Annotated in this window: 45 protein-coding genes (2 of these 45 cut by a window edge); 14 read left to right on the forward strand and 31 right to left on the reverse strand. The window is 72.0% G+C overall.

All coding sequences use genetic code 11. The features are described from left to right. The 7 genes from ACFYVL_RS18175 to ACFYVL_RS18205 form a co-directional block, all read right to left on the reverse strand. Positions 1-413 carry the 5' portion of a S1 family peptidase gene (locus tag ACFYVL_RS18175; RefSeq protein WP_389245804.1) on the reverse strand. 418 nt of this gene lie to the left of the window's left edge, so 413 of the gene's 831 nt are visible here — the first part of the coding sequence; its start codon is at positions 411-413; its stop codon lies off the left edge, out of view. A 170-nt stretch (positions 414-583) separates the two neighbouring features. After that, the gene (locus ACFYVL_RS18180) at positions 584-2122 is read right to left on the reverse strand and encodes an RNA polymerase sigma factor (RefSeq protein ID WP_389245806.1); all 1539 of its coding nucleotides are present in this window, start codon (positions 2120-2122) and stop codon (positions 584-586) included. A gap of 343 nt (positions 2123-2465) precedes the next feature. Next, entirely contained in the window at positions 2466-3353 is an 888-nt protein-coding gene (locus tag ACFYVL_RS18185) for a FadR/GntR family transcriptional regulator (RefSeq protein WP_389245808.1), read from the reverse strand. A 160-nt stretch (positions 3354-3513) separates the two neighbouring features. Then, entirely contained in the window at positions 3514-5517 is a 2004-nt protein-coding gene (locus ACFYVL_RS18190; RefSeq protein WP_389245810.1) for an ATP-binding cassette domain-containing protein, read from the reverse strand. Between the two features lie 153 nt (positions 5518-5670). After that, positions 5671-6471 (reverse strand): NUDIX domain-containing protein, encoded by an 801-nt coding sequence (locus tag ACFYVL_RS18195; RefSeq protein ID WP_389245812.1) that lies wholly within the window; start codon positions 6469-6471, stop codon positions 5671-5673. Between the two features lie 130 nt (positions 6472-6601). Further along, positions 6602-8641, reverse strand: coding sequence for a glycogen debranching N-terminal domain-containing protein (locus ACFYVL_RS18200; protein WP_389245815.1), 2040 nt, complete (start codon positions 8639-8641; stop codon positions 6602-6604). A 182-nt stretch (positions 8642-8823) separates the two neighbouring features. Beyond that, positions 8824-10236 (reverse strand): DUF4192 domain-containing protein, encoded by a 1413-nt coding sequence (locus ACFYVL_RS18205; protein WP_389245817.1) that lies wholly within the window; start codon positions 10234-10236, stop codon positions 8824-8826. Positions 10237-10348: 112 nt separating this feature from the next. On the opposite strand from ACFYVL_RS18205, the gene ACFYVL_RS18210 reads away from it, so the two are divergent. Both ACFYVL_RS18210 and ACFYVL_RS18215 read left to right on the forward strand, forming a co-directional pair. Beyond that, a complete protein-coding gene (locus ACFYVL_RS18210; RefSeq protein ID WP_389245819.1) occupies positions 10349-12511 on the forward strand; it encodes a RecQ family ATP-dependent DNA helicase in 2163 nt (720 codons plus the stop codon). A gap of 214 nt (positions 12512-12725) precedes the next feature. Beyond that, positions 12726-13355 (forward strand): hypothetical protein, encoded by a 630-nt coding sequence (locus tag ACFYVL_RS18215; protein ID WP_389245821.1) that lies wholly within the window; start codon positions 12726-12728, stop codon positions 13353-13355. Between the two features lie 95 nt (positions 13356-13450). On the opposite strand, the gene ACFYVL_RS18220 is transcribed toward ACFYVL_RS18215, so the two are convergent. The 6 genes from ACFYVL_RS18220 to ACFYVL_RS18245 form a co-directional block, all read right to left on the reverse strand. Further along, the gene (locus ACFYVL_RS18220; RefSeq protein ID WP_389245824.1) at positions 13451-14104 is read right to left on the reverse strand and encodes a hypothetical protein; all 654 of its coding nucleotides are present in this window, start codon (positions 14102-14104) and stop codon (positions 13451-13453) included. A gap of 237 nt (positions 14105-14341) precedes the next feature. Then, complete coding sequence (locus tag ACFYVL_RS18225; RefSeq protein ID WP_389245826.1) at positions 14342-15052, reverse strand: ribonuclease HII; 711 nt, start codon at positions 15050-15052, stop codon at positions 14342-14344. Positions 15053-15183: 131 nt separating this feature from the next. Continuing rightward, the gene (locus ACFYVL_RS18230) at positions 15184-16962 is read right to left on the reverse strand and encodes a DUF4153 domain-containing protein (protein ID WP_389245828.1); all 1779 of its coding nucleotides are present in this window, start codon (positions 16960-16962) and stop codon (positions 15184-15186) included. 265 nt (positions 16963-17227) lie between these two features. Next, on the reverse strand, positions 17228-18136 hold the full coding sequence (locus ACFYVL_RS18235) for an ADP-ribosylglycohydrolase family protein (RefSeq protein WP_389245830.1): 909 nt from the start codon (positions 18134-18136) through the stop codon (positions 17228-17230). An 11-nt stretch (positions 18137-18147) separates the two neighbouring features. Further along, a complete protein-coding gene (locus ACFYVL_RS18240) occupies positions 18148-18828 on the reverse strand; it encodes a histidine phosphatase family protein (RefSeq protein ID WP_389245832.1) in 681 nt (226 codons plus the stop codon). A 33-nt stretch (positions 18829-18861) separates the two neighbouring features. Then, positions 18862-20478: an ABC-F family ATP-binding cassette domain-containing protein gene (locus ACFYVL_RS18245; RefSeq protein WP_389245834.1), complete on the reverse strand. Its 1617-nt coding sequence runs from the start codon at positions 20476-20478 to the stop codon at positions 18862-18864. 119 nt (positions 20479-20597) lie between these two features. On the opposite strand from ACFYVL_RS18245, the gene ACFYVL_RS18250 reads away from it, so the two are divergent. Then, entirely contained in the window at positions 20598-21236 is a 639-nt protein-coding gene (locus ACFYVL_RS18250; RefSeq protein ID WP_389245836.1) for a TetR/AcrR family transcriptional regulator C-terminal ligand-binding domain-containing protein, read from the forward strand. 22 nt (positions 21237-21258) lie between these two features. Here the strand turns inward: ACFYVL_RS18250 and ACFYVL_RS18255 are convergent, their stop codons facing one another. Further along, positions 21259-21864 (reverse strand): YdbC family protein, encoded by a 606-nt coding sequence (locus ACFYVL_RS18255; RefSeq protein WP_389245838.1) that lies wholly within the window; start codon positions 21862-21864, stop codon positions 21259-21261. 104 nt (positions 21865-21968) lie between these two features. Between ACFYVL_RS18255 and ACFYVL_RS18260 the strand changes: the two genes are divergently transcribed. Beyond that, positions 21969-22931 (forward strand): DUF1152 domain-containing protein, encoded by a 963-nt coding sequence (locus tag ACFYVL_RS18260; RefSeq protein ID WP_389245839.1) that lies wholly within the window; start codon positions 21969-21971, stop codon positions 22929-22931. A 75-nt stretch (positions 22932-23006) separates the two neighbouring features. Further along, positions 23007-23537: a TerD family protein gene (locus ACFYVL_RS18265; RefSeq protein ID WP_389245841.1), complete on the forward strand. Its 531-nt coding sequence runs from the start codon at positions 23007-23009 to the stop codon at positions 23535-23537. Between the two features lie 119 nt (positions 23538-23656). Here the strand turns inward: ACFYVL_RS18265 and ACFYVL_RS18270 are convergent, their stop codons facing one another. Continuing rightward, complete coding sequence (locus ACFYVL_RS18270; RefSeq protein ID WP_389245843.1) at positions 23657-26551, reverse strand: vitamin B12-dependent ribonucleotide reductase; 2895 nt, start codon at positions 26549-26551, stop codon at positions 23657-23659. Between the two features lie 175 nt (positions 26552-26726). Next, the gene (gene nrdR / locus ACFYVL_RS18275; protein WP_389245845.1) at positions 26727-27239 is read right to left on the reverse strand and encodes a transcriptional regulator NrdR; all 513 of its coding nucleotides are present in this window, start codon (positions 27237-27239) and stop codon (positions 26727-26729) included. A gap of 666 nt (positions 27240-27905) precedes the next feature. On the opposite strand from nrdR, the gene lexA reads away from it, so the two are divergent. Continuing rightward, entirely contained in the window at positions 27906-28688 is a 783-nt protein-coding gene (gene lexA, locus ACFYVL_RS18280; RefSeq protein ID WP_389245847.1) for a transcriptional repressor LexA, read from the forward strand. Positions 28689-28771: 83 nt separating this feature from the next. On the opposite strand, the gene ACFYVL_RS18285 is transcribed toward lexA, so the two are convergent. From ACFYVL_RS18285 to ACFYVL_RS18305, 5 genes are all read right to left on the reverse strand, one after another. Then, positions 28772-30760 (reverse strand): ATP-dependent DNA helicase, encoded by a 1989-nt coding sequence (locus ACFYVL_RS18285; protein WP_389245849.1) that lies wholly within the window; start codon positions 30758-30760, stop codon positions 28772-28774. Between the two features lie 38 nt (positions 30761-30798). Beyond that, the gene (locus ACFYVL_RS18290; RefSeq protein ID WP_389245961.1) at positions 30799-32631 is read right to left on the reverse strand and encodes an IucA/IucC family protein; all 1833 of its coding nucleotides are present in this window, start codon (positions 32629-32631) and stop codon (positions 30799-30801) included. Between the two features lie 220 nt (positions 32632-32851). Next, the gene (locus tag ACFYVL_RS18295) at positions 32852-33691 is read right to left on the reverse strand and encodes a GNAT family N-acetyltransferase (RefSeq protein ID WP_389245851.1); all 840 of its coding nucleotides are present in this window, start codon (positions 33689-33691) and stop codon (positions 32852-32854) included. 125 nt (positions 33692-33816) lie between these two features. Beyond that, a complete protein-coding gene (locus ACFYVL_RS18300; RefSeq protein ID WP_389245852.1) occupies positions 33817-35883 on the reverse strand; it encodes an IucA/IucC family protein in 2067 nt (688 codons plus the stop codon). 40 nt (positions 35884-35923) lie between these two features. Then, entirely contained in the window at positions 35924-37393 is a 1470-nt protein-coding gene (locus tag ACFYVL_RS18305) for a diaminobutyrate--2-oxoglutarate transaminase family protein (protein WP_389245853.1), read from the reverse strand. A 289-nt stretch (positions 37394-37682) separates the two neighbouring features. Here ACFYVL_RS18305 and ACFYVL_RS18310 point away from each other — a divergent pair, with 289 nt between their 5' ends. Beyond that, positions 37683-38906, forward strand: coding sequence for a trypsin-like serine peptidase (locus ACFYVL_RS18310; RefSeq protein WP_389245854.1), 1224 nt, complete (start codon positions 37683-37685; stop codon positions 38904-38906). Positions 38907-39098: 192 nt separating this feature from the next. Continuing rightward, on the forward strand, positions 39099-40292 hold the full coding sequence (locus ACFYVL_RS18315) for a trypsin-like serine peptidase (RefSeq protein WP_389245855.1): 1194 nt from the start codon (positions 39099-39101) through the stop codon (positions 40290-40292). A 75-nt stretch (positions 40293-40367) separates the two neighbouring features. Here the strand turns inward: ACFYVL_RS18315 and hflX are convergent, their stop codons facing one another. From hflX to miaA, 6 genes are all read right to left on the reverse strand, one after another. Then, entirely contained in the window at positions 40368-41846 is a 1479-nt protein-coding gene (gene hflX, locus ACFYVL_RS18320) for a GTPase HflX (protein ID WP_389245856.1), read from the reverse strand. Between the two features lie 210 nt (positions 41847-42056). Beyond that, positions 42057-43541 carry a M1 family metallopeptidase gene (locus ACFYVL_RS18325; protein WP_389245857.1) on the reverse strand — a complete coding sequence of 495 codons (1485 nt, stop codon included), beginning with the start codon at positions 43539-43541 and terminating at the stop codon, positions 42057-42059. Positions 43542-43714: 173 nt separating this feature from the next. Then, positions 43715-45931 carry a RelA/SpoT family protein gene (locus ACFYVL_RS18330; RefSeq protein WP_389245858.1) on the reverse strand — a complete coding sequence of 739 codons (2217 nt, stop codon included), beginning with the start codon at positions 45929-45931 and terminating at the stop codon, positions 43715-43717. A gap of 162 nt (positions 45932-46093) precedes the next feature. Next, complete coding sequence (dapF, locus tag ACFYVL_RS18335; RefSeq protein WP_389245859.1) at positions 46094-46990, reverse strand: diaminopimelate epimerase; 897 nt, start codon at positions 46988-46990, stop codon at positions 46094-46096. A gap of 43 nt (positions 46991-47033) precedes the next feature. Continuing rightward, on the reverse strand, positions 47034-47525 hold the full coding sequence (locus tag ACFYVL_RS18340) for a hypothetical protein (protein WP_389245963.1): 492 nt from the start codon (positions 47523-47525) through the stop codon (positions 47034-47036). A 107-nt stretch (positions 47526-47632) separates the two neighbouring features. Beyond that, the gene (miaA, locus tag ACFYVL_RS18345; protein WP_389245862.1) at positions 47633-48571 is read right to left on the reverse strand and encodes a tRNA (adenosine(37)-N6)-dimethylallyltransferase MiaA; all 939 of its coding nucleotides are present in this window, start codon (positions 48569-48571) and stop codon (positions 47633-47635) included. Positions 48572-48754: 183 nt separating this feature from the next. Here miaA and ACFYVL_RS18350 point away from each other — a divergent pair, with 183 nt between their 5' ends. Then, positions 48755-49081: a hypothetical protein gene (locus ACFYVL_RS18350; protein WP_389245864.1), complete on the forward strand. Its 327-nt coding sequence runs from the start codon at positions 48755-48757 to the stop codon at positions 49079-49081. Positions 49082-49134: 53 nt separating this feature from the next. Next, positions 49135-49383: an antitoxin gene (locus ACFYVL_RS18355; RefSeq protein WP_389245866.1), complete on the forward strand. Its 249-nt coding sequence runs from the start codon at positions 49135-49137 to the stop codon at positions 49381-49383. Positions 49384-49570: 187 nt separating this feature from the next. On the opposite strand, the gene ACFYVL_RS18360 is transcribed toward ACFYVL_RS18355, so the two are convergent. Beyond that, a complete protein-coding gene (locus tag ACFYVL_RS18360) occupies positions 49571-50320 on the reverse strand; it encodes a hypothetical protein (protein WP_389245868.1) in 750 nt (249 codons plus the stop codon). Positions 50321-50506: 186 nt separating this feature from the next. Beyond that, the gene (miaB, locus tag ACFYVL_RS18365; RefSeq protein WP_389245870.1) at positions 50507-51991 is read right to left on the reverse strand and encodes a tRNA (N6-isopentenyl adenosine(37)-C2)-methylthiotransferase MiaB; all 1485 of its coding nucleotides are present in this window, start codon (positions 51989-51991) and stop codon (positions 50507-50509) included. A gap of 92 nt (positions 51992-52083) precedes the next feature. Between miaB and ACFYVL_RS18370 the strand changes: the two genes are divergently transcribed. Beyond that, the gene (locus ACFYVL_RS18370) at positions 52084-53082 is read left to right on the forward strand and encodes a TAXI family TRAP transporter solute-binding subunit (RefSeq protein ID WP_389245872.1); all 999 of its coding nucleotides are present in this window, start codon (positions 52084-52086) and stop codon (positions 53080-53082) included. 37 nt (positions 53083-53119) lie between these two features. On the opposite strand, the gene ACFYVL_RS18375 is transcribed toward ACFYVL_RS18370, so the two are convergent. Together ACFYVL_RS18375 and ACFYVL_RS18380 are read right to left on the reverse strand one after the other, a co-directional pair. Next, positions 53120-54508 (reverse strand): sensor histidine kinase, encoded by a 1389-nt coding sequence (locus ACFYVL_RS18375; RefSeq protein WP_389245874.1) that lies wholly within the window; start codon positions 54506-54508, stop codon positions 53120-53122. Between the two features lie 6 nt (positions 54509-54514). Then, positions 54515-55261, reverse strand: coding sequence for a response regulator transcription factor (locus ACFYVL_RS18380; RefSeq protein ID WP_389245876.1), 747 nt, complete (start codon positions 55259-55261; stop codon positions 54515-54517). A 330-nt stretch (positions 55262-55591) separates the two neighbouring features. On the opposite strand from ACFYVL_RS18380, the gene ACFYVL_RS18385 reads away from it, so the two are divergent. From ACFYVL_RS18385 to ACFYVL_RS18395, 3 genes are all read left to right on the forward strand, one after another. After that, entirely contained in the window at positions 55592-56377 is a 786-nt protein-coding gene (locus ACFYVL_RS18385) for an amino acid ABC transporter ATP-binding protein (protein ID WP_389245878.1), read from the forward strand. A 79-nt stretch (positions 56378-56456) separates the two neighbouring features. Then, positions 56457-57380 carry a glutamate ABC transporter substrate-binding protein gene (locus tag ACFYVL_RS18390; protein ID WP_389245880.1) on the forward strand — a complete coding sequence of 308 codons (924 nt, stop codon included), beginning with the start codon at positions 56457-56459 and terminating at the stop codon, positions 57378-57380. A gap of 122 nt (positions 57381-57502) precedes the next feature. Next, on the forward strand, positions 57503-57671 hold the 5' portion of the coding sequence (locus ACFYVL_RS18395) for an amino acid ABC transporter permease (protein ID WP_389245882.1). The gene runs 479 nt beyond the window's last position; the window shows 169 of its 648 coding nt (coding positions 1-169); it begins with the start codon at positions 57503-57505; its stop codon lies off the right edge, out of view.

Consider the following 57671-nt stretch of genomic DNA (forward strand, 5'->3'; position numbering starts at 1 on the left):
GCCACGTCGCCCGCGTTCGAGAGCGGGTCGTACGAGGGGTTGACCCAGGTCCCGCGCACCGCGATCTCCCGGCCGCCCTGCCCGCGCAGCTCCCCGCGGCCCGCGATGACCTTCAGGTCGTGCACCTCGCTCAGCGGCACGCCCAGCACGTCCCGCCCCAGGCAGTGGGCCGCCGTCACCACCTTGGTCGGCGCGACCACCACTCCCCCGCAGAACTGACCCGCCCTCGTACCCCCGAACCGGTCACGACTGGACACCGCCACCACCCACGGACTGTCCGACACCCGGACCGGCTGCCCCCCTATGACCACTCCGTCGGCGACGGCGGAACCTGGTGCGACCAGTGGTGACACGGCTGCGGCGGCGGTCAGGGCGAGGGCCCCGGTCAGCGATCGGATGATGGGTCGGCGCATGCGTCCTCCTGACTCAGGGGTGAACTCGGCACACCCAGAGTCATCCAGCCCCCATCGCACCGCACCCGCGCACGCCACGGGCCCGGACCTCCGTACGGCGTTCACCGCGAGCGGGGCGCGCGGCGCCCTACCGGAAGGACCGGGCCCGCTTCGGGCCGGACACCGGCCGGTCAGTCGAGGTAGTCGCGCAGGACCTGCGAGCGCGAGGGGTGACGCAGTTTGGACATGGTCTTGGACTCGATCTGGCGGATGCGCTCGCGCGTCACGCCGTAGACCTTGCCGATCTCGTCCAGCGTCTTGGGCTGGCCGTCCGTGAGGCCGAAGCGCATCGAGACGACGCCCGCCTCGCGCTCGGAGAGGGTGTCCAGCACCGAGTGCAGCTGCTCCTGGAGCAGGGTGAAACTGACCGCGTCGGCCGGAACGACGGCCTCCGAGTCCTCGATGAGGTCACCGAACTCGCTGTCCCCGTCCTCACCGAGCGGGGTGTGCAGGGAGATCGGCTCGCGGCCGTACTTCTGGACCTCGACGACCTTCTCGGGGGTCATGTCGAGTTCCTTGGCCAGCTCCTCCGGGGTGGGCTCGCGGCCCAGGTCCTGGAGCATCTGGCGCTGGACGCGGGCCAGCTTGTTGATGACCTCGACCATGTGGACGGGGATGCGAATGGTGCGGGCCTGGTCGGCCATGGCGCGGGTGATCGCCTGGCGGATCCACCAGGTCGCGTACGTCGAGAACTTGTAGCCCTTGGTGTAGTCGAACTTCTCGACCGCACGGATCAGGCCCAGGTTGCCCTCCTGGATCAGGTCCAGGAAGAGCATGCCGCGGCCGGTGTAGCGCTTGGCGAGGGAGACGACGAGGCGGAGGTTGGCCTCCAGGAGGTGGTTCTTGGCGCGCCCGCCGTCCTGAGAGATGATCTCCAGTTCGCGTTTGAGCTTCGGCGCGAGCTTGTCGGAGTTCGCCAACTTGTCCTCGGCGAACAGTCCCGCCTCGATGCGCTTGGCGAGCTCCACCTCCTGCTCGGCGTTGAGGAGGGGAACCTTGCCGATCTGCTTGAGGTAGTCCTTGACCGGGTCCGCGGTGGCGCCCGCGACCGCGACCTGCTGCGCGGGCGCGTCGTCCTCGTCCTCGTCGGAGAGCACGAAGCCCTTGCCCTCGCCGCTCTCCTCCTCCTCGCCCGGCTTCGCCGGAGTCTCCTCGTCCGGTTCGTCGGGACCGCCCGGCGCGTCCTTCTTCGCCGTGGCCTTCTTGGCCGTCTTCTTCGTGGCGGCCTTCTTCGCCGTGGCCTTCCTGGCGGTCGTCTTCTTGGCGGCGGCCTTCTTGGCGGTGCCCGCCTCGTCCTCGCCGACCGCCGCGTCGACGCTCTCCGCCGCGGGGGCCGCGGCCGCCGCAACCGTCCTGGGAACGGCCGTACTTGCCGCCACGGTCCGGGGGACGGCCCGTTTGGCCGGGGTCTTCGCTGCGACGCTCTTGCGGGCGCTCCTGGGCGGCTCCGCGGCAGTGACCATCAGCGTCACACCCTCTTCCTCAAGGATCTGATTGAGGCTGCGCAGGACGTTCTTCCACTGGGTCGGCGGAATCCGGTCGGCATCGAACGCCCGACGCACATCGTCGCCGGCGATCTGCCCATCAGCCTTCCCCCGCTCGATGAGCGCCAACACGGACTCGGACTCGGCGATCTCCGGCGGGAGCGTACGGGATGTGCTGGCCGACACGAACAACCTCTCGGAACGATGGAAATGGCGTCCGACCCCGCCCGCGAGGGCCTGAGCCGACGACCACCGGCTGGGCATGCACCGGCGGACCGGGCGAAGACCGGAATCGGGCGGCGGGACCGCGAGCGGCTCCGCTTTCCCTCCTCGGCTGTCACCTCTTTGGTCATCGCGGGATACCGAGGAGCGTTACGCCCAATCTTTCGTGGCCCGAGTCACAACGGATTCGGAGGAAAGCCACAGATGGGATAAATGCCTACATTCGTGTCGCCGAACCCGAAGCGGGCCCGGCGACACGAGGAGCAACCGCCCGTACGGGGCGGGACTTTCGGGGACTGATGTGCCGTCAGTGCTCACGCGGCGCGGGAACGACGCGCTCCACTTCCGGGTGCACCGTGAGGAGTTGACGCATCGCCGACTCCGCACCCGAACCGTCGCCCGCAGCGAGCGCGTCGGCGATCCGTGCGTGGTGGGAGAGCGAGGCGTCGGTGGGACGGTCGCAGCCGATGATCGGCCCGCCGGACACCTGAAGAGCGGCCGAGACGATGCCGGACAGGTGCTCCAGCATGCGGTTGCCCGCGAGCTGGATGAGCAGGGAGTGGAATTCGGCGTCGGCCCGGGAGAAGGTGAGGGAGTCGCCCTGGGCGAGTGCGTGCCCCATGATCTCGACCATGTCGCCGAGCCGCTGCTGCACGTCCTCGCGCCCGTGACCGGCGGCGAGCCTGGCCGCGAGCGGCTCGATCGTCCAGCGCAGCTCGGCCAGTTCACGTCGCTGGTCGTCGCGCTGGGGACCGAAGGCGCGCCACTCGATGATGTCGGGGTCGAGCAGATTCCAGTCGCTGACCGGGCGGACACGGGTACCCACATTGGGACGGGCGCTGACCAGGCCCTTGGCCTCCAGGACGCGCAGCGATTCACGGACGACGGTGCGGGAGACCTCGAACCGCTGGCCGATCTCCTCGGGTACGAGCGGACGGTCCGCGCCGAGGTCGCCGGAGACGATCATCTGCCCGAGCTGCTGGACGAGTTGGCCGTGCAGTCCGCGGCCGCGGTTGCCTGCCGCGCGGCGGCCGACCCGGCCCAGGTCGGATTCCGGACTGTCCCAGCCGAGCGGGCCGACGCGGTCGGTGCCGGGCGACTCCGCGTAGGGGTAGCGGTCGAGTTCACCAGGCCCGGCAAGACCTGAGTCGACGGGGCGGGCGGCGGTCATCATGGTGTGCGCAAGGGTACTCACGGATCAGTTGTCGGCTTGAGTTCCCTGCCCCTTGAGGTCTTTGGTGAAAAGCACACGAAAGGGTGATCACCGCCCACTGCCTAATTGACGCCTTATCGGAAAGAAACGGGCATCCACGGGAGAGTTGCGGGCATTTCGTCGGCTCCGCGTCAGGTTGTGATCACCAACGCGCCTTGCGGCGAAGGCTGGTGAGCAGATACGCGCAGAGGAGTGCAGGGAGCGACAACACCAGCGCCACGCCGACAGGTTGGGCAAGGACCCGCATCGCCGAGAGCAGCCACTGGTCCGTCTCACCGGGCAACTTCAGCCACACCAGCTCCCGCAGCCTGCCCGGAATTCCGGCCATCGAACGCGCGGCCGGTCCGGTGAGCAGGTGCTGAACCGCCGGTGCCACGGCGACGGGTACGGCGAGCACGGCCGCCAGGCCGGCGGTGGTGACGCGGAAGACTCCGGCGCCGAGCAGGCCCGCCCAGGCGCAGCCCACGCAGAGCGCGGCCCAACTCACCGCCTTGGCCGTGCTGTCCGGGAAGAGGTGGACCGACTGCGCCCCGTAGAGGAAGCGCAGCAGCAGGAAGTTGACGACGGCGGTCACGGCCGCGAGGACCAGCGCGAGCCCCGCGGACACGGCGAGCTTGGCCAGCAGCAGGCCGAGTTTCCGGGGCGAGGTGCCCCGGGACGCCGCGAGTGCCGGGTAGCGGAACTCGTCACCGAAGGCGTACGCACCGAGCAGGCCCGCGCCGAAGGCGGCGGGCGGCAGCGGAAGCAGGTCGGGCCAGGCGGCCAGGGCGACGGGCAGGGGGGTGGCGCCGCCGCGCGCGAGGAGGGCGGCGAGGGCGGCGGAGACACCGAGGACGACGGCGACCGCCACCAGAGTGGTTCGGGTTCCGAACGTCCGGCTCAGCTCGTACCGCAGAGGCCGCAGCGGGCTGCGGAGGGGGCGCGGACGGACGGGCGGAACGGGTGCGGCGGCACGGGCATGGCCGGCGGCGGACCGGGACTCGGAAGTGGCGGCGGCCGTGGCCCTGGCCGCGCCGGCCACGGAGGTCGCGGCGGCGGCGGGGGTTGTGGTGGCGGCTGAGGACGCGGGGGCGGCTGGAGAGATGGTTTCGGTGGCGGCTGGGGTGGCGGTCGTGATGGCCGCCGGGATCGGGAGTGCGGTGGCGGGCGACGGGGCGGGCTCGGGTGCGGGGTCCGGTTCGGCGTTGGCCTGCGGCTCCTGGGCGCCCGACGTGGCAGGCTGCGGGGCGGGGGTGAGGCCGGAGACGGGGGCGGGGACGGAGGTGGCCCGGGGGCCCATGTCGCCGATCTCGTCGGCGAGTTGGTGCAGCAGGACGCCGTGCCGGAAGGCGGTGTCGCCTACCTCCGCGCAGGTACTGCCGTAGACGGAGAGCCGGTTGCCGCCCTCCGGTACGACCTCCACGGAGCGGCGGCCCGCCCTGGCCTCCTTGCCGAGCAGCGAGCCCAGGCGGAGTGCCTGCGGGGTGCGTACGGCGACGCGGGGGCGCAGCCGGGTGCGGGCGAAGTCGGCTGCGGCCTGGTCGGCGACGAGTCGGCCGCCTTCGAGGGTGACGACGCGGTCCGCCGTGCGGGCGGCCTCCTTGGGGTCGCCCGTGGTGTAGAGCACGGTGCCGCCGTGGGCGGCGTGGGCCCGCAGGAGTCCGAACAGCCAGCTGTTGTCGCGCGGGGAGAGTCCGGTGGCGGGCTCGTCGAGCAGCAGGGTGTGCGGGTCGGCGAGCAGGGCGGAGGCTAGGCCGAGCCTGCGGTCCATGCCCAGCGAGAGCGTGCCGAGCCGCTGCTGCCCGAGGCCGGTCAGACCGACGACGTCGAGCAGTTCGTCGGCGCGGGAGGCGGGAACCCCCGAGGCGGCACACAGCATGCGCAACTGCCCGCGCGCGGTGCGGGAGGGGTTGCCCGGTACGTCACCGAGGAGGGCGCCCACTTCGCGTGCGGGGTGGGCGATGCGGTTCAGGGGGCGCCCTCGGAAGTAGGTGACGCCTCGGCCCTGTTCGAGGGAGAGCATCAGGCGCAGTGCGGTGGTCCTGCCGGAACCGGGGTCGCCGAGGAGGGCGGTGACATGCCCCGGCCTCGCCTCGAAGGTCAGGTCGTCCACGGCGGGCGGACGGGTCCTGCGCCGGTTGCTGGTGAGTCCGATGGCCTGGAGCATCGCTTCCCTCGCGTCTCTTGCGTCTCCCGCATCTCCCGTCTCTCCTGCGGGAGGTGGGAACGCTCGGCGGCTGGGACGGGTACCGCAGCAAGATAACGCGACATTTCGGTCTTTTTGCGCAGCGGGAAGAAGTGCGGGTGTCAGACCCCTCGCTCAGACCTCGGGACGCAGCATCGGCGGATTGAGCACGGTCGCCCCGCCCGCCCTGAACAGCTGTGCGGGACGGCCGCCCTGACGGGTCGTCGTTCCGCCGGAGGGGACGAGGAAACCGGGCGTTCCCGTCACCTTGCGGTGGAAGTTGCGGGGGTCCAGGACGACGCCCCACACGGCCTCGTAGACCCGGCGCAGCTCGCCGACGGTGAACTCCGGCGGGCAGAAGGCGGTGGCGAGCGACGAGTACTCGATCTTCGAGCGGGCCCGTTCCACACCGTCGGCGAGGATCCGCGCGTGGTCGAAGGCGAGCGGAGCCGCCTGTTCGCCCTCCCGGCCAAAGCCGTCGTCGCGTCCGAGCAGGTCCTCCACCGGGGCCCACCGGGCGCTGTTCGCGTCGCCGCCCGCACGGGGCGCGGGCAGGTCGGGGGCGAGCGCGAGATGGGCGACGCTCACCACTCTCATCCGCGGGTCGCGTCCGGGATCGCCGTAGGTGGCCAGTTGTTCCAGATGGGCACCGTTGCCGAGGGCGGTGGCCGAGGTGTCGTGCGTCGTGGGCCCCGACAGCGCGGTCGGCGCCGACAGCGCGATCAGTCCCGTCTCCTCGGCCAGTTCCCGAGCTGCGGCCGCCGCGAGGTCCTCGTCCGCGCGGACGAAGCCGCCGGGCAGTGCCCAGCGCCCCTGGAACGGCGACTCCCCGCGGCGTACGACCAGGGCGCAGAGCGCGTGGCGACGCACGGTGAGCACGGCCAGATCCACGGTGACGGCGAAGGGCGGAAAGGCCGACGGATCGTAGGGCGACATGCCGCGATCATAGTCGTCTTCCTGACGATAAACAGTCCCCGTGCTCCTCTCCCCGCCTCTCTCCTCGCATCTCGTGGCACCCTTGTCCGCTTCCGCACCGCCCGTCGGCGGCTCGCCCCGCGTCACGTCGTCACACCCCCAGTTGGAGTCCGTCCGCGGCCTCCTCGATCATGCCGAGCCCGAGCCTGCTGACCCGTACGGCGAACGGCTCCGCCGCGACCCGCAGCCCGGACAGCCGCAGGGCACCGAGAGGCGCGCTGCTGAGCGGTGCCAGCCGTACCGTGCCCGCCGGGGCGTCCGGACGGATGCCCACCAGGGTGGAGAGGAGGTGGATTCCCGCGGCGGCCGACACCGCGGCGGGCCGGCACGCCGCCGGGTGCGGCAGCGGAAGGCTTCCCGCGGTGCGCTGCTCCCCCGCGTACATCTCGGGCAGCCGGTGGTCGAAGGCCTCCGCGGCGTCCAGCAGGCCACGCAGCAGGGAGCCCGCCTCCTTCTCGTACCCGGCGGCAGCGAGGCCGGAGACCGCGACGGCGGTCTCGTGCACCCGTACGGCGCCGCTGCGGTGGCCGAACGGGTTGTGCGCGGCCTCCTTGGCGCCGAGTCCGCGCAGTCCCCATCCCGAGTCCATGGACGGGCCGCCGAGCAGCCTGGCCAGTTGCTCGGTCTGTACCCGGTCCAGCAGGCCCGGGGCGAGCTGTCCGGCACCGAGCAGGCCGGTGTCCAGCAGGTGTACGGCTCCGGCACCGAGGTGCGGCACCGGCCGCCCCTCCGGCGTCCTCGCGGCAGCCGGACGGCCGCCCGCCCGGTCCTCGATCCAGAAGTCCTGCCGGAAGGCGCGGCGCAGGGCCGTCGCCCGTTCGCGCCAGCCGTCGGCTCCGGGCCGGCCGCAGGCCTCCAGCAGGTCGGCGCCGAGCAGTGCCGCCCGGTGGGCGTGGGCCTGTGTCTCGGCCCGGCACAGTCCGCCGGGGCCGGGGTCGCGCAGGTACGGCCCGTCCCCCAGGGCGGTGTGCAGCCAGCGCAGGCAGCGCTCGGCCGCGGGCAGCAGTTCCGCCAGGTCCTGTTCGGGGAGCCCCCAGCGCCTGGCCTCGGCCAGCACGACGGGAAAGGCGAGGGTCGCCTCCACTCCGGTGCACCCCGGGGGCAGGTGCGGGCCCGCGTCCCGGAACGGCCCCGGCACGCGCCCGTCCCCGTCCGCCTGGGAACGCGCGAGGGTGCGCAGCGTGGCCGCCGCCAGCCGGGTGCCGAGCGGGAGCGCCATACGGACGGCCCACAGGGCCTCGGCCGGGGCTAGGCCGCAGCGCCAGGGGATCCCGGCCGCCGGGAAGACGTCCGAGGGGTGGGCGGGGTCTCGCATCAGCAGGGACCGCAGATCCTCGACGCCGGCCCGGAGCAGGTCGCGCACCCTGGGGTCGTCGCCCTCGGCGTCGGCCTCGGGCAGCGGGCAGCTTCCGGACCTGCCCGCCGGGCGGACCGCCCGGTCGGTCCGCACCCGCAGTTCGAGGGTGCGTGATCCGCCGGGCGGCAGCTCCATGTTCCAGCGCAGCAGACCGGCGGAGGCGAGGGCGTCGTCGGGCGGCGGGTCCGCCGTCACCAGGGCCAGGGCACGGGCCGTCGCCCAGCGCATGCCGGAGTCGTGGACACTGGCGGGCAGTTCGGGCCCGGGACGGCCGGCTCCGATGGCGCCCAGGTCCGCGAGGTCGGTGCCCAGGGAGATCTCCACCGGGACCCGCAGCGGGCGGGGCACCGAGTTGCGCAGGGTGATCCGCTCGGTGCCGCCGGCGGTCCTGATCCGCTCGACCACCACCCCGGGGTCGGGTCCTCCGTCGCCGGGCGTGCGGACCACCGCCACGAACCTGGCGCGGTCGGCACCGGTCAACCTGCCCTGCACGGCGACGGGTTCGCGGTCGGCCACCCGCAGGACACAGCGCGAGAGCAGCCTGCGGCCGGCCTGGTAGAAGCCTTCGAGCCCGCTTCCGGTGAGCTGGCCGTGCTCGGCGGAGATGGCGAGGGACGGCAGGTCTGCGCAGACGATCATCGTGTGCACGGAGGGCAGGGCGGGAGGCGGACCGGCTGCGGGGGTGCCGCCCCGGCCGGGGGCCCCGGCGGCGGGGCGGCGGGGCCCCTGGGGCGTGCCGCGGGCTGCGGACGACGGCGGGACGGTGAGTGCCATGCGGTGCCTTCTCTGCGCTCCGAAGGACGGCGAGGGACGTGACGACGAGGTGCGTGGGGCGCCGCCACAGGAGTGAACGTCGGCGCGGGCGGCTGGGTCACGGCCGACGGGAGCGGGGAATGCGGCAGGCCGTGGGTGGTGCCGTGCTTCCGTCCGCCCCCGGTGCGCCCGTCGGTACTCGCTCATCGCCCGCTCCGGGCCCCGCGCCGGGCCCGGAGCGGAGTCTCCCGGCGTCGTGCACCTGCGGGCACCGCCGGGTGGCCGGGCCGGGCCGCTCCGCGTGGGCCCCTGGGCCGGCCGGCCGCGCCGCCCTGCCGGACAGCACGGACCGGCTTTCCGCCCCGGCCCGCCGCCCGCGCGCTCCGGACCTGCGGTTTCCCGGCCTCCTTGAGGGCCCGGCGGGCCGCTGCGGTCGCGGCTGCGGTGGTGGTCCGCCCCGTGCGGGAGGACCGGTTGCGGCGCAGGCAGGCGCGCAGCCGTTCCGGATCGAGGCCTTCGTTGCAGGCCTGGTGGAGCAGTTGGGCGAAGACGTACTCGGCGTCGGCGCGAAGGGCGAGGCCCAGGGCGGCGCGGGCCTCCGGTTCGTCGCCGCCCGACCAGGCGACCCAGCCCGCGAGGGCCAGCGGCGGTGCCGCGTAGGTGTCGTAGGGGCTGACGCACCGCCTGGCCAGGGCGCGCCAGAGCCGCAGGGCGGGGGCCGCCTCGGGACCCTCCATCCACGCCGCCGCGTGGTCCCTGGTGTCCCGGTCCTGGAGTCCCACGATGACGGTGGCGGCCTCCTCGTCGCTGATCAGGGCGTCGTCGGAGCGGTCGGCGGCAGCCCAGGAGCCGCGGGGCGGCGGAGCCTGGCCCAGGCGCTTCATCAGGACCCGGGCGAGGTCGAGGGTCTCCCCGGCGACCTCTGCGCGGCCGGTCTCGCCGAGGATCCGGGGGACCACCGCACCGCCCGTGGCGTCCAGCGCCCGTACCTGCGCGCGACGGGAGTCGGGGTCGGACGGATGGGGCGTGAGCCGGTCCTCCATCTCGCGGAGGGTTCCTCGTACCTGGATACCGGCGTACGCGGCCGCTGCCGCCATGACCGACGTACCGGGCAGGGCCAGCCCGGTGCCCTCGGGCGGGCAGCAGCGGGCGTCGGGGCAGCAGTAGGACCAGAACCGGCCGCCGGAGATGCACAGGGCCTCCAGCACGGGGACGTCCAGGGTTCCGCAGGCCACGCGCAGCCGCTGGGCGAAGGCGCGCAGCCGCTCCATCACCTGCCTGCCGCTCTCGCCCTCGGCCGGGTCCTGGCAGAGGAAGAGGACGATGCCGTCCGGGCGGCCGCTGCGCCGCTCGCTGTTGGCGACGAGGGACTCGGCGAGATGTCCGGCCAGGGGTGCCCACTCCTGCGGGGATTTCGGAATGCCGAGCCTGAGCCGGCCGCCGAACCTGCCCCGGTCGCCGTGCAGGGCCACCATGACCACCGAGTCGCTGGGGAAGTAGCCCATCAAATACGGCAGGGCATCGGCCAGTTGGGCCGGACCCCGCAGGGTGATCTGCTGCTCGTCGGCCGATTCGGCGGTGTCACGCGGACCGTAATGCTCACTGTTCGTGTTCATGCCGCTACGTTGCATCACCCGGCGGACACCCCGCCACCCCTGTGGATAACGTTATCCACAGGTGGCGGGGGTACGTTCGCGCGATGTCGGTGCCATCGGGTTGCATGGGGGCATGACCAACGCAGATCTCAGGGCATCGGCCGACTCCGTACTCGCCCGCCTCGTCGGGGACCCCAGCGGCACGGCCCGGCTGCGCGAGGACCAGTGGCGGGCCATCGAGGCGCTCGTCGCGGACAAGCGCAGGGCGCTGGTCGTGCAGCGGACCGGCTGGGGCAAGTCGGCCGTGTACTTCGTGGCGACCTCGCTGCTGCGCGCCCAGGGCAACGGCCCCACCGTGATCGTCTCCCCGCTGCTCGCGCTGATGCGCAACCAGGTGGAGGCCGCGGCCCGCGCCGGTATCCGCGCGCGCACCATCAACTCGTCCAACCCGGAGGAGTGGGACAGCGTCCAGGCCGAGGTCGCCGCGGGCGAGGTCGACGTCCTGCTCGTCTCGCCGGAACGACTGAACAACCCGGACTTCCGCGACAACGTCCTGCCCAAGCTGTCCGCCGCCACCGGGCTGCTCGTGGTGGACGAGGCGCACTGCATCTCCGACTGGGGACACGACTTCCGCCCCGACTACCGGCGGCTGCGCACCATGCTCGCCGAGCTGCCGCCGGGGGTTCCGGTGCTGGCCACCACCGCCACGGCCAACTCCCGGGTGACCGCCGACGTCGCCGAGCAGCTCGGTACGGGGGCGGGCACCGACGCGCTGGTGCTGCGCGGGCCGCTGGACCGGGAGAGCCTCAGCCTGGGCGTCCTCTCCCTTCCCGACGCGGCGAGCCGCCTGGCCTGGCTCGCCGACCACCTGAACGAGCTGCCGGGCTCCGGCATCATCTACACGCTGACCGTGGCGGCCGCCGAGGAGGTCACCGCGTACCTGCGCCAGTGCGGGCACACCGTCTCCTCGTACACCGGCCGCACGGAGAACGCGGACCGTATGCAGGCGGAGGACGACCTGCTCGCCAACCGGGTCAAGGCCCTGGTGGCGACCTCGGCACTCGGGATGGGATTCGACAAGCCCGACCTGGGCTTCGTGGTGCACCTTGGCTCGCCCTCGTCCCCGATCGCCTACTACCAGCAGGTGGGCCGTGCGGGCCGCGGGGTGGAGCACGCGGAGGTGCTGCTGCTGCCCGGCAAGGAGGACGAGGCGATCTGGCGTTACTTCGCCTCGGTCTCCTTCCCGCCGGAGGAACTGGTACGGCGGACCCTCGACGCCCTCGCGCAGTCCCCGAAGCCGCTCTCGCTGCCCGCCCTGGAACCGATGGTGGACCTGCGGCGCACCCGCCTCGAAGCGATGCTCAAGGTCCTCGACGTGGACGGCGCGGTGCACCGGGAGAAGGGCGGCTGGACCGCCACGGGACAGCCCTGGATGTACGACACCGAGCGGTACGCGTGGGTGGCCGGGCAGCGCAGCGCAGAACAGCAGGCGATGCGGGAGTACGCGGCGACGACTGGCTGCCGCATGGAGTTCCTGCGCCGTCAGCTGGACGACGAGGAGGCCGCGCCGTGCGGCCGGTGCGACAACTGCGCGGGTCCCCGGTTCGACGCCGAGGTGTCGGGCGCCGCGCTGGACGCGGCGCGGGGCGAGCTGGGACGCCCCGGCGTCGAGGTGGAGCCGCGGAAGATGTGGCCGACCGGTCTGCCCGCGGTGGGCCTCGATCTGAAGGGCCGCATCCCGCAGGGCGAGATCGCCTTCCCGGGCCGCGGTCTCGGCCGGCTCTCCGACATCGGCTGGGGGAACCGGCTGCGCCCGATGCTGGCGGCACAGGCCCCGGACGGCCCTGTTCCGGACGATGTGTTCCAGGCGGTGGTGACCGTGCTGGCCGACTGGGCGAAGGGGCCCGGCGGCTGGGCATCCGGAGAGGCGGACGCACCGCCGCGCCCCGTGGGCGTGGTCACCGTGCCCTCGTACCGCAGGCCGGGGCTGGTCTCCTTGCTGGGCGGGCGGGTCGCCGAAGTGGGGCGGATGCCGTTCCTCGGCTCGCTGGAGTACGCGCCGGAATCGGCCGGGACTCCGCTCCCGCAGGCCAACAGCGCCCAGCGGGTCCGCTCGCTGCACCAGGTACTCACCGTTCCGCCGCAGTTGGCGGAGGCGCTCGCCGCGGCGGGCGGGCCCGTACTCCTGGTGGACGATCTCTCCGACACGGGCTGGACGCTCGCCATCTCGGCGCGGCTGCTGCGCCGGGCCGGAGCGGAAGGGGTGTTTCCGCTGGTCCTCGCCGTTCAGGGGTGACGGGAGGTATCGGGGGCGGTTCGACTGGGCAGAGATATCAGTGTCATATCCACAGAATCCGGCCGGCCGCCCCATTTGCTCGTTGCCGCATTCCCTCGCGCCAGGAAGAATTGGGAGGGCTCCCCGCACGGCTTCTGTGGTCGAAGGGCTGTGCCGTGGCGCGCCCCCACTCGACCTTGCCCGCAGCTGTGGGCGCGTATGCGAAGGGAGGACCGTGACCTTCGGATTCGCTCCGTCGCCGAGTTCGCTGAGCCCGTCGTCCGCCGATGCGGCCAGTCGGCTGGGTCGAACGCTGGAGCCCGCCGAGTGGGCTTCGGCGGGAATTCCCCTGCTGCGCAACCCGCGTGAGGTCGTCAGCGGCCTGCACGCCCGCCATCGGCCCGCGCTCGCGACCGCAGTGGTCGCGGTGCTGGACACCGAGGAGCGGCTGATCGCCAGCGCCTCGTTCGCCCGCCGCTCCTCCCCCGCCGACGGCTGGGAACTGCGCAACTCGCTCCTCGCCCACCTGCGCAGGGTGATCCCGCACGACCTCCGTCGCCGTACGCCCGTCAGGACGGCCGTACTGCTCTACTGCCGGGACGGCGACGAGCGTTGGACGGAGGAGGACGGGGCGTGGATGTGGGGCCTGCGTGACGCGTGCACACTGCACGGGCTGCGCTGCGGGGCGTACATCACGCTGACGCGCGGCGGCTGGCAGGTGCTCGGCGAGGGACGCGGCGGCCGTCGCCCCAGTGCGGGGTCGCGGCCCACCGGCCTCGCGGACTCGCTGGCCGAGCCCGATCCGGCGCTGCAGAGCACCGGCGGCGGATCGGCCGCTGCCCTGCGCAGGGCAGCGGCCCGCTGATCCGGGATCCGGCGGCTCCGGCAGTTCGGTTCACGGGTCCTGATTCCCGGGAACCGGACCCCGGGGCCTGATCCCCGGGGTCCGGACGCCGTGCTTCAGACTCCGGCGCCGAGCCCGGCGTTGATCCGCTCCGGGTCGCCGCAGACGATCAGCAGCAGTCCGGCACGTTCGCGGGCCAGCGGCAGCGACCGGGCCAGGGTGTCCCCGGCTTCGTCGTTGACCGCGACGACGACCACCGGACGGGCGGCGGCGCGCTCCGCGGCACTGATGTCCGCGTAGAAGACGTCGTCACGGGCGTCGTGCTGCGCCCAGTAGGACGCCTCGCCGAACGACAGTTCATGGGCGGCCCACGGGTGTTGCTCGCCCGTGGTCAGCACCAGTACGTCGCCCGGCGCGCGGCCGGAGTCGAGCAGCAGGTCCACCGTCTCCCCCGCGGCGTCGAGCGCGCCGTTCACGGGAGCGGGGATCAGCTGGATCTGGGGCCCGTCCGCGGACGGGCCGGCAGCGTCGACCGGGGAGGCCTTCGGCGCGGAACGATTCTCCGCAAGGGGGGCCTGGGGCCGGTCGGCCGAGGGGCGGATCCGCTGCGCCGGCGGGCCGGGACGGGCGGCGGGACCGGGGCGCGGCACCGCCGCGGGACGCGGTCCGGGAACGGGGCGAGGGGTCGGCGCGGTCCGGCCGGCGGCCGGCGTGGTGCGGGGACCCTGGGCGCTCTCGTGAATCTGAGGCTCCTGAGGAATGAGAGGCATGAGTGGAAATCTGTCAGACGCCGGTACGGCAGGCACCGGCGGGGGTGCGTCGGATGGTGCTGTGGTGCTCGGTGATGCTGCGTAATGCTCGTTGGTGCTGCGTGGTGCTCGGTGGTGTGCCGTCCGGCGTATCGGATGGTGCATCGGTCGATCCGTCGGACGGCACACCGAGCGCCACGTCGCTCCGACGCGCGGACGTGCCGCGCGTCCGGCAGAGCTGTGCCGCACGGTGAACGGTCAGAATTCGAAGCCGAGTTGGCCCCCGCTTTCCAGTGCCGCGGCCTCTGCCGAGATCCGGTGTTTCTTGAGGTGCCGCCACTGCGGAAGCCCGTCGAGATAGGACCACGAGAGGCGGTGGTGCGCGGTCGGCCCGAGTTCCTCAAGGGCCGCCTTGTGCACGGGCGACGGATATCCGGCGTTGGCCGCGAACGCGTAGGGCGCACAACCCCCCGCCTCCCCGTCCAGTTCGGCCATCATCGCGTCCCTGCGCACCTTGGCGATCACCGAGGCGGCCGCGACCGCGATGCAGGACTGGTCGCCCTTGATCACCGTACGGACCTTCCAGGGTGCGCCGAGGTAGTCGTGCTTCCCGTCGAGGATGACCGCATCGGGCCGTACCGGCAAGGCATTTAGCGCACGTTCGGCGGCGAGCCGCAGTGCCGCCGTCATGCCGAGTTCGTCGATCTCCTCGGGAGTGGAGTGGCCGAGCGCGTACGACGTCACCCACTCCTCCAGCAGCAGCACCAGTTCGTCGCGGCGCCTGGGGCTGAGGAGCTTGGAGTCGGTGAGTCCGGCGGGTGGGCGGCGCAGTCCGGTGACGGCGGCACACACGGTGACGGGTCCGGCCCACGCTCCCCGCCCGACCTCGTCGACTCCGGCAACGATCTTGGCACCGGTGGTGGCGCGCAGGGAGCGCTCGACGGTGTGAGTGGGAGGTTCGTACGGCATGGCGCCAGCCAGGGTACGCCGCCGGGGGCGGGCCGCGACACCCGCCCCGCCCGGTTGACGTCCTCGCGGAACTCCGGGGCGGTCCGGGGTGCCCGGCCCGTGCGCCACGGGCCGCGCTGCCCCTGCGAGCCCTAGCGTCCGTACTCGCCGCTGTCGCCCGAGTCGAGCCCCCGGCAGTTGTTCACCGAAGGGTCGAGCGGGCGGTTCTCCACGATGTCGAGGGCACGCTGCTGACCGAGGCTGGTGGCGTACCACGGGCTCTCCTCAAGGCCGCTCATGATGCCGCGCAGCGCACAGGTCCGCTGTGGTTCGGGGAGGGTGTCGAGAGCGGGCACGGCGTCCGCCGAGAGGCCCCGGAAGTACTCGACGTCGATCACCTGCTGGTGCTTGAAGCGCGCGACGTTGCGCTCGGCGACCAGGGCGTCGGGAGAGGCGAGGCCGAAGGCCAGGACGGCGGCCGCAGCGCTGCCCGCGACGGCCCTGGGCAGCCAGCGGGCGCCGAACACCCCGGCGGCCATGATCAGTACGATCACCACGCCGAGCCAGAGCTCCATCGCCGTGACCGAGACACGCAGCCGGGTCAGCCCGTACGCGTCGACGTACAGGTCCATCCTGCGCAGCGCGGAGGCGACCACCACCAGGGTGAGCAGGCACAGCACGCCGAGCACCGAACGCACCAGGGTGGCGTCGCCGGGCCGCGAGCGCGGCGCCCAGCGCTTGGCCAGGGCGATCACGACGAGGGTCAGCAGGGTGGCCCAGAGCAGTTGCCAGAAGCCCTGCCTGGCGTACTGGGCGTACGTCAGTCCGGTCTCCTTGAGGACCTTCTCGTAACCGCCGAACAGGACGGTGAGCTGGACCGCGATGAAGGCCGCGAAGAGCAGGTTCAGCACGATGAGCGGAAGTGCCCATTCCATCCGGCCGCGTGCGCGCGCCGGGGCGATCCTGGCCTTGTCCCACTGGTGCGGTGCGGCGGCGGTGCGGGCGGCGGCCAGGGCGCCGACCAGGCCCAGCGCGAACAGCAGGATCCGCCAGGGGCCGTCGGAGACCGACGCGTCCGGCATGAGGTTGCCGAGCAGTTCGGCGAAGGCGGCGTCCGCGCTGACGAAGAGCGCGCCGAACACCACGAGCAGGACCGCGGCGATGACGACGGTGCGCACCACGGGACCCCAGCGGTCCCGGGAGCCCTCGGCCCGTTCGCGCAGGCCCTGCCAGCCCCACCGGATGCCCGGGACCACGGAGCCGACGATGCCCAGCGAGCCGATCAGGATGCCGAGCCAGGTCCGGCTGCCGTGCAGGGCCAGTGAGCCGAGCGCGAGCGCGGAGACGACGGCGAGGAAGGTCGGCCAGCCCGCGTCCCGCAGCACCGGTATCGCGAGGAGGGCGAGCCCGGCGATGCCCCAGAGCAGTGTCCAGGGGCGGATGCGGCGGCCGGCCGCCTGAGCCGCGAAGAACGCGGCGAGGGTGGCCGGGACGGCGACGATCAACAGGTTCGCACCGAGCCCGTCGCCGAGGAACAGACCGCTCAGCACCGCGGTGGCCAGCGCGGCGAACAGCGAGGCGGCACGCACTCGGGCGGGCGGCCCGGGGCGCACGCCGGCACGCCAGGCGGGCGGCTGCGCGGCCTTCCGCTGCCGTGCCTGCTGCCACTGCTGGTGGGCCTGCCACTGCTGCCACTGCTGCTGTTGGCTCAGTTGCTGTGCGGTCTGCGGCTGCGTCTGCGCGTACGCGGGCCGCGGAACGCCGTCCTGCGCCCCGGCGACGGCGCGCGCTCCCGCTCCGGCCTGCGCCGCGGGCGGTACGGCCGCGGCCGGTACGCCGGCCGCCGGTGCTGCCGCCGCCTCGGACGGCGCGGTGGCCGCCTCCGGCGGTGTGGCTTCGGACGGCGTGGACGGCACTGCATCGTCAGGCACGGGACCCCCTCCCGACCAGGCGCTTCGCGTCTCGCGCAAGGCGTGGCGGGGAGGGCCCGGTGTCGCTTCGGTGCACGCCCGTGATGATCAACGGGCCTGCGTGGCCGTCAGACTAGCCCGACTGTCGGACACTCGTTCCCCCCGCACCGTGGATGCGGACACAACCGTGACAGGAGCAGGGCCATGAAGCCCGCTGCGGCCCGTTTCGAAGCCCGGTGCACACGCAGTGTGCGGGGCCCCGGCAGACGTGCGGGGCCCCGACCGGTCAGCGCGACGCGGCGGGCACCCACTCGGGCAGTGCCTCGGTACGCTCCAGCCAGGCGTCCGGCGGGCTGCCCGCCGCGGCCGCCGCGAGCACTCCGCCGACGATCGCGCAGTTGGTGTCGACGTCCCCGCCGACCTGCGCGGTGGTCCAGAAGGCACCCTCGAAGTCGCCGAGTCCCCGGGCCGCGGACCAGAGCGCGAACGGCACCGTGTCGTGGGCGCTGGTGCGTCGGCCGCAGCCGAGCACGGCGGCGACGGTGGTGGCGTCGTCGTAGTCGAGCATGTTGCGGGCCCGGCGCAGTCCGGCGGCGACCGCGCTGCGCGGGACGAGGGCGATCACGCCGTCGAGCAGTCCGGCGGGGGTGGGCGGTCCGGCCGGCCCGGCCGCCAGCGCGGCCGCGGCGGCGACCGCCATCGCGCCCATGACGGCTTCCCTGTGCTGGTGGGTGACGTACGCGGAGATCTCGGCCTGGTGGGTGGCCTGTTCCGGGTCGTCGGCGTACCAGGCACCGAGCGGGGCGATCCGCATGGCGGCGCCGTTGCCCCAGGAGCCGCGCCCGTCGAACAGGGCCGAGGCCAGCTCGCGCCAGTCGCCGCCCTCGCGGACCAGTCGCAGCATGCGGTTGACGGCGGGGCCGTAGCCGCGGTCGAAGTCGTGGTGGTCGGCGAAGGAGCGCGCGAGCGCGTCCTGGTCGATCCGGCCGTGCCCGGCGAGTACGGCCAGCACGGAGGCGGCCATCTCGGTGTCGTCGGTCCACTGCCAGTCGCCGTCGGGCAGTGCGCGTCGCTTGAGCAGGGGGTAGTTGGCGGGTACGAAGAACTGGGAGCCCAGGGCGTCTCCCACGGACAGCCCTCGCAGGCTGGCCCGTGCGCGCGCGTAGCGCGGGTCGGAAGCGGAGTCAGCGGTCATCGTTCTGCACTCTAACCGGTGATCGTGGACCTCTCCCCGGTGATTCCGTACGGTTCGGGGGCCCGCCAGCGCTCGAACGGCCGGTCCAGCGTGTACCTTCCGTCCTCGCCCAGCTCCAGCACCCGGGTCTCCGCGTTGCCCGGGTTGGACAGCGCCTCGAACTCGGCGACCTGCCAGTGGAACCAGCGCATGCAGAACAGCCGCATGGTCAGACCGTGGGTGACGATCAGGACGTTCTCCGGGTGGTCGGCCGCCTCGAAGCTACGGTAGAGGCTCTCCAGGAAGGCGCCCACCCGGTCGTACACGTCCGCCCCGGACTCGCCCTGGGCGAAGCGGTAGAAGAAGTGCCCGTAGGCGTCGCGGTACGCCTTCTGCAGCCGTACGTCGTCCCTGTCCTGCCAGTTCCCCCAGTCCTGCTCGCGCAGTCGCGGCTCCTCCCTGACCCGCACCTGCGCCGGGTCGAGGTCGAAGGCGCGGAAGGTCTCGTGGGTGCGCCGGTAGGGGGAGACGTACACGCTGATCCCCTCGTCGCCGAACAGTTCCCTCAGTCGCTCCCCCGCCTGCCGGGCCTGCTGCCAGCCCTTGTCGGTGAGCCTCAGCGCGTGGTCGGGCTCACGTTCGTACACGGTGTCATCGGCGTTGCCCTCGGATTCGCCGTGCCGGACGAGGACGATGCGTCGCGGTCGTGCCATGCCGAAACCCTAGTTCGAGTCGATGGAAAGGGCTCAACCGGCCAGCCTCCCCGCCTCCATCCGGCGTATCTCCCCGGTGAAACGGCGCCGCAGCAGCCGGTCGTGGGAGACCACGACCAGTGCTCCGCTCCAGCGTGCGAGGGCCTCCTCCAGCTCTTCCACCAGGGCGAGCGCCAGATGGTTGGCCGGTTCGTCCAGGAGCAGCAGGTCGGCGGGCCTGGCCAGCAGCCGGGCCAGCGCGAGCCTGCGCCGCTGTCCTGCGGACAGTGCGCCGACCGGCACCCGCAGGTCGCGGGGGCGGAAGAGGCCGAACGACAGCAGCAGTTCCTCCTGCTCCTCCTCGGTGAGCGCCAGCCCCCGCCCGAAGGCTGTGAGCACGCGCTCCGCGGGACGGTGCACGGGAATCTCCTGGGCGAGGTAGCCGATGCGCCCGCGCCGGGCGACCGTCCCCGCGTCCGGCCGCACGACGCCCGCCATGAGGCGCAGCAGGGTGCTCTTGCCCGCCCCGTTGCCGCCGTGGACCAGCAGCCGCTGCCCGGCGTCGACGGTCAGCCCGTCCACGGTGAGCCGGTCCGCGACCCGCACGCCGTCGAGTGCGACCAGGGTTCCCTCGGCCGCTCCCGCCACCGGCGCGGCCCGGAACCGTATCGGCTCCGGCGGCCGGGGCACCGGTTCCTCGTCGAGTCTGCGCAGCCGCTCCTGTGCGTTGCGCACCCGGGAGGAGACCGATGCCTGGACGCGGTTTCCCGCCCTGCCGTACGCCATCTTGTTGCGGTCCTGCATGGCGCGGCCCTGGGCGACGGCGTGGGCCGTGGTGCCCGTGTACTCCTCCAGCCGCTCCCGCTCCTCGCACCACTGGGCGTACGCCTGCTCCCAGCGGGTGCGGGCCGCCGCCTGTTCGGCGCGGAACCCGGCGTACCCGCCGCCGTACCGGACGACGGTGCGCCGGTCGGCGTCGACCTCCAGCACCGAGGTGGCGACGCGCTCCAGGAAGAGCCGGTCGTGGGAGACGGCGACGACCGTCCCGCGGTGGGCGAGCAGGGCGCCCTCCAGCCAGTCGAGGGCGGATTCGTCCAGGTGGTTGGTGGGCTCGTCGAGCAGCATCACCTCGGGCGCCGCGGCGACGAGACAGGCGATCCCGAGCCGCGCCTGTTCACCGCCGGAGAGGCTGCCGAGCGTCCGCTCCCGTCCGACGTGGGCCAGCCCGAGGCCGTGCAGGGCCTTGTCGACCCGGGCGTCCGCCTCGTACCCGCCGCGCAGTTCGAAGACGGTGAGCAGGTCCCCGTACTCGGCGAGCAGCGACGCGTCGGCGGAGCCCAGGTCCGCCTCCAGATTCCGCAACCGCTCCTCGACGGCCCGCAGTTCGGCGAGGGCGGCGTCCACCGCGTCGCCGACCGTGCGGTCCGGGGGCAGCTGCGGCGTCTGGGCGAGGAGGCCCGCACCGTGCTCGGCGCGCGTCACGACCTCGCCCTCGTCGGGCTGTTCGAGACCGGCGAGCAGTCTCAGCAGGGTGGACTTGCCCGCGCCGTTCTCCCCGACGATGCCCACGCGTTCGCCGGGGCGGACGGTAAGCGAGACGTCGTCGAGCAGCAGGCGGTCCCCGCGGGACACGGTCACGCCGCGCAGCGAGATCTGAGTTCGAGCCGGCAAACAGGCCTCCCCAAAGGGCACGCCGGCCGGGCACGACCGACGGCCATCATCTAATGCCACCGAAGTTGCGTTACGATCAGCATGACACGACCCGCCCCCTAATGCAACCGGAGTAGCAATTGAATGCCGAGGCCGCCCCTGCCGCCACACCGGGCACCCGCCGCCCCGGCGGCCGGACCGCCCGCACCCGCGCCGCCGTCCGCGACGCCGTCCTCACCGGCCTCGCCGAGCACGGCTACCCGGGCATCACCGTCGAGTACGTGGCCGAGCACTCCGGGGTGCACAAGACGACCCTCTACCGCCGCTGGGGCGGCCTCGAAGGCATGGTCGCCGACGCCCTGGACATGGCAGGCGAGGACGACTGGACCCCGCCCGACACCGGCACCCTCGCCGGTGACCTGCGCGCCCTGGCCCGGCACACGGTCGACTCCTTCGCGGACCCGGTCCGCGCGGCGGCCCCCACCGCGTTCGTCGCCGCCGCGTTCCAGTCGGCGCAGGCGGCCGAAGCGCTCCGCACCTTCTACACGGTGCGGTTCTCCCGCTGCGAGAGCATCGTCGACCGCGCCGTCGCCCGGGGCGAGGCCGCACCGGACACCGACGCGGGCGCCGTCGTCCGGGCGCTGTCCGCGCCGCTCTTCCTCCGTCTGTTCATCACCCGCGAACCGGTCGACGAGGCACTCGCCGACCAGACCGCCGCCGCGACGCACGCCGCCGTCGGCTCGGGGGCCTACCGCAGGCCGGCACCGACCACGGCCTGAGGCGTCGCGCGGCACGCGCCCCTCACACCGTCCAGGCCGGCTCCAGCTCGACCACGTCGCCCGCCAGCGCCGCCACGTCCGCCTCGACCTGGGCCCGCAGCGACAGCCGCTCCACCCGCTCCACCCGGTACTTGCCGCGCTCGGCGGCGGACTGCCACATGGACAGCACCAGGAACTCGTTCCCGGGCGCCTCCCCGAACAGCCCCCGAAGCATCCCCGGCGAACCCGCCATGGCCGGGTTCCACACCTTCTGCTGCATCAGCGCGAAGTGCTCGACCCGGTCCTCGCGCACCTTGCAGTGCGCGATCCGCACCACGTCGGCGTCCGTGAACCGCGGCTCGAAGCCCGTCTTGATGTCGAAGCGGTAGTCGAACAGCTTGACCTGGATGTCCTTGAACGTGCCCGACTGCGCCGCCGCGAGCCGGTCGTGCGAGCGCGCCATGAAGGAGTCGTAGAAGGCGCGGCTCTCCCAGAAGGAGAAGACATGGGCCACTCCGTCCCGCCCTCGGCTCCAACCGCCGCTCTGGCCCCTGAATCCGGGTTCACCGAGCAGTCCCGCCCATTTCCGCTGCCCCCGCTCAAAGCCTCGACGATCGATCACGGTGCAGCGAATCCACTTGACCAGCACCGCGCCATCGTACGGCCGAAAGGGTGGCACGGGTCACCCCGCGACGGGCCGTGCCAGGAGCCGAAGCACCCCCTCCCGACTGCCAGTTCGACCACAATGGCCGCATGACGGCACTGCACTCCCACCCCCTCTTCGAACGGCTGGAATCCGCCGGGCGCGTCCTGGTCGCCGGAGCGGGCGGCGGCTTCGACATCTACGCCGGACTCCCCCTCGCGCTCTCCCTGCTCCACCAGGGCAAGGAGGTCCACCTCGCGAACCTCAGCTTCGCCGCGATCGAGGGCCTCCCGCTGGAGGACTGGCTCGCCCCCGACGTCGCCGCCGTCACCCCGCGGTCCGCCCCGCACCAGACGTACTTCCCCGAACGCACCCTCGCCCAGTGGCTGGAGCTCCACGGCTGTCCGAGCACCGTGCACGCGCTCGCGCGGACCGGGGTGCAGCCGCTGCGGGCCGCGTACCGCGCCCTGGTCGAGCGGTACGACATCGACGCGATCGTCCTGGTGGACGGCGGTACGGACATCCTGATGCGCGGCGACGAAGCCGGGCTCGGCACCCCGGAGGAGGACCTGACCAGCGTCGCGGCCCTGGCCGCACTCGGCGACCGGGTGGCCGAACTCCTGGTGGTGTCGGTCGGGTTCGGCGTCGACGCGTACCACGGCGTCAGTCACGGCCTCGTCCTGGAGAACATCGCCGCCCTGGAACGCGCGGGCGCCTACCTCGGCGCCTTCTCCCTCTCCCGTACGACCCGGGAGGGCGCCCTCTACCTGGACGCGGTCGCGCACGCCCAGGAGCGGACCCCCGACCACCCCAGCATCGTCAACGGCTCCATCGCCGCCGCCGTCCGGGGCGACTTCGGGGACGTGCGGTTCACCTCCCGCACCCGCGGCAGCGAACTGTTCGTCAGCCCCCTGATGTCCCTCTGCTTCACCTTCGAACTCCAGGGCGTCGCCGACCACTGCCTCTACCTCGACCGCATCGAGAACACCCAGCTCATCCGCCAGGTCAGCAGCGCCATCGAGGAGTTCCGCGAGGAGGTGCGCACGCGCCCGCCCCGCCGCATTCCGCACTGACCCACCGGCGCGACTTGTCCGGCTCCGGTGCGCCCTGTGAGGATCGACGCACAACAGGAAGCGGAGGAAAGCACGTTGAGCAGCTTCAACAAGGGGATCACCAAGGTCGTGGTCACCCTGAAGTGGGACCCCAGCCCGATCGGCACGGCGGCCAGTGACCTCGACATCGTCGCCGCGACCTACCGGACGGGCGACCCGTACGGCAGCCCCGCCTATCTGGTGCACTTCGGCAGCCGGTCGCCGGACGGCACCATCACTCTCAACCGGGACAGCAAGACCGGCCAGGGCTTCGGCACGGACGAGGAGATGACGCTCGAACTCGACCGTCTCTCCGAGGAGTACGCGCGCGTGGTGCTGGGCGTGGCGATTCAGCAGCGCGACGGCAGAAAGGAATTCGGCGACATACAGAGCACCCTGGTCCGGATTCTCGAAGGCCACACCGAGCTCCTCAGCAATGACTTCGCCACCCTGTCCCGGGCGACCGCCGCGACCGTCGGCGAATTCGTCCGCGACACGGACGGGACGTGGGAACTGCGCGAGACGGTCCGGGGATTCGACGCCGAGCCCGCCGAGTTCGCCCAGCTGATGGGCGTCCGCCAGGACTGACACGCACCGCTTCCGGCACCCGCACGCGCGCGCGGGCGGTCACGCACAAAAGGGCGGCGACCCCCTTCCGGGGATCGCCGCCCTGTTCGCTCACGCCCTGGGGGGCGCTTCAGCCGATGTCAGCTGCAACCGCTGGTCGAGCCGCAGCCCTCGCAGATGTAGCAGCTGCCCGCGCGCTGCATCTTCGTACCGCAGGAGAAGCACAGCGGGGCGTCGGCGCTGACGCCGAGCTGCATCTCGACGAGCTCCGCCGAGTTGTGCGCCTGCTTGGGGGCCGGAACAGCAGCCTCCGCCTTGGGGGCGACGACGGTCTTCACGACCTCCGCGAGCGGCGCGGACTGCGACAGTCCCTCCACGTCCAGCTCGTCCTCCTCCAGGACCGGCTCGTAGGAACCGGTGTCGAGGTGGCGCTGACGCTCCTCGGCGGAGTGGATGCCGAGCGCGGACCGCGTCTCGAAGGGCAGGAAGTCCAGCGCCAGGCGGCGGAAGATGTAGTCGACGATCGACTGCGCCATCCGCACGTCCGGGTCGTCCGTCATGCCGGCCGGCTCGAAGCGCATGTTGGTGAACTTCGAGACGTACGTCTCCAGCGGGACGCCGTACTGCAGGCCCACGGACACCGCGATGGAGAAGGCGTCCATCATGCCCGCGAGGGTCGAGCCCTGCTTGGACATCTTGAGGAAGACCTCGCCGAGACCGTCGTCCGGGTAGGAGTTGGCGGTCATGTAGCCCTCGGCGCCACCGACCGTGAAGGAGGTGGTGATCCCCGGACGGCCCTTGGGCAGACGCTTGCGGACCGGGCGGTACTCGATGACCTTCTCGACGGCCTTGCGGAGCTCGGCCTCGGCCTTCTCGGTGACCTCGGTCTTCTCCTGCTCCTTCTTCTTCGCGGAGAGGGGCTGGCCGACCTTGCAGTTGTCGCGGTAGATCGCGAGCGCCTTGACGCCGAGCTTCCAGGCCTCGAAGTAGACCTCCTCGACGTCCTCGACGGTCGCCGTCTCCGGCAGGTTGACCGTCTTGGACAGCGCGCCGGAGATCCAGGGCTGGATGGCGGCCATCATGCGGACGTGGCCCATCGCGGAGATGGAGCGCTCGCCCATGGCGCAGTCGAAGACCTCGTAGTGCTCGGTCTTCAGACCGGGGGCGTCGATCACATTGCCGTGCTCGGCGATGTGGGCGACGATCGCCTCGATCTGCTCCTCCTGGTAGCCCAGGCGGCGCAGGGCCTGCGGGACGGTGCCGTTGACGATCTGCATCGAGCCGCCGCCGACCAGCTTCTTGAACTTGACCAGCGCGAGGTCGGGCTCAAGGCCGGTGGTGTCGCAGGACATCGCGAGACCGATGGTGCCGGTGGGGGCGATGACCGAGGCCTGCGAGTTACGGAAACCGTTCTTCGCACCGAGGCGCAGGACGTCCTGCCAGGCCTCCGTGGCGGCGGCCCAGACCGGGTTGTCCAGGTCGTCCATGTGCACGGCGGCGGCGTTGGCGTCGGCGTGCTGCTTCATGACGGCCTGGTGCGGCTGCGCGTTGCGGGCGTAGCCGTCGTACGGGCCGACGACCGCGGCCAGCTCGGCGCTGCGCTTGTACGAGGTGCCGGTCATCAGCGAGGTGATGGCGCCGGCGAGGGCGCGGCCGCCGTCGGAGTCGTAGGCGTGGCCGGTCGCCATCAGGAGGGCGCCCAGGTTGGCGTAGCCGATGCCCAGCTGGCGGAAGGCGCGGGTGTTCTCACCGATCTTCTCGGTGGGGAAGTCCGCGAAGCAGATGGAGATGTCCATCGCGGTGATGACCAGCTCGACGACCTTGGCGAAGCGCTCGGACTCGAAGGACTGGTTGCCCTTGCCGTCGTCCTTGAGGAACTTCATGAGGTTGAGCGAGGCGAGGTTGCACGAGGTGTTGTCCAGGTGCATGTACTCGCTGCACGGGTTCGAGCCGTTGATGCGGCCGGACTCCGGGCAGGTGTGCCACTTGTTGATGGTGTCGTCGTACTGGATGCCCGGGTCGGCGCAGGCCCAGGCGGCCTCCGCCATCTTGCGGAAGAGGGACTTGGCCTCGACCTCTTCGATGACGTCGCCGGTCATGCGGGCGCGCAGGCCGAACTTGCCGCCGTTCTCGACGGCCTTCATGAACTCGTCGTTCACGCGGACCGAGTTGTTGGCGTTCTGGTACTGGACGGACGTGATGTCGTCGCCGCCCAGGTCCATGTCGAAGCCCGCGTCGCGCAGGGCGCGGATCTTCTCCTCCTCCTTCACCTTGGTCTCGATGAAGTTCTCGATGTCGGGGTGGTCGACGTCGAGGATGACCATCTTGGCCGCGCGGCGGGTGGCGCCGCCGGACTTGATGGTTCCGGCGGAGGCGTCGGCACCGCGCATGAAGGAGACCGGGCCCGACGCGTTGCCGCCGGAGGACAGGAGCTCCTTGGAGGAACGGATGCGGGAGAGGTTCAGGCCGGCTCCGGAGCCGCCCTTGAAGATCATTCCCTCTTCCTTGTACCAGTCGAGGATCGACTCCATGGAGTCGTCGACGGCCAGGATGAAGCAGGCGGAGACCTGCTGCGGCTGGGGCGTGCCGACGTTGAACCACACCGGGGAGTTGAAGCTGAAGATCTGGTGCAGGAGGGCGTACGCCAGCTCGTGCTCGAAGATCTCGGCGTCCGCCGGGGAGGCGAAGTAGCTGTAGTCCTCGCCCGCCTTGCGGTAGGTCTTCACGATCCGGTCGATCAGCTGCTTGAGACCGGTCTCGCGCTGCGGGGTGCCCACCGCGCCGCGGAAGTACTTGCTGGTGACGATGTTGACCGCGTTCACCGACCAGAAGTCGGGGAACTCGACGCCACGCTGCTCGAAGTTGATCGAGCCGTCGCGCCAGTTGGTCATGACGACGTCACGATGCTCCCAGACCACCTCGTCGTACGGGTGCACGCCCGGAGTGGTGTGGATGCGCTCGATACGCAGACCCTTGGTGGCCTTGGATCCCTTGCTGCGGGAACCTCGTGCCGGGCCGCTCGTCGTCTCGGTCATGCCGCCTCCCATATCGGGCTAAAACGCCCAGAAGTGCCCAGTTCTTCCCAAGGCACGGTGTGTGTCTGATGTCCCGGACGCCGCGCGCAGCGCTTCGCCCGTGACGGGTTCTCTGATGCCGCCGGCCCGGAGTCCGGCGACTGACCGGCAGGAGGGCCGATCTGCTCGGTGGCCGCTATTCGGCGGCCGCGGCGGGCACGGGCACGCCGGGGGGCGTGCCGGGTCCGCGCTCCTGAGCGGGCGGCCGCTGGTCACGGAGTTCCGTGATGGCGGCCTCGAAGTCCTCAAGCGAATCGAACGCCCGGTAGACGGACGCGAAGCGCAGGTACGCGACGACGTCGAGCTCCTGGAGCGGTCCGAGGATGGCCAGACCCACGTCGTGGGTGGTCAGCTCGGCGCTGCCGGTGGCCCGCACCGCCTCCTCGACCTGCTGGCCGAGCTTGGCGAGGGCGTCCTCGGTGACCGGACGGCCCTGGCACGCCTTGCGCACGCCGGAGATGACCTTCGTACGGCTGAAGGGCTCGGTCACCCCGCTGCGCTTGACCACCATCAGCGAGGCCGTCTCCACCGTCGTGAAACGGCGGGAGCAGTCGGGGCACTGACGCCGCCTGCGGATCGACGTCCCGTCGTCCGTGGTACGACTGTCGACCACGCGACTGTCGGGGTGCCTGCAGAAGGGGCAGTGCATGGTTCCAAGGCCTCCTTCGCGGCACGACTGAACAGCTCCAACAGGTCGCGGAACGGACCTTCGAAGCAGCACCCAGCATAGGCGATGACCGGGCCCTCGCGGACCGCGGACCACAACTTGTGGGCAGCTGTGGAGATTCAACCACTAGATCTGGGGTTTGGCCGGGCCATCACCCCTACGCGCGTGTCGCGGCGGAAAGGGGGTGGGGGCGGGCCGTCCACGAGGGTACGGGACGCGGGGAGGGAACCGGGATTCCGGTCCCCCGGACGGCGCATTCCGCGGCGGCCGAGGCGCGCTGGGGCTCGGCCGGACCGCTCCGGGGAACCCCGGACAGCCACCCACGGACCCCCGCGAAGCCCCTCACGGACTCACGGAAAGCCTCCCGCGGAGAACGCGGACGAACCCCGGGAGAACTCCCGGGGAGACCCGGAGAGTCCCGCGGAGCGAATTCGAGCGACTTTCGACCCGACGGAGAAGGTTACCGTAATGAGCCGAATTGCCGTTCGGGAGATCCTGCGCCGAAGAGGCCGGACCCCTCGCCCATACACCCATCCGTACGAATAAGGCAGCCACTCTGCAGTTTTTCACTCGAACGTGTGTTTGGCGCAACCTTTCGAAAGCTACTACCGTTATGCGGTCAGGGAGACCATTCGAGAGGGGCCGACCATGACGACCACCGCAGACAGCGCGACGATCGCAGCCCAGGACCGCTCCCTGGGCCGACTTGAGCCGGGGCATGCCATGAACGACACCACGAACGCCGACGGCGCCAAGCCCGCGCGCTCGCTGCCCGGCCGGCCCCCCGGCATCAGGGCGGACAGCTCGGGCCTCACGGACCGGCAGCGGCGGGTCATCGAGGTCATCCGGGACTCCGTGCAGCGACGGGGATACCCGCCGTCCATGCGCGAGATCGGTCAGGCGGTCGGCCTCTCCAGCACGTCCTCCGTCGCCCACCAGCTGATGGCGCTGGAGCGCAAGGGCTTCCTGCGCCGCGACCCGCACCGCCCCCGCGCGTACGAGGTGCGCGGCTCCGACCAGCCCAGCACCCAGACGACCGACACCGCGGGCAAGCCCGCCGCGTCGTACGTGCCGCTGGTGGGCCGGATCGCGGCCGGTGGCCCGATCCTCGCCGAGGAGTCCGTCGAGGACGTCTTCCCGCTCCCCCGCCAGCTGGTGGGCGACGGCGAACTGTTCGTGCTCAAGGTGGTCGGCGACTCGATGATCGAGGCCGCGATCTGTGACGGCGACTGGGTCACCGTCCGCCGCCAGCCGGTGGCGGAGAACGGCGACATCGTGGCCGCGATGCTGGACGGCGAGGCCACGGTGAAGCGGTTCAAGCGCGAGGACCACCACATCTGGCTGCTGCCGCACAACGCCGCGTACCAGCCGATCCCCGGTGACGACGCGACCATCCTCGGCAAGGTCGTCGCGGTGCTGCGGCGGGTCTGACGATGCCCGCCGGTCGGGGCCGGGCTCCGGAACACGCTCGCTGAGCCCGTTCCGGGGTCCGGCCTCTCTGCTGCCCGCCCCGCTCAGCCCTTCTCTGTTTCGCCGGCCTTCGCGGCGGCGTCGATCGCGGCGAGCGAGCGGCGGACCTGGTTGCGGTCCGTGGTGAACCAGAAGTCGGGCATCGAAGCCTTGAGATAGCTGCCGTAGCGGGCCGTGGCGAGGCGCTGGTCCAGGACCGCGACGACGCCCTTGTCCCCCGTGGCACGCACCAGACGGCCCGCCCCCTGCGCCATCAGCAGGGCCGCGTGCGTCGCGGCGACGGCCATGAAGCCGTTCCCGCCGTTCTCCTCCACGGCCTTCTGCCGGGCGCTCATCAACGGATCGTCGGGCCTGGGGAACGGGATCTTGTCCATCACCACGAGCTGACAGCTCGGTCCCGGTACGTCGACGCCCTGCCACAGCGACAGCGTGCCGAACAGGCACGTCCCCGGGTCGGCGGCGAAGTTCTTGATCAGCTCGCCGAGGGTGTCCTCGCCCTGGAGCAGGATCGGCATGTCCAGCCTGCCCCTGAGGGTCTCCGCGGCGGTCTGGGCCGCCTTCATCGAGGAGAACAGGCCCAGCGTGCGGCCTCCCGCGGCCTCGATCAGCTCGGCGAGTTCGTCGAGCATGTCCTCGCGGCCGGAGTCCCGGGTCGGCTTGGACAGGTGCTTGGCGACGTAGAGGATTCCCTGCCGGGGGTAGTCGAAGGGCGAGCCGACGTCCAGGCCCTTCCAGACCGGCAGGTCCTCGCCCTGGGTGCCTTCGGGGGCCAGCCCCAGCGAGGCACCGACACCGTTGAAGTCACCGCCGAGCTTGAGGGTGGCGGAGGTGAGGACCACGGACCGCTCGTTGAAGAGCTTCTCCCGCAGCAGACCGGACACCGACAGCGGGGCGACCCGCAGGGAGGCCCCGTAACGGTCGTGCCGCTCGTACCAGACGACGTCGTACTCGGAGCCGTTGGCGATGCGCTCGGCGACGCCGTGGATGTTCTCGATGGCGGCCAGTGCCTGCTTGCGTACGGCGTCCTCGTCGGTGACGGACTTGTCGCGGGTGGAGCCCAGGGCGGAGACCACCGTGCGCGAGGCGTCGCGGAGCGCCATCAGCGCGTATCCGAGGTCCTCCGGGATCTCCTCCAGGCGGCCGGGCAGGGCCAGCTCCATCAGCCGCTCGAAGGTGTCGGCGGCGGTCTGGAGCGCGTCCGCCGCCTTCTCGTTGACGATCTTCGCGGCGCGCTTGACGGCCCGGTTGACCTGCCCGGGAGTGAGCTCGCCGGTCGCGACACCGGTCACCCGGGACACCAGCTCGTGCGCCTCGTCGACGATCAGCACCTCGTGCGAGGGAAGCACCGGGGCGCCCTCGATCGCGTCGATGGCGAGCAGCGCGTGGTTGGTGACCACCACGTCGGCCAGCTTGGCGCGCTCGCGCGCCGCCTCCGCGAAGCACTCCGCGCCGTACGCGCACTTGCTGGCGCCCAGGCATTCGCGCGAGGAGACCGAGACCTGCCCCCACGCCTTGTCGGAGACGCCGGGGGTGAGGTCGTCGCGGTCGCCCGTCTCCGTCTCGTCGGCCCAGTCGCGCATGCGCAGCAGGTCCTTGCCGAGCTTGCTGCTGGGCGCGGACGCGTCGAGCTGCTCGAACTGGTTGAACAGGCCCTCGTCCTCGTCCTGCGGGGCGCCCTCGTGGAGCCGGTGCAGGCACAGGTAGTTGGACCGGCCCTTGAGCATGGCGAACTGCGGGGTGCGGCGCAGCAGCGGCTTCAGCGCCTCCACCGTGCGCGGCAGATCGCGCTCCACGAGCTGGCGCTGGAGCGCCAGCGTCGCCGTGGCGACCACGACGCGCTCGCCGTGGGCCAGCGCCGGCACCAGATAGCCCAGGGACTTTCCGGTGCCGGTGCCCGCCTGGACGAGCAGGTGGGAGTTGTCGTCGACCGCTTCGGCGACGGCCTCGGCCATGGTGACCTGGCCTGGCCGTTCCACGCCGCCGACGGAGGCGACGGCGGCGTGGAGGAGCTCGGGGAGTGAGGGCTTCGTCATAGCCCGACCACCCTACGACGCACCACTGACATCGGCGGTCACGGCCGGTGCAGTGGGTTGGGCACGGTGCCGTGCACGGCGGCGTGCGGGCGGTGCGGGCGGTCGCGGTACCCGTCGGTGTGCAGCCGGTTGCGGTTGAGACAGAGCCGCTCCAGCCGGGGCACCAGCAGGTCGAAGGTCTCGAAACGGTCCTTCAGCTCCGGGAAGCGTGCGTGGTGGCGGAGGATCTCGGCCCGGACGAGTGACCAGAACTCCGCCTCCGGTACGCCCAGTTGGGACTCGCACAGCGGTGCGAGGTAGCGGAACACCCCGATGAAGAGGCCGGACTGGATGAACTGGGTCAGGAAGGAGGGGGGCTCGGTGAGCAGGATCCGGCGGACGTCGTCGGGCATGTCGTCGTGCTCCGGCAGCGGCTCGGCGCTGATGTTGACGTCGTCGACGAAGTCCTTGATCGCGAGGCGGAGCGGGACGTCGTTCTCGTCGTAGATCACGATGGCGTTCTCGCCGTGCGGGGAGAACACGGTTCCGTACCGGTAGAGGAAGTGCAGCAGGGGCGGCAGTAACGCCCCGAAGAGGCGGCGGAGCCAGGCGGCCGGGGCCAGCCCGGAGCGGGCGACCAGCTCGGCGGTGAAGGCCCTGCCGTGCGGGTCGGTGTGCAGCAGGGCGGCCAGGGTGCGGGCGTGCTCGCCCGGTTCGAGGCGGCCTTCGAGGGGCTCGCGCCAGATCGCGCCGAGGAGTTCCTTGTACTGGTAGGGGACCTCGGGCAGGTGGTCGTAGACGGGGTGTTCGACGGCCACCGAGGCGACTTCGCCGAGCAGGACGACACGGCATTCGTCCCTGAGGAACGGGTCCTGCTCGTACAGCCCCTGGACCCAGGCGGTGACGGCCGGGGCGGCCACCGTGCGCTCGGTGGGCAGGCCGCGCCAGACGAGGGTGTTCAGGACGGACAGCGGGAGCTTGACGGTGAGCCGCTCGGGGCGGCTGACGTTGAGGAACGTGCGGATGGACTGCTGGGGCAGCCGCAGGTCGCCGTCGGCGGGCAGCAGCACGATCTCGTCGCGGGCCACCGCGGGCGCGAAGAGCGGCAGGATCGACTCGTCCCACTGCCAGGGGTGGACGGGCAGGTAGAGGTACGAGGCCGGGTCGAGGCCGCGCCCGCGCAGGGCGGAGTCGAAGCACGCGCGCGTGGCGCTGTCGAGTTCGCGGTCGTAGAGCTGCTGCGGTGCCGCCAGGGAGGGGACGCCCTGGTAGCGGGCGAGGGCGGTGCTGACCGCGATCCAGGGGAGCCTGGCGGGGGTGCGGGCCTCGGGGGCCCAGACGGCGGCGTCCCGGGCGGAGAACCCGACGCGTCCCTTGTTGAGGACGAGCCAGGGATGGCCGGTCTGGTGGCCTTCGAGCTCCGCGTAACCGAGTTCGGCGAGCCGGTCCGCGGGGAGTGCTTCGCGGTCGAGGCGGACGTCGGCGGCGAGGGTGGCGGTGAGTTCGCGGACGAGGTGGCCGAGGGTGGCGCCGTCCAGGCCGAGCAGCCGCCGGGCGAGCACCAGGAACTCCACGGGGTCGGCGAACGCGCGGCTGCGGCCGTGCCGGTCGCGGAGTCCGATGCTGTCCGGCACCACCTGCCAACTGCCGTAGGAGCCGCGGCGGGCGCGGAAGGAGACCTCCTCGGCTTCGTCGAGGCTCAGGGTGTACGGGGCTTCGCCGGCGCGGCCGCCGGAGCCGGGCTGCGGGGCGGCGTCCGCCGCGGGCACCGGCTCGACGATCTCCTCGTAGGCGAACTCGGCGAGCAGCTTGGCGAGCAGCCGGCGGCCCGCCCGCTCCCAGCCGTCCGCGGTGAGTTCGGGCGGATCGACCAGGGGCGGCGGATCGGGCAGCCGGTCCTGGGCCGGGGCGGGCGGGGACGGTTGTGCCGGTACGGGAGCGGAGGCGGCGGGGTCGGGAACGGGGGCGGGTGCGGGTGCGGTGGCCGGCTTCGACACGGTGACTCCTCGGGGTGGGACCGATGCGGAACGAGCTGGTGTGGTGGAAGCAGCAGGGTCAAAAGGGCGAGGCGGTTCGGGAGGGGTGGTCCGGCGGTGGCCCGGTGCCGGTGCTCTACAGGTGGTGGCGGTGGGCGCGGTCGCGCATCATCAACGCGGCGCGTTTGGTCGGAAGTTCGATCTCGGCGCCGAAGCGGAACCCGGCTCCGAGGAAGGCGGCGACGGACGGGGTGTTGCGCAGGTCGGGTTCGGCGACGACCCGCGCGCACGAGGGGCGGTGGTCGAGCACGAGGTCTCCGACGGCCCGCAGGAGCGTGGTGCCGAGGCCGCGTCCGCGGTCGGCGACGCCGCCGAGCAGGAGGTGGATGCCGGTGTCGTGCGGGCGGGCCGGGTAGTGGCGGGCCAGCGGGTCGAGGTCGGCGCGGTAGATCTCCCAGTAGCTCATGGGGGTGCCGTCGAGGACGCCCATGCAGGGGACGCTGCGCCCGTCGCCTTCGAGTTGGGGTCGCAGATGGGCCGCGGTGACCTCTTCGTCGCCCGGAAGTTCCCAGAAGGCGGCGACGGCGGGATCGTTCATCCACCGGCTGATGAGCACGAGGTCGCGGGCCGGTTCCACGGGGACGAGCCGGAACTCGCCGGCCGGCGTGGCGGCGGGGCCCCAGTCCGCGACGGAGTCCAGCAGGTCCTCGCCCTTCGGCGTGGTCCGGGGCCCGTCGCTGCCGGGCCGGAAACGCGCGACGAACTCGTCCGGCAGCAGGAGTTCGAGGGTCTCCTCGCTGCCGGACGCGGTGAAGGCGTCAGCCACGGCGACGGTGGTCGTCCCGGTGGCGGCGGCCGTCCCGGCGACGGTGGTCGTCCCGGTGTCGGCGGCCGTCCCGGTGACGGCATCGGCCCCGGTGACGGCGGCCCTTCCGGTGACGGCATCGGCCCCGGTGCTGGCATCGGTGGAAGGCACGGCGGGCGCTCTCCTCTCAGCAGTTCGGTCGACCTGGTCGGCCGGGGGGAACTTCCGGGTAAGGCGGGGACGTTCGGAGAGAAACGGGACGTGGATCGAGGGGCCGGGGCCGTGGGGACGGGGCGTCAGGTGCGGAGGGGGTTGGCGATGGTGACGTAGACGGACTGGGTGTCGACCGGGCCCACCAGTTCGTCCAGACCGTGCAGCCGGGTCAGCAGGTTGGCCTTGCAGCGGAGGGTCGGGGTGTCGAGGAGCTGGGCGGGCAGGGCGGATCCGAGGGCGTCGGCCTTGCCGAGGAACTGGCGCAGCGCGGCGATCAGGATCCGTTCGTCGGCGAGCCGTTGGGCGCCGAACGCGCCGATCAGACCGAGGATGTTGTTGATGCCGAGGTAGTACGCGAAGCGTTCGTCGGTGACGCCGTCGGCCACGAAGGTGTCGCTGCGGGTGCCGATGCCGGGCAGCCGTGCTTCGAGCGCGCCGCGGTGGGACTCGCGGAAGTAGTAGCCCTGGTTGTCGCGGTAGCGCCCGCCGACGGGCCAGCCGTCGTCGTCGAGCAGGACCAGAGTGTTCTGCTGGTGCGCCTCCAGTGCGATGCCGGCCCGGCCGTCGAGCCAGAGCACGGGCCGTACGACCTGGTCGAGATAGCGCAGGAACCACTCGGCCGCGACGGCTCCGGCGGGCCTGCCGGTGCGGGCGGAGAGCCGGGCCACCAGGTCGGCGAGCCGGGAGTGCATTCCGGTCCGCCCCGGCCAGGGGCGGGGCGCGGTGAGGCCCGCGATGCAGACGGCGTCGTCGCCGGGTCCGAAGGGGTTGTGCCGCAGGATGACGTCCAGGCCGGTCACGGGTGCGCCGTCCGGGGTGTCGACGGCGAGCCAGGCGGGGTCGCGCACGATGTCGAAGTCCGGGTGCTCCGCGTGCCACTCCTCGGCGAGTCCGCCGCGCAGCAGCCGGTGCACCTCTACGCCCCGGTGGAGTTCCTTGCGGAGGTTCTCCCGGCGGGAGTTGGTGATGCGTACGCCGAGGGAGAGCTTGAGCATGGCGGCGGCGCCCGGCCGGTGGACGGTGCGCACGGAGGAGGTGGGGAACCAGGGATCGCCGGACGGGCCGAGGTCGTGCAGGAGCCCGCCGTCGAGGAGCGCGGTCACTCCGGGCCGCAGCACCGACTCGCGCGCCTGCCAGGGGTGCAGCGGCAGGGCCACCGTGCCTTCGGGGAGCCGCAGGTCGCCGGCCAGCCGGGAGACGACCTGTTCCGCCTTGACCGTGCGGCCCCGCTCCGTCCAGGCGGACTCCTGCGCCAGTACGGAACGGTCGACGGCCATCCAGTGCAGCGGGAAGCTGCCCCGCAGCTCGGGCGAGTAGCGGCGCGCCTCGGCCTCGGAGAGCCCTTCCCTGCTCTTGGGCGTGGGGTGGGTGGGGTGTCCGAGCAGGAGGGACTGCTCGGCGGTGAGGAAGAGGTCGGACCCGGTGGCCGGTTCGGGGCGGTCACGGCGCTCGGCGATGAAGTCGGCGGTCCTGCGCACCGAGTCGGCCACCCTGCCGACCAGGTCGGCGCCCTCCCCGCGGCCGGGCTCGCCGCCCGTCGTACCGGTCTGATCGGCTCCGGCGGAGGACGCCGGTCCGGCCGTGTCGTCGGCGGGGTGGGGACGGCCGCCGGACTCCCTGCCGATGAGGGAGGCGACGGTGACCGCGTCCACGGTCGGGGCCAGTCGGGGGCCGCTCTCCAGCACCGGCATCCCGAAGCGGTGCCATCCGCAGGCCGACCAGTAGCGGACCGGTACGAGAAGGGCGGTGCCGCTGTTGTCGAGCGGGATGCGCAGGGTGGGCCCGGCGGGCCGGGGCAGGTCGTTCTCGCGTACCCAGCAGCGCAGCAGGTTCTCCACCCCGGCCGCGTCCGCCGCGGTCTGCGGATCGGGGTGGTCGAGCGGGTCCGGCAGATCCCGGAACGTGCCGCTCTCCGGGGCCGGCCACCCTCCGCGGACGGGTGACTTCTGTCGGGGCAGTGTCACCGGCTCGGTCACTTCCGCCGGTACGTCGGTCCGGACGTTGGCGGCGTTCGCCGCGGGTGCGCCACCAGTCCCTGCGGCCGGTGCGCCGCCCGTCCCGGCGGCGGCCCCGTCCCCGGAGCCGACTGTCTCGACGGCCGTCTCCACTGCGCTGTCCTGGTACGTGTGGGGTGCGGGTGTGGGGTTCACGGAGGGCTTCCTTGTGAGGTTGTTCCGGTGCCGGACTGGCTCAGCACGGCGTCCCGGTCGGTTCCTTGCGGTGCTGGTCCTGTGGGGGCGGACCCGCCCGGTGCTGCTCGTCGCGGTACGGCGACCGCTCGGCGGCCTCCAGCGCGTCGGCGAAGCGGTCGAGGACCGCGTCCGCCTGTTCGTCGGTGAGGGTGAGCGGCGGCAGCAGACGCACGACGGCGGAGTGCCTTCCGCCGACCTCGACGATGAGCCCGCGCCGCAGGCACTCCTGCTGGACGGCCGCGGCGAGCGCCGGGGACGCCGGGGCCGGAGTCGTCCCTGCGGATTCGCCTGCCGGGACGGTCCTCGCCGGGGCCGGGTCCCGCTCGGGATCGACGAGTTCGATGCCGATCATGAGGCCGCGCCCGCGGACGTCCCCGATCACCGGGTGTCCGGCGGCCAGTTGACGGAGCTTGCCGAGCATCCGCGCGCCGAGCGTCCCGGCCCGCTGCGCCAGCCCGTTCTCCCGGACGTACGCCATGGTCGCCGCGCCCGCCGCCATGGCGAGCTGGTTGCCGCGGAACGTCCCGGCGTGGGCGCCCGGCCGCCAGGCGTCCAGGTCCGCCCGGTAGACGATCACGGCGAGGGGCAGGCTGCCGCCGATGGCCTTGGACATGACCATCACGTCGGGCACCGTCCCGCTGTGCTCGACGGCCCAGAAGGCGCCGGTACGGCCGACTCCGGTCTGCACCTCGTCCACGATCAGCGGGATCGACCGGGCGGCGGTGATCTCCCGCATGCCGCGCAGCCAGCCGTCCGGAGCCGGGATCACCCCGCCCTCCCCCTGCACGGGTTCGAGGATCATGCCCGCGGGCTGCGGCACTCCCCCCTTGGGGTCGTCCAGCAGGTTCGCGGTCCACCGGGCGGACAGTTCCGCGCCCAGCTCCCCGCCGGTCCCGAACGGGCAGCGGTAGTCGTACGGGTACGGCAGCCGGGTCACCCGGACGTCAGGGGCGCCGCCGGAGGCGTCCATCGCCCCGCTGGTCATGCCGTGGTAAGCGCCGGTGAACGCCAGCAGTCCACTGCGGCCGGTGGCCGTGCGGACCAGTTTCAGCGCGGCCTCGACGGCGTCGGTCCCCGCCGGGCCGCAGAACTGCACCCGGGCGTTGTCGGCGAGTTCGCGCGGCAGGGTCTCGAACAGCTCGGTGGTGAAGGCGTCCTTGACCGGTGTCGCCAGGTCGAGGACGTGCAGCGGGGCGCCGGAGTCGATGACCTTCTTGATCGCTTCGAGGACCACCGGGTGGTTGTGGCCCAGTGCCAGCGTCCCCGCGCCCGACAGGCAGTCGAGGTAGCGCCGCCCGTCGGCGCCCTCGATGGTCAGCCCTCGCGCGCGTACGGGCACGATCGGCAGCGAGCGCGCGTACGTTCTCGCCGCGGACTCGCGCAGCGACTGCCTGCGCAGAATGCCCTCGTGCGCGACGGTCGGCTGTGCCGCGGGCACCACCGCCGGAGCAGGTTCGGTCACTGCCACGTCTCTTGGTCCTCCCCCTGATTCCCGTACATACATGCGCGTTTCCCCCACAGGGCTGAACGGCGTACCGACATCCCTCGTACGTACCAACGACGGTGACCCCGAAGGATCACGGGCAATCAGAAGATCCTTCCGGAGACGGAACCGCGGCCCTGCCGTTCGCCGTCCCCATCGGCACCGGCATAGTGGAGGGCCGCGCGTCGGCCGCAGCGGTGTCCGCGTACCGCGACAGCCGTCACTGCCCGACCCGTCCGACCCGTCACGTTCGAAGTCCCAGGGGGATCAAGACATGCGACCCACACGCCCGACCCGCACCGCGACCCGTAGGAGGAGCGGACGTCGCAGAAGCGCACCCCTGCTGTCCGTCGTCGGGCTCACGGCCGCGCTCGCCCTGACGGTGACCGCCTGCGGGCCCACCGAGGACGGGGCCGCGGGCACCCCCTCGGCCCCGGCGGCCGACTCCGCGGGCACCTCGGGCGGCTCCGGCGACGGCAAGATCACGATTCCGGACGATCTCAAGGACCGGCTCAAGGAGCACGGGATCGACCTGGACAAGTGGAAGGGCGGCGAGTGGAAGAACTGGAACAAGGACGACTGGCTGCGCGAGGCCGAGGACTTCGTCAACCCGATCATCGCGGGCCTGTGGGACCCGGACCGGATGAAGGACGCGGACAAGCCGCCGAAGCAGCCCGTCGACAATGACATCTCGGGCGACAAGGGAGTCACCGACCCGACCCCCGCCCGGCTGCCCGCACGGGCCGCCAAGACCCCGTACCACTCCAGCGCACCGGCGTCCGGCCGCCTCCTCTTCGACTCCCCCGAGGGTTCGATGGCGTGCTCGGCCACGGTGGTGAAGGACCCGGCGCACCCGGGCAAGTCCAACCTGGTGTGGACCGCGGGCCACTGCGTACACGCGGGCAAGAAGGGCGGTTGGTACCGCAACATCACCTTCGTCCCCTCGTACAACGACCAGGCCAAGTCGCCCGCGTCGAAGCCCACCCGCGAGGAGCTCGCCCCCTACGGCCTGTGGTGGGCCAGGAGCGCGCACACGTCCGACCAGTGGATCGCACAGGGCGGTCCGACCGGCGGCGAGGGCGCCCCGTACGACTTCGCGGTGCTGAGCGTCACGCCGGAGACCAACACCGGCAAGTCGCTGGAGGAGACGGTCGGCACCGCGCTGCCGGTCGAGTTCAACGCACCGGCCGTGCCGAAGATCGCGAGCATGCAGGCGACCGGATACCCGGCGGCTCCGCCGTTCGACGGTGAGCGCATGTTCCAGTGCACGGACAAGCCGGGTCGGCTCTCGGTGAAGCCCGCGCAGCCGACCATGTACCGCATCGGCTGCACCATGACCGGCGGTTCGTCCGGCGGCGGCTGGGTGGCGCAGGGCCAGGACGGCAAGCCCGCGCTGGTCTCCAACACCTCGATCGGCCCGGTCACGGCCGGCTGGCTGGCCGGGCCGCGGCTCGGCCCCGAGGCGAAGGCCATCTACGACAAGGCCGGCGCGCGCTAGCGAACGGCCCGGTGGGGGGCCTTCGGCGCAGGTACCCGAGGCCCCCCTCTGCTACGTTCCCCACTGCGGATTCGCGCGGGCACCCGCCCACGTCCGACATGACACGCGCATGACACATCCGCACGACGAACCCGCACGAACGACGCACGAGATCGACACATCTGAATGAAAGCACCCAGGGGGACACTTTCCATGCGATCCATACGTCCGCTGCTGGCCGCCACCGGCCTCGCCGCGGCCCTCGCGCTGACGGCCACGGCCTGCGGCCCCACCGAGGACAAGGCGACCGACAAACCGACGGCCGCCGCCTCCGACGCCGCGAAGCCCGCGGGCGACCAGGGCAACGGGGACATCGCACTTCCCAAGGACATCGCCGACAAGCTCAAGGAGCACGGCGTCGACCCGGAGAAGTGGAAGAACGGCGAATGGCAGAACTGGGACAAGGACAAGTGGCTGCGGGAGGCGAAGGACTTCGTCAACCCGGTCATCGCCGGCCTGTGGAAGCCGGAGCGGATGCGCACCGCGTCCGACCCGGCCAAGACGATGGCGGCCGGTGACCTCTCCGGCGGCCAGGGCCTCTCCGACCCGGACCCGCGCCCCGTCCGCGCGGTGCCAGAGAAGACTCCGTACACCCGCCACGGCGCCCCGGTGGGCAAGCTGTTCTTCGACAGCCCCAAGGGCCACATGGTCTGCTCCGGCACCGTCATCAAGGACGTGAACAACCCGGGCAAGTCCAACCTCGTGTGGACCGCCGGGCACTGTGTGCACGCGGGCGCGGCGGGCGGCTGGTACCGCAACCTCACCTTCGTCCCCGCGTACAACAACAACGGCAAGTCCCCGGCCGCTCTCCAGAACGCCCCGTACGAGGAGCACGCACCGTACGGCGCCTTCTGGGCGGACTGGGCGTCGACCTCCGGCGAGTGGATCCGCGACGGCGGCCCGACCGGCGGCACCGGCGCACCGTACGACTACGCCGTGCTGCACGTGAAGCCCGAGAACGGCAGCGGCAAGTCGCTGGAGGAGACGGTCGGCGCGGCCATCGCGGTCGACTTCCAGGCTCCCGACACCCGGCGGATCGGCTCCATGGGCGCCTGGGGCTACCCGCAGGGCCCGCCCTACAACGGCGTGATCATGCACAAGTGCATCGACCGTCCGAACCGTCTGTCGATCAGCTCGACCACGCCGACGATGCACCGCATCGGCTGCACCATGACCGGCGGTTCCTCCGGCGGCGGCTGGTTCATGGCGAAGCCGAACGGGCAGCTGGCGCTGGTTTCCAACACCTCGATCGGCCCGGTCACCCACGAGTGGCTGGCCGGCCCCCGGCTCGGGCCGGGCGCACAGCAGATCTACACGATGATGAGCAAGAAGTACGGCAGCAGGTAACCGCCGCCGCATGACCGAAGGCCCGTACCTCCGAGGTGGAGGTACGGGCCTTCGGCCGTTGTCAGTGTCGCCCGGTCAGTGCGCGGCCGGGACGAACGGCTCGAACTCCGCCGCCAGTTCCGGATGCACCCGTGCCTTGAGCAGCGTGCCCTCGGCGGTGTGCTCCTCGGAGAGCACCTCACCCTCGGCGTGCACCCGGGAGATCAGCCCGCCCTGGGTGTACGGCACGAGCGCGTCGATCTCCACCGCGGGGCGCGGCAGTTCGCGGTCGATGAGTTCGAGGAGTTCCTCGATGCCCTGGCCGGAACGGGCCGAGACCGCGATGGCACGCTTCTCGATGCGCAGCAGCCGCTGGAGCACGACCGGGTCGGCCGCGTCCGCCTTGTTGATCACGACGATCTCCGGCACGTCGAGCGCGCCGACGTCCCGGATCACCTCGCGCACGGCGGCCAGCTGCTCCTCGGGCGCCGGGTGCGAGCCGTCCACGACGTGCAGGATGAGGTCGGAGTCGCCGACCTCCTCCATCGTGGAGCGGAACGCCTCGACGATGTGGTGCGGCAGGTGCCGGACGAATCCGACGGTGTCCGCCAGCGTGTAGAGGCGCCCGCTGGGCGTCTCGGCACGGCGCACGGTCGGGTCGAGGGTGGCGAACAGCGCGTTCTCCACCAGTACGCCCGCGCCGGTGAGGCGGTTGAGCAGCGAGGACTTGCCCGCGTTGGTGTACCCGGCGATGGCGACCGAGGGCACCTTGTTGCGCCTGCGCTCCTGGCGCTTGATCTCGCGGCCGGTCTTCATCTCCGCGATCTCCCGGCGCATCTTCGCCATCTTCTCGCGGATCCGACGGCGGTCCGTCTCGATCTTGGTCTCACCGGGACCACGGGTGGCCATGCCGCCACCGCCGCCGCCACCCATCTGCCGGGACAGCGACTGACCCCAGCCGCGCAGTCGCGGCAGCATGTACTGCATCTGCGCGAGTGCGACCTGCGCCTTGCCCTCACGGGACTTGGCGTGCTGGGCGAAGATGTCGAGGATCAGGGCCGTCCGGTCGACCACCTTGACCTTGACGACGTCCTCCAGGTGGATGAGCTGGCCGGGGCTGAGCTCACCGTCGCAGACGACGGTGTCGGCGCCGGTCTCCAGGACGATGTCCCGCAGCTCCTGCGCCTTGCCCGAGCCGATGTACGTCGCCGGGTCCGGCTTGTCGCGCCGCTGGACGACACCGTCGAGCACCAGGGCTCCGGCCGTCTCGGCGAGCGCCGCCAGCTCCGCGAGGGAGTTGTCCGCGTCCTGCGCGGTCCCCGAGGTCCACACACCGACCAGCACGACGCGCTCCAGGCGCAGCTGCCGGTACTCGACTTCGGTGACGTCCTCGAGCTCGGTGGAGAGGCCGGCCACGCGTCGCAGCGCGGCACGCTCGGAGCGGTCGAACTGGTCGCCGTCCCGCTCTCCGTCGATCTCGTGGCTCCAGGCGACGTCCTCTTCCATCAGGGCATCGGCCCGCAGGCTGTCTGTGATGTTGTCGTTCGTGGAAGGGGAAGAAGTGGAGGGGGTCATTGGATCCTTACGTCGTCGTGTCGGTGTGAGGAGGCCCGGAAAAAGCCTCCGTCGACAGTCACAACGCGTAACGGTCCCGGATGATTCCCGAAGGTTCCCGGTAAATGATTCCCGTCCGGCAGCGCCGTCGACCCGTTGATGGTCGCACGGCACAGCCCTGTCGTCACACGGGTTTATCGGCCTTCGGCCCGGTGTCCGCGACGCGCCGACTCAGTGGTTCGCAGGCCTGCCGGGGCCGTCCGCCGTCGCGCTGCGCCAGTCCGGGTGCCCCGGCATCGGCGGCGTCCGCTCGCCGTAGAGCCACTGCTCGAAGAACGGGGCGAGGTCGCGTCCCGCGACCTCGGAGGCCAAGGTCACGAAGTCCTTGGTGGTGGCCACCGAGTCGCGGTGCCCGCTCACCCAGCGTCGCTCGATCGTCGCGAACGCGGCCTCGCCGACCTCCTGGCGCAGGGCGTAGAGCACCAGTGCGCTGCCGTCGTACACCACGGGGCGGAAGATGCTGATCTTCTGGCCGGGTTCGGAGGGCCTGGGCGCGGCCGGCGGGCCGCCCGCGCGCCGCCATCCGTCGGACTGTCCGTACGCCGCCTTCATCCGCGCCTCCAGCGGGCGGTGCTTGTCCGCGTAGAGCGCCTCGTACCAGGTGGCGTGTCCTTCGTTGAGCCACAGGTCGGACCAGGAGCGGGGCGAGACGCTGTTGCCGAACCAGTGGTGGGCCAGCTCGTGGACCATGATCGAGTCGACGTACCACTCGGGGAAGCCGGTGCCGGTGAACAGTCCGCGCTCGAAGAGCGACAGGGTCTGGGTCTCCAGCTCGAACCCGGTGGTGGCCTGCGCGACGAGCACGCCGTAGGTCTCGAACGGGTAGCGACCGACCCGCTCCTCCATCCAGCGGAGGTGTTCCGGGGTCTTCCTCAGCCAGGGTTCCAGCAGTTCGGTGTCGGCGGCGGGCACCACGTCGCGCACGGGCAGTCCGTGCGGGCCGGTCCGGTGCAGTACCGCGGAGTCGCCGATGGACACCTGGGCGAGTTCGGTGGCCATGGGGTGGCGGGTGCGGTAGGTCCAGGACACCCCGTCCTTGGCTCCCTTGAGGCCCTTCAGCGTGCGCGGCGCTGCGGCGGGCAGTCCGTTGGCGACGACCGTCCTGCCCTTGGGGGCGGTCACCCGGAAGGTGAAGTACGCCTTGTCGGAGGGGTGGTCGTTGCAGGGGAAGACGCGGTGCGCGGCGTCCGCCTGGTTGGCCATGGCGAGCCCGTCGGCGGTGCGCACCCAGCCGCCGTCGGCGCTGTTCGCGGCGGGGTTGCTGGTGTGCTTGACGGTGATGACCGTGCGGCGGCCCTCACGGACGGCCTTCGCGGGGGTGATCACCAGGTCCTCGCCGGTGGTGGTGAACCCGGCGCGTGTGCCGTTCACGTCGACGGACTGGACGGTGCCGTGCGCGAAGTCGAGGTTGAGGTGCTCCAGCCGCTGCGTCGCACGCGCCCGGATCGTGGTGACGGCGGCCAGCGGCTTGCTGTTGTCGCCGCCGTAGGTCAGGTCGATGTCGTACGAGAGGACGTCGTACCCGGGGTTGCCCAGGTTCGGGAAGAGCGGGTCGCCGATGCCGAGGGGGCCGGGGGCGGGCAGGCCGGCTCCGAGGAGGGCGACGGAGGCGGCGGCCAGCAGTGCGGCACGCAGGCGCGGTGGGGTGAGCTGCATGGACCACCGCTACCAGCGTGCACGGCCGCACCGGGGGACGGGCGCGCGGGCACCACCCGAACGAGCGGCGCCGGGATCTGTTTGACCACCGCAGGGCATGGCCACGCGCGCGTGCCGCCGGGCGGGAGGGCGGGGCGCCGGTCGCGGGGCCGGACACCCGGCGTGCGGCCTGGTCAGGCGGTCGCCGTGTTCTGCGTACGGCTGACGTCGTACACCCCGGCCACTTCGCGCATCGCGCGCATCAGCGCGGGCAGGCCCGTGGCGTCGGGGAGTTGGAGGGTGTAGGTGTGCCGCACCCGCTGCTCCGACGGCGGCTCGACGGTCGCCGACACCACCTCGGCGCCGGCGGTGGCGATGGCTTCGGTGAGGTCGGCGAGCAGATGCGGGCGGCCAAACGATTCGGCGATCAGGGTGACCCGGCAGTCCGCCGTGTCCTGCCAGCGCACTCCGACGGGCTCGCGCCCGAGCGCCCGCATCCGGGCCACCGCGGCGCACCCCTCGCGGTGGACGGTGACGACCCCGCCGCGCACGGCGAAGCCCAGCACCCGGTCGGGCGGTACGGGTGTACAGCACCCGGCCATCCGCACGCTGGCGTCCGGCAGGTCGGTCACCGCGTTCTCCACGGCTGCGACGGCCGCCGCGGGCTGCCGTGCGGGGCCCTCAGGGGCCGTCTGGGCGCCGGGGAGCACCGGGCCGGACTCCGGGGGCGTCGTGTCCCCGGAGGGCCCGGAGTCGGCGCTGTCGGCCTTCGGCGGGGCCGCGTCGTGCGTGGTGTCCGCGTCGGCGAGCCAGCCGGCGATGGCGATGCGGGCGGCCGGGGTGCGGGCGTGGTCGAGCCAGTCCGGGGAGGGCCCGGAGGCCGCGTCCTGGGCCAGCAGCAGTTGCACGCTGTCGCCGTCGCGCAGCACCGTACTGAGCGTCGCCAGACGCCCGTTGACGCGCGCGCCGATGCAGGCGTGGGCCGCCTCGCCGTACTGCGCGTACGCGGCGTCGACGCAGCTGGCGCCCGCGGGCAGGCCGAGGGTGCCGCCGTCGGAGCGGAAGACGGTGATCTCCCGGTCCTGGGCGAGGTCCGCCCGCAGCGAGCTCCAGAAGGCGTCCGGGTCGGGGGTGGCCTCCTGCCACTCCAGCAGCCGGGAGAGCCAGCCGGGCCGGGTGGGGTCGACCCGTTCGCCGTCCTGGGCGGCCTCCGCGGTGTCGGGCTGGGCGTACGGGTTGCCGAGCGCGACGACGCCCGCCTCGGCGACCTTGTGCATCTGGTGGGTGCGGATGAGGATCTCGGCGACCGCACCGTCGCCGCCCGCCACCGCGGTGTGCAGCGACTGGTACAGGTTGAACTTGGGCGAGGCGATGAAGTCCTTGAACTCGGAGATCACCGGGGTGAAGCAGGTGTGCAGTTCACCGAGGACCGCGTAGCAGTCGGCGTCCTCCCCCACCAGGACGAGCAGCCTCCCGAAGTCGGTGCCGCGCAGTTCGCCCCGCTTGTCGGACACGCGGTGCACGGAGACGGAGTGCCGGGGCCGGACGACCACCTCGGCGGTGATGCCTGCCTCCTTGAGGACGCCGCGGACGCTGTCGGCGATCGGGGCGAGCGGGTCGCCGTGGGCGGCGTTCGCCTCGATCAGCGCGCGCGTGGCCGCGTTCGCCTCGGGCTGGAGGATCGCGAAGACCAGGTCCTCCAGCTCGGTCTTGAGCGCCTGCACGCCGAGCCGTTCGGCGAGCGGGATGAGGACGTCGTGGGTGACCTTGGCGATGCGGACCTGTTTCTCGGGGCGCATCACGCCGAGGGTGCGCATGTTGTGCAGCCGGTCGGCGAGCTTGATCGACATGACGCGTACGTCGTTGCCGGTGGCGACGAGCATCTTGCGGAAGGTCTCGGGCTCGGCGGCGGCCCCGTAGTCGACCTTCTCCAGCTTGGTGACGCCGTCGACGAGGAAGCACACCTCGTCGCCGAACTGCTCCCGCACCTGATCGAGGGTCACGTCGGTGTCCTCGACGGTGTCGTGGAGCAGGGACGCGGTCAGGGTGGTGGTCTCGGCGCCCAGCTCGGCGAGGATCAGCGTGACGGCCAGCGGGTGGGTGATGTACGGCTCGCCGCTCTTGCGCATCTGACCGCGGTGCGACGACTCGGCCAGTACGTACGCCCTGCTGAGGATCGTGAGGTCGGCGTCCGGATGGTGGGCGCGATGGGCCTCGGCCACGTGGGCGATCGCGTCGGGGGTCCGGCCGCGGGCGGCGGAGCCGAGCAGGGCGGCCCGGCCGAGCCTGCGCAGGTCGATCCTGGGACGACCGCGCCTGCGGCTCTGCGCGGTCCGCTGGAGTGCCGCCGGCTGGGCGGGCGGGCGGACCTCCGGGGACACACCGTTGGGATTGGTGGCCTCTGCACTCATGGGCACCTCCGGCAGCCTCGACCGGCGGTGGGCGGGTGGTGGCTCCCCCTGCCTTCGTCGGGAGTGTCCCGTCCGGGCCGGTGCTTGATGCTATCGAGCCCACCGTGCGGTACTGACCGGGTCCCGCCAGGCGTGAAGCGGATCACCCATTCGAGCGAAGCGCTATGCGCCGCCGCTTTCGAGGGATTCCAGCCACGACGGGTCGATCCGTCCCTCGGCGACGATCACCGCGGGCCCGGTCATCTCGATCGAGCCGTCGGGCAGCTCGGTGATCACCAGACGTCCGCCGAGGACGTCCACGGTGTACGTGACCGGGGTGCCGGTGACGCCCGGGTCCTGCCCGTCGCGGCGGGCCGCGGCCACGGCCACCGCGCACGCGCCGGTGCCGCAGGAGCGGGTCTCGGCGGCGCCGCGCTCGTGCACGCGCATGGCGACGTGCCCCGGGCCCCGGTCGACGACGAACTCGACGTTCACCCCGTCCGGGTAGGCGGTGGCGGGGCTGAACGGCGGCGCGGTGTAGAGGTTCCCGGCGTGCGCCAGGTCCTCGACGAAGGCGACGGCGTGCGGGTTGCCCATGTTGACGTTGCGGGCGGGCCAGGAGCGCTCGCCGACGGAGACGGTGACCTCGCCCCCGGGCAGCACGGCGCGGCCCATGGAGACGGTGATGCCGCCGTCCTTGTCGAGGTGGACGCGCTTGACGCCGCCCCGGGTGGCGATGTCGAGGTCGCCGCCGTCGGTCAGCCCCGCGTGCTGGAGGTAGCGGGCGAAGACGCGTACGCCGTTGCCGCACATCTCGGCGACGGATCCGTCCGCGTTGCGGTAGTCCATGAACCACTCGGTCCGGTCCGCCATCGCGTGCGCGTCGGGGTGCGCGGCGGACCGCACGACGTGCAGCAGCCCGTCGCCGCCGATTCCGGCCCGGCGGTCGCAGAGCCGGGCGACGACGGAGGCGGGCAGCTCAAGGGCGTTCTCCGGGTCGGGAACGATCACGAAGTCGTTCTCGGTGCCGTGGCCCTTGAGGAAGGCGATCGGTGCGGGGGCGGCGGGTGCGGTGGTCACGCGATCCATCGTAAAGGGCGGGTCCGACAGCCGGTCCCCGGCGTCAGCGGAGCCGGGCGACGCGCCAGACGGCCAGGGCGACGAGCGTCACGCACACGGCCGCGTACAGGACGGCCACCCGCCAGTCGGCGCGCCCGCCGGAGCCCCGGGCGGGCAGGCCGGGCCAGGTGTAGCCGACGCGGCGGGCCGCCATCATTCCCCAGCCTGCGGCGCAGCCGCTGATCAGCAGACCGAGCATGGCCACGACCGCGCCCCCGTCGCCGATCTCGAAGGCCAGCGGGAAGGCGAACATCAGCGAGCCGACGGCGGCCAGGGACACGATCGGCGCCAGCTGCCAGATCCGCAGCCTGCGCTGCGGACGCAGCTCGACCTCGACCTCGGCCTCGGCGTCGGGAAGTCCGGGGACCTCGGACTCGGGGCCGTCGGGAATCTCTCCCGGAGGGATGTCCCCCGGTCTCATGGGCTGCTCTCCGGGCCCGTCAGGACTCAACCGCTCCGGTTCTTCCTGTGCTGTGTCGCGAGGGCCGGCCTCCATCGCCACGCGCCCTCCCCACTCGGACTCCAACAGTCGATCGAAGCTCGATGATGGCACGCGCGCGGACGCCCGAATGACGGCCTGAGCGTCCCGATGCCATCACGTGATCAGGCTGTGACCGCCCGTTCGAGCAACGCCAGCGCCTGGTGCGGGAGTTCCGCACGGTGCTCGGCGGCGCCGCTCAGCCAGTGGACGCGGGGGTCGCGGCGGAACCAGGAGTCCTGGCGGCGGGCGAACCTCTTGGTGGCGCGCACGGTCTCGGCGCGCGCCTGGTCGTCGGTGCAGTCACCGGCGAGCGCGGCCAGTACCTGCTGGTATCCCAGGGCCCTGGAGGCGGTGAGGCCCTCGCGCAGCCCCTGCTCCTCCAGCGTGCGGACCTCCTCCACCAGCCCCGCGTCCCACATGCGGTCCACGCGCGCGGAGATGCGTTCGTCGAGCTCAGGGCGGGCCACGTCGACGCCGATCTGCACGGTGTCGTAGACCGACTCGTGGCCGGGCAGGCTGGCGGTGAAAGGACGTCCGGTGATCTCGATCACTTCGAGGGCGCGGACGATGCGGCGGCCGTTGCTGGGGAGGATCGCGCTGCCCGCGGCGGGGTCGGCCCCGGCCAGCCTCTGGTGGAGCGCGCCGGGGCCCCGCTCGGCGAGCTCGGCCTCCAGCCGGGCGCGCACCTCGGGGTCGGTACCGGGGAACTCCATGGCGTCGATGGCGCCCTTGACGTAGAGGCCGGAGCCGCCGACGAGGACGGGGGTGCGGCCCTCGGCGAGCAGCCGGTCGATCTCCTTGCGGGCGAGGCGCTGGTACTCGGCGACGTTGGCCGTGACGGTGACGTCCCAGATGTCGAGGAGGTGGTGCGGGACGCCTCCGCGTTCCTCGGTCGTCAGTTTGGCGGTCCCGATGTCCATCCCCCGGTAGAGCTGCATGGAGTCGGCGTTGACAACCTCGCCGCCGAAGTGCTGGGCCAGGGCGACGCCCAGATCGGACTTTCCGGCCGCGGTGGGACCGACGACGGCGATGACCCGCGGTGCGGGAGCTGCAGTTCTCACTGCCCCAGTCTCGCAAACCCCGGGACATGTCCCCGAACGAGCGACGTGACGGCGTACGGGCGGGGTCGTTGCCTGTTGCGAGGTTCCGCACGCCGGTTCACGGGCCGGTTGTCTCCGGGCGGCGCAATGGGACGCACCGGACGACGCGGAATTTCGCCCACACGAGTACCGTATGGAGTAGATATGGGCGTTTTTGCACTGTTTCGCCGGAAGTCCAAGGACGCCGCCGAGGTGTCGGCCGAGAAGGAGCAGACCGATGCTCCGGCGGCCGAAGCCGTGGAGGAGGTTGCCGTTGCCGAGGAGCCGGAGACCGCCGGCAGCGGGTCGGTGACCGCCGAGGAGGCCACGTCCGACGCGGCTGCGGCCGAGTCCGCCGCGGACGTCCCGGCGGCCACGACGGAGGAGCAGAAGGACGCCGAGCCGGCCGCCACGGACGCGCTGGAGATCCCCAAGCAGCAGTCCGCCGACGTGGCAGCGGACAATCAGGTAGGCGAAACCGCCCACAAATAGAGAGTTCCGGCCACCGGCCGGAACCGAACGCTCCTCACGAGGGAAGGTGACCCATGGGTTTCCTGGACAATTTGAAGGCCAAACTGGCCCCTGCGAAGGAAAAGGCCGCGGACCTCGCGCAACAGCACGGGGGCAAGATCGAGCAGGGCCTCGACAAGGCCGCCCAGGCCGTCGACTCCAAGACCAAGGGCAAGTACAGCAACCAGATCCAGTCGGGAACGGGCAAGGCGAAGGACGCCCTGGACCGCCTCTCCACGAAGGACGACGGCGGCACTCCGCCGACTCCGCCGCCGGCCTCCTGAGGCCGCCGGGTACGAGTGAAGAACAACGGGAACGGCCGTGGAACCTTTTCGGTTCCGCGGCCGTTCCCGTATCAGAACAGGCACCTTGGAAATTCAACAAGGCAGTCGAAAGCGACGGGGGAACGGCGGGCCGGGAAAGGGATTCCGGTGGTTCGGCAACCGCGGGGATTTCCGGATGGCCGAGGCTCTAGGACCAGGCCGCGACGAAGTACCCCACGCCGTACGGAGCGTCCTCGTACAGCAGCTGACCGCCCAGGCCCGCCCCGTCCGCGGCGCCCGCGAGCACCTGCCAGGGGGCACGCCCCGACACCTTGAGGGCACGGGCCAGCTCCTCGTCCGTCGCGAGCAGGGCGGCGGTGTCGGCGGCGCCCAGTGCCCGCGCGGCGTCGGCGTCGAAGCCCTCGGCGCGCTCGTCCAGGTACCCGGGCGCCTTCAGGGTGCGGCAGGCGCTGCCGTCGCCCATCACCAGCAGGGCCACCCGGTCGGCCCGCCCCGCGAGCCGCCGCCCCTCCTCGGCACAGCGCGCGGCGGCCGACTCCTCCCCGACGCCCAGTCCCGCCACGGGGGCGTACGCCCAGCCCGTACGGTCCAGGAGCCAGGAGGCCACCGCGAGGGAGGGCGGCAGCACACGCTCCGGCGCATCCCCGGCGGCCGTACCACCTCCTCCTGCGGCGTCCCCGGCGGGGGCGGCGCCCAGCGAGACCTCCAGGTCCACCCCGAAGCCCGCGAAGCTCCCCCGGGCGCCCTGCGGGTACGGACCCTCGCCCTCCGGTCCTGCGGGGCCGAGCACGACCAGCAGATCGGGCCGGGCGGCGGCCAGGACGCCCAGCGCGTCGGCGCAGGCGTCCCTGGCGGCGTCGAGTTCGGCCGCGGCACCCGCGGCGACCTGGGGGACGAGCAGCGGCGGGCAGGGGCATACGGCGGCGGCTACGAGCATGTCCGGCAGCCTAACGCGGAGCCGGGAACGCAAGATCACGCCCGGGGCCCGCACCGCGCACACGCGCCATGGGTCCGCACCGAGCGCACGCGCCCGGGGCGCGCGCCGCACACCGCCGCTCCGTCCGGCGGCGGCCCGCAGCGGACCGCGGGCCCCCTCTCCGCCGAACGGGCCCCGGCCCTCCGGTCAGTTGATGCTGCAGCCGCCCGTAGCGGCCGGCAGCGGCTCCGGTACGCCGATCTTCGGCAGGCCCAGCATGACGCCGGGGCCCTGCTGGGGCTCCGCGTTGCGCTTCTCCCAGGCGTCACCGGCGCGGGTGCGGCGCACGGCCGTGGTCTCCCCCTCGGCGAGCAGGTGGTGCGGGGCGGCGTAGGTGATCTCGACCGTCACCACGTCACCGGGGCGCACGTCCTGCGCGGGCTTGGTGAAGTGCACCAGCCGGTTGTCCGGGGCGCGGCCGGAGAGGCGCAGGGTGGCGCCGTCCTTGCGGCCCTCGCCCTCCGCGACCATGACCTCCAGAGTGCGGCCGACCTGCTTCTTGTTCTCCTCCCACGAGATCTCCTCCTGGAGGGCGACCAGACGCATGTAGCGCTCCTGGACGACCTCCTTGGGGATCTGGTCGTCCATGGTGGCCGCGGGGGTGCCGGGGCGGATGGAGTACTGGAAGGTGAAGGCGTTGGCGAAGCGGGCCTCGCGGACCGTGTGCATCGTCTGCGCGAAGTCCTCCTCGGTCTCGCCGGGGAAGCCCACGATGATGTCGGTCGAGATGGCGGCGTCCGGCATCGCGGCGCGCACCTTCTCGATGATGCCGAGGAAGCGCTCCTGCCGGTAGGAGCGGCGCATCGCCTTCAGGACGGTGTCCGAGCCGGACTGGAGCGGCATGTGCAGCTGCGGCATCACGTTCGGCGTCTCGGCCATGGCGGCGATCACGTCGTCGGTGAAGTCGCGGGGGTGCGGCGAGGTGAAGCGGACGCGCTCCAGGCCCTCGATCTTCCCGCAGGCGCGCAGCAGCTTGCTGAAGGCCTCGCGGTCACCGATGTCGGAGCCGTAGGCGTTGACGTTCTGGCCGAGGAGGGTGATCTCGGAGACGCCCTCGGCGACCAGGGCCTCGATCTCCGCGAGGATGTCGCCGGTCCTTCGGTCCTTCTCCTTGCCGCGCAGCGCGGGCACGATGCAGAAGGTGCAGGTGTTGTTGCAGCCGACGGAGATGGAGACCCAGGCCGCGTAGGCGCTCTCGCGGCGCGTGGGCAGCGTCGAGGGGAACGCCTCCAGCGACTCCGCGATCTCGACCTGCGCCTCTTCCTGGATGCGGGCGCGCTCCAGCAGCACCGGCAGCTTGCCGATGTTGTGGGTGCCGAAGACCACGTCGACCCAGGGGGCGCGCTTGGTGATGGTGTCGCGGTCCTTCTGGGCCAGGCAGCCGCCGACGGCGATCTGCATGCCGGGCCGCTTGGTCTTCATCGGCGCGAGCCGTCCGAGATTGCCGTACAGCTTGTTGTCGGCGTTCTCGCGGACCGCGCACGTGTTGAAGACGACGACGTCGGCGTCGCCGTCGGCCCCTTCGGGCGCGCGGACATATCCCGCGCCCTCCAGAAGGCCCGACAGGCGCTCGGAGTCGTGGACGTTCATCTGGCACCCGTAAGTGCGCACCTCGTATGTCTTCTCGCTCATCTCGCCCACCAGGGTACGGGGCCCGCCGCGCTCGGGGCGCCGGGCGGTCTCCCCTCTGGTCCGCGGGGGCGGTGAGCTGGCAGGATCGCCGCATGTTCCCCGTGCTCGCCCGTATCGGACGCCGTCGTGCCCTCCAGGGCGCGGTGGCCGTGCTCGCCGTGTGCGGGCTGCTGCTGTGGTGGCTGCTGCCGACCGGCGCCCCCGCCCCGAAGGGGGAGATCACCTTCAGCACGGGCGTCCGCACCGGGGTCTACCAGCGGTACGGGGTGCTGCTGGAGGAGGCGCTGCGGCGGGACATGCCGGAGCTGGCGGTGCGGCTGCAAACCAGTCAGGGGTCCCAGGAGAATCTCGCCAGGGTGGCGTCCGGGGATGCCGACTTCACGATCGCGACGGCCGACGCGGTGGCGAAGTACCAGCGCAGCGGGCGCAAGGGGGCGGACCGGCTGCGCGGCTGCGCGCGGCTGTACGACGACTACGTGCAGCTGGTCGTGCCGAAGGACTCCGAGATCCGCTCGGTGGCGGATCTGCGGGGCCGGCAGGTGGCGGTCGGGCAGGAGGGGTCGGGGGTGCGGCTGGTGTCGAACCGGCTGCTGACGGCGGCCGGGCTCGACCCCGAGCGGGACGTGAAGCCCGTCTCGATAGGGATCGACACGATGCCGGGGCGGCTGGAGGCACGCACCATCGACGCCTTCTTCTGGTCGGGCGGACTGCCCACCAGCGCGGTGCGCGACCTGTCCGAGCGGATGCCGGTACGGCTGGTTCCGCTCGGCCCGGAGCTGGTGGAGGCCCTGCAGAAGCCAGGTGACATCACCCGTTACTACCGGTCGGCCGTGATGCCGGCGGACGCCTACGCCAAGGTGAGCAACCACGCGGCCGTACCGACGGTCGCGGTGGCCAATCTGCTGGTCACCACGGACCGCACGGACCCCGAGCTGACGAAGCGCTTCACCGAGACGGTGATCGCCAGCCGGGACCGGATCGGACGGCAGGTGCACGCGGCACAGCTGGTGGACCTGCGGACCGCGATCTACACCGATCCGCTCCCCCTGCACGAGGGCGCGGCCCTCTACTACCGGTCGGCGAAGCCGTAGCGGCGGGAGTCAGCACCGGAACCGGAACCGGACGGGATCACGGTTCGGTGCGCGGGACGGTGACCGTCACGCGCAGTCCGTGCGGTTCGTTGGCCTCGTAGTCGATGGTGCCGCGGCTCGCCAGGAGCAGGGCACGGGAGATGGACAGGCCGAGTCCGGAGCCCTTGATGTTCTGGTGGTGGTTGCTGCGCCAGAACCGGTCGCCGACGCGGGTGAGTTCGTCCTCGGTGAGGCCGGGGCCGCCGTCGGCCACGACCACCGTGCAGACCCCGCCGTCGGAGGCGACCTCGACCGTGACCTCCTCGTCGGTGGGCGTGAACTTCAGGGCGTTGTCGATCACCGCGTCCAGCGCGCTGGAGAGGGTGACGGGGTCGGCCCACGCGGTGACCGCCTCGGGGCCGCCGCGCAGCAGGCGCACCCCCTTGTCCTCGGCGAGCGGGGACCAGGCGGCGACCCGCTCGGTGGCCAGTTCGCCGAGGTCGATCAACCGCAGGTCGGCCGGGGCGTGTTCGGCCTGGGCGAGGTCGAGGAGGTCGTCGAGGACCCGGGCGAGGCGCTTGCCCTCGGTGCGGACCGAGCCGATCTCCTCGTTGCCCTCGGGAAGCTCCAGGGCGAGCAGTTCGATGCGCAGCAGCAGGGCGGACAGCGGGTTGCGCAACTGGTGGGAGGCGTCGGCGACGAAGGCGCGCTGCTGTTCGAGGACGTCCTCGACGTTGTCCGCCATCTCGTTGAAGGACCGGGCCAGCCGTCGCAGCTCGGGCGGGCCGCCCGAGGGGGCCACCCGCGACTTCATCCGGCCGGTCGCTATGTCGTGGGTCGCCGCGTCCAGGACGCGTACCGGCCTCAGCACCCAGCCGGTCAGCCGGAAGGCCGCGCCGATGGCCACGAACAGGGCGGCGAACTCGCCCGCCGCGATCAGCAGCCAGTCGTGCAGGATGCGGGAGCTCAGCTGTCCGGTGGGCGAGTCGGTGACCACCACCGCGACCACGTCCCCGTCCCGCACCACCGGCGAGGCCACCACGAGGGTGTGCTCCTGCCAGGGCCAGACCTGCGGCGGGTCGTGGCTGCGGCGGCCGGCCAGGGCCTCCTGGAACGCGTCCTTGCCCAGATCGCCGGCGGCCTGCACGGTCCAGTCGACGGGTGCCGCCGCCATGACGCCGCCGTCCCGGTAGAAGACGCCCACCCGGATCCCGTACACCGCGTGGTAGCGGGCGAGTTCGGTCTCCAGGGTGTCGCGGCGTTCGTTGCTGGTGGTGCGTTCGGTGACGAACTGGGCGAGGGCGGCGAAGCGTGCGGTGTCGTCGATCCGGTCGACCACCACCTGCTGCTGCTGGGCCGCCGCCTCCCGTACCGCCAGCGGGAAGCCGAAGGCGATCAGCATGCCCGCGAGCAGGATGATGAGGAGCGGAAGGAGGCGGGTGCGCACGAGGTGTTACGTGGCCCGGGGTACGCCGGACGCGCCGGGGGTGCCCGTGGTGTTCGGGGCGACCAGCCGGTAGCCGACCCCGCGGACGGTCTCGATCAGCGCGGGCATCCGCAGCTTGGAGCGCAGTGAGGCCACATGGACCTCCAGCGTGCGCCCGGTCCCCTCCCAACTGGTGCGCCAGACCTCGCTGATGATCTGCTCGCGCCGGAAGACGACCCCGGGCCGCTGGGCGAGGAGGGCGAGCAGGTCGAACTCCTTGCGGGTCAGCTGGACGTCCGTACCGCCGACGCTGACGCGGCGGGTGGGCAGCTCGATGTGCACCGGTCCGAGGTCGACCGTGGTGTCGGCGGGGACGGCGGGCGTCTCCCCGGTGGTGGTGCGCCGGCTCACCGCGTGGATGCGGGCGAGGAGTTCCCCGGTGTCGTACGGCTTGGTGACGTAGTCGTCGGCGCCCAGGTTGAGGCCGTGGATGCGGGAGCGGACGTCGGCCCGCGCGGTCACCATGATCACCGGGGTGCTGGTGCGCTTGCGGATCTTGCCGCAGACCTCGTACCCGTCCTGGTCGGGCAGGCCCAGGTCGAGCAGGACCACACCGAAGGGCTCCTGGCCGTCCGGGGCGCGCTCGTCGGGCAGGAACGCCTGGAGGGCCTCTTCGCCGTTACGGGCGTGCACGACCTGGAAGCCGTGCCGGGTGAGCACGGCGGACAGGGCGGCGGCGACGTGGTTGTCGTCCTCGACGAGCAGCAGTCTCACGTGGCACCCCCTCCGGTCCGCTCTCTTGACGTGTGCGGGCTCCCGCCCACCTGTGACGGGCGCGGGTCGCCGGCCGCCACAGGACACGTGGCGATCCTTACCCACTTCTTACCCACAGGGCATCCACGCCGATTCGGACAGCCCCCGTCAAGACCCTTCTCATCACGGGGTTGTTCCGTTATGGAGCCGGTATCCCCACCCTGCGCCCCGTTCACGCAGAGTGTCCGGTTGCGGCCGGATCGTTATGCTCAATTTCCGCTCAGATGTAATGACGCTGGTCGCACTGGGTGACTAGGGTCCTCCCAACCGAGGAGGACGGAGCAAAAGCCGATGAGCGGAGTTTCAGTGACCAAGGGCGCCGAGGACGCGGTCCCCGCGTCGACGGACCTGGTGGTCCTGAGCAACGTCAACAAGCACTTCGGCGCGCTGCATGTGCTCCAGGACATCGACCTGACCATCGCCCGTGGCGAGGTCGTCGTCGTCATCGGACCCTCCGGGTCCGGGAAGTCCACGCTGTGCCGCACGATCAACCGCCTGGAGACGATCGACTCGGGCGCCATCCGCATCGACGGAAAGCCGCTGCCCCAGGAGGGCAAGGAGCTGGCGCGACTGCGCTCCGACGTGGGCATGGTGTTCCAGTCGTTCAACCTCTTCGCCCACAAGACGATCCTGGAGAACGTCACGCTGGGCCAGATCAAGGTTCGCGGAACGGACAAGAAGGCCGCGGAGGAGAAGGCCCGCACCCTGCTCGACCGGGTGGGCGTGGGCGCGCAGGCGGACAAGTACCCGGCGCAGCTCTCCGGCGGTCAGCAGCAACGCGTCGCCATCGCACGGGCGTTGGCCATGGAGCCGAAGGTCATGCTCTTCGACGAGCCCACGTCGGCGCTCGACCCGGAGATGATCAACGAGGTTCTGGAGGTCATGCAGCAGCTGGCCCGCGACGGAATGACCATGGTGGTCGTCACTCACGAAATGGGCTTCGCGCGCTCGGCGGCGAACCGGGTCGTCTTCATGGCGGACGGGAAGATCGTCGAAGAAGCCACGCCGGACCAGTTCTTCAGCAACCCTCGTAGCGACCGGGCCAAGGACTTCCTGTCGAAGATCCTGCACCACTGACGGTCCTCCGGCGCCCGCGCCGATTCACTGTTCGCCGGCAGTCCCGGCCAACGACCTACCGACGTAAGGGATGTTCACCATGAAGCTCCGCAAGACAGCCGCCGTCGCGGCCATGGCTGCCGCACTCGCGCTGACCGCCACCGCCTGCGGCGGCAAGGAGGGCTCGGCCGGTGACGCCGGGAAGGCCCCCGGCGGCAAGGACGCGCCCGCGGCCCCCAAGTACACCGTCGCCAAGGACGCGAAGGTCGACGGTTCGCCGGCCTTCAAGGCCGCCAAGACCCGCGGCAAGCTGGTCATCGGCGCCAAGGCCGACCAGCCGTACCTCGGCTTCGAGGACCAGGCGACCAAGAAGCGCTCCGGCTTCGACATCGAGATCGCCACGATGATCGCCGCCGACCTCGGCTTCTCGCCCGAGCAGATCGAGTGGAAGACGGTCAACTCCGACCTCCGCGAGACGACCATCGCGCAGGGCCAGGTCGACTACTACGTCGGTACGTACTCGATCAACGACAAGCGCAAGAAGCAGGTCGGCTTCGCGGGTCCGTACTACAAGGCCGGCGCCGACCTCCTGGTCCGCAAGGACGAGAACAGCATCACCGGCAAGGAAGCCGTCAAGGGCAAGAAGGTCTGCTCCATCAAGGGCTCGACCCCGCTGCAGGAGATCAAGAAGCCCGAGTACGGGGCCGAGGTCGTCGAGCTCGGCAAGTACTCGGACTGCGTCCAGCAGCTCCTGTCCAAGCAGGTCGACGCGGTCACCACCGACGACTCGATCCTCAAGGGCTACGCCGCGCAGAACCCGACCAACCTCAAGGTCGTCGGCAAGCCGTTCACCACCGAGCTGTACGGCATCGGCGTGAGCAAGGACGACAAGGCGCTGCGCACCGCGATCAACGACTCGATCACGAAGCACGTCAAGGACGGCACCTACAAGAAGATCTACGACTCGACGCTGGGCCTCTCGGGCTCCACGTACGCCGAGCCGCCGGCCGTCGAGAACTACTGACCGGAGCCGTCGGCCGCCACCCGGGCCGACTCGTGCGCCCCGTACGCCTGTTGGGCCCGTACGGGGCGCCGCTCCTCCTGCCCTTTTGACCCCAAGCCGCCGCCCGCCGACGCGGAGACCTCATGAACGTACTGACCGACCATCTGCCGGAATTCCGCGAAGGCTTCCTGGGCACCGTGTTCATCACCGCGGTCAGCGGCGTGATCGCGATGGTCCTGGGACTGCTCATAGCCGGATGCCGGGTCTCGCCCGTGCCGCCGCTGCGCATCTTCGGAACCGTCTGGGTGACGA

The sequence above is a fragment of the Streptomyces sp. NPDC004111 genome (genome assembly GCF_042874215.1).
In the GTDB taxonomy this organism is placed as follows: Bacteria; Actinomycetota; Actinomycetes; order Streptomycetales; family Streptomycetaceae; genus Streptomyces.

Excerpts from the sequence above, each read along its gene's own strand:
- ACFYVL_RS18310 (WP_389245854.1), top strand. The coding sequence starts at position 37,683 with ATGCGACCCACACGCCCGACCCGCACCGCGACCCGTAGGAGGAGCGGA.
- ACFYVL_RS18390 (WP_389245880.1), top strand. The coding sequence starts at position 56,457 with ATGAAGCTCCGCAAGACAGCCGCCGTCGCGGCCATGGCTGCCGCACTC.
- ACFYVL_RS18330 (WP_389245858.1), bottom strand. The coding sequence starts at position 45,931 with ATGAGTGCAGAGGCCACCAATCCCAACGGTGTGTCCCCGGAGGTCCGC.
- ACFYVL_RS18210 (WP_389245819.1), top strand. The coding sequence starts at position 10,349 with ATGACCAACGCAGATCTCAGGGCATCGGCCGACTCCGTACTCGCCCGC.
- ACFYVL_RS18195 (WP_389245812.1), bottom strand. The coding sequence starts at position 6,471 with ATGTCGCCCTACGATCCGTCGGCCTTTCCGCCCTTCGCCGTCACCGTG.
- ACFYVL_RS18190 (WP_389245810.1), bottom strand. The coding sequence starts at position 5,517 with ATGCTCCAGGCCATCGGACTCACCAGCAACCGGCGCAGGACCCGTCCG.
- ACFYVL_RS18355 (WP_389245866.1), top strand. The coding sequence starts at position 49,135 with ATGGGTTTCCTGGACAATTTGAAGGCCAAACTGGCCCCTGCGAAGGAA.
- ACFYVL_RS18385 (WP_389245878.1), top strand. The coding sequence starts at position 55,592 with ATGAGCGGAGTTTCAGTGACCAAGGGCGCCGAGGACGCGGTCCCCGCG.
- ACFYVL_RS18220 (WP_389245824.1), bottom strand. The coding sequence starts at position 14,104 with ATGCCTCTCATTCCTCAGGAGCCTCAGATTCACGAGAGCGCCCAGGGT.
- nrdR (WP_389245845.1), bottom strand. The coding sequence starts at position 27,239 with ATGCACTGCCCCTTCTGCAGGCACCCCGACAGTCGCGTGGTCGACAGT.
- ACFYVL_RS18235 (WP_389245830.1), bottom strand. The coding sequence starts at position 18,136 with ATGACCGCTGACTCCGCTTCCGACCCGCGCTACGCGCGCGCACGGGCC.
- ACFYVL_RS18260 (WP_389245839.1), top strand. The coding sequence starts at position 21,969 with ATGACGGCACTGCACTCCCACCCCCTCTTCGAACGGCTGGAATCCGCC.
- ACFYVL_RS18205 (WP_389245817.1), bottom strand. The coding sequence starts at position 10,236 with ATGAACACGAACAGTGAGCATTACGGTCCGCGTGACACCGCCGAATCG.
- ACFYVL_RS18225 (WP_389245826.1), bottom strand. The coding sequence starts at position 15,052 with ATGCCGTACGAACCTCCCACTCACACCGTCGAGCGCTCCCTGCGCGCC.
- ACFYVL_RS18200 (WP_389245815.1), bottom strand. The coding sequence starts at position 8,641 with ATGGCACTCACCGTCCCGCCGTCGTCCGCAGCCCGCGGCACGCCCCAG.
- ACFYVL_RS18360 (WP_389245868.1), bottom strand. The coding sequence starts at position 50,320 with ATGCTCGTAGCCGCCGCCGTATGCCCCTGCCCGCCGCTGCTCGTCCCC.
- ACFYVL_RS18285 (WP_389245849.1), bottom strand. The coding sequence starts at position 30,760 with ATGACGAAGCCCTCACTCCCCGAGCTCCTCCACGCCGCCGTCGCCTCC.
- ACFYVL_RS18340 (WP_389245963.1), bottom strand. The coding sequence starts at position 47,525 with ATGGAGGCCGGCCCTCGCGACACAGCACAGGAAGAACCGGAGCGGTTG.
- ACFYVL_RS18240 (WP_389245832.1), bottom strand. The coding sequence starts at position 18,828 with ATGGCACGACCGCGACGCATCGTCCTCGTCCGGCACGGCGAATCCGAG.
- ACFYVL_RS18270 (WP_389245843.1), bottom strand. The coding sequence starts at position 26,551 with ATGACCGAGACGACGAGCGGCCCGGCACGAGGTTCCCGCAGCAAGGGA.
- miaB (WP_389245870.1), bottom strand. The coding sequence starts at position 51,991 with ATGAGCGAGAAGACATACGAGGTGCGCACTTACGGGTGCCAGATGAAC.
- ACFYVL_RS18315 (WP_389245855.1), top strand. The coding sequence starts at position 39,099 with ATGCGATCCATACGTCCGCTGCTGGCCGCCACCGGCCTCGCCGCGGCC.
- ACFYVL_RS18350 (WP_389245864.1), top strand. The coding sequence starts at position 48,755 with ATGGGCGTTTTTGCACTGTTTCGCCGGAAGTCCAAGGACGCCGCCGAG.
- lexA (WP_389245847.1), top strand. The coding sequence starts at position 27,906 with ATGACGACCACCGCAGACAGCGCGACGATCGCAGCCCAGGACCGCTCC.
- ACFYVL_RS18325 (WP_389245857.1), bottom strand. The coding sequence starts at position 43,541 with ATGCAGCTCACCCCACCGCGCCTGCGTGCCGCACTGCTGGCCGCCGCC.
- hflX (WP_389245856.1), bottom strand. The coding sequence starts at position 41,846 with ATGACCCCCTCCACTTCTTCCCCTTCCACGAACGACAACATCACAGAC.
- ACFYVL_RS18370 (WP_389245872.1), top strand. The coding sequence starts at position 52,084 with ATGTTCCCCGTGCTCGCCCGTATCGGACGCCGTCGTGCCCTCCAGGGC.